Source organism: Paenarthrobacter sp. 10L412 (assembly GCF_056395565.1).
On the sequence record NZ_JBFTJT010000018.1, the window covers coordinates 1 to 56,564 of the forward strand.

Genomic DNA, 56,564 nt, shown 5'->3' on the forward strand with positions numbered 1-56,564 from the left:
CCAGCTTCACCGTTGCACCGGGCCAGCCCGGTGGCCCGGTCGTCACGCCCCCGGTCGTGACCAAGTGGGGCGAAATGACGCTGCAGAAGGTCAACGAGAACGGTGCAGCCCTCGCTGGCGCTTCCTTCTCGGTTTACACCAACGAAGCCGACGCGAAGGCCGGAACGAACCCGGTGGACCTCAACGGCCAGACGGTCTTCACCGTCGCCGCTGACGGCACGCTGACGATCTCGGGCCTGCGGTACTCGGACTGGGCCAACGGCGCCGCCGTGGCACCCGGAACCCCGGACTACCGCACGTACTACCTGGTAGAGACCACCGCCCCGGCAGGCTATGAACTGCTCGCCGAGCCGGTGTCCTTCCTGATCAACGGCACCACCACAACGGTCGGTATCGACCTTGAAGTGAAGAACATCCCCTCCAACAGCGGCTTCCAGCTGCCGCTGACCGGTGGCGTCGGAACCGGCATTCTCTACGCAGCCGGTGCCCTCCTCGTCGTCGGTGCAGCCCTGATGTTCGTCCGCAACCGCCGCACCAGCAACAACTAACACCAACACCAACACCGCAGGGGCCGCTACCCGCGGCCCCCGCAGTGACCCCAAGTGGGGAAGAACGCCAACCACACGCTCTTCCCCACTTGCATTCCCCACCGGAACCGCCGAGTCGCAAGACGGTGATGACAAATTGCATCGCCGTGAGTGCAAGATTTCTACGGAAATGGAATCCGGCGAGCCACACGTCGATGAAGACGGCTCCTGTGCGTTCACGAATGATTCCCCATTCATCTATTAGTCACGGCCCGTGAATAGGGACATGGCCGGGGAAATTGCATCAGAATTGAACCCAACGCTTGATAGGGCCGAAAGGTTATCGCTAGGTCCATCGCGCGAACAGCTCTTATTGGAATACGTTCACATGGAAATGAATCCGCTTGGATTCTTACCAGCTGAAGAACGCGGTTCTTGGTACGATGGCGGCAGAGCTTTAAGGCTGATTGCCGCCGCATAGCCTAAGAAGTGGCACATGGCTCAACGAGTAGCGACGGCCTGTAAAAGGGGGAAACCAAATGAGCACGTCGCCTGTTGTACGTCATTCGTCGTCCACACAAACCCGTTGGATCGCTTTCGCACTTGCCCTGATGGAAGTTTTTGTTGTCATTGTCGTGGGAGCTTTTTCATCGCCCGGCGGACTTCAGCTGATATCCGCTCTGGCCTTCATCCCTGTGGCTATTTTGCTTGGACTGGTCGTGCAAGGACACTTCCCTTCGTCAAAGCGGCCGTTGGCCTACAGCCTGACTCCGGTCGCTGGTGCGTTGGTCGTGGTGACCGTTCTTTTGGGCACGGTCCTTTTCGCCGGGGCAATGGCGTGGTGGATAGCAGGCGCAGTTCTGTGTGCGCTTCCGTTTCTTGCCTTCTTCCGGTTTGTCGCCGTCGAGCAGGAGTAAGTACCTTTTCCGAGTGTGTGCATTCGGCACCGAGTACTAGCCTGACGGCGCGCGCAATGGGCCAAGCGGCGTCTCCAGGAAACTGTGGTTGAGCTTCTGAGTCATTCTTTGCCGCCAAACGTGGACAGGCTTACTACGATGGTTAGTCGCAGTCAGCCGTAGAGTCGGCGTGAAAAGTTCATAATTGCGCGCCCGCTGATCAATCCATCGTTTGGACTGATGAGACTCAGTCCGGACGGGTTTTTCCTTCTCAGGACACCGGTGGAGCATTCCGCGTCACAAAATTGCCCGCCCGTGCACAGCATCAACATGAGTGGATCAACAGAAGCCGAAGACTCAAAGGCACTCCTGAAGGACTTGGCCACAACGTCGCCCATCCTTGCGGCAAAGCTCGCGCGCCTGCCCGCTGCACAGGCGTCCATGATTTTTGGCGAAAGGCCCACCGAAGGCGGTATAAGCACAGGCACGCCTGACAGCTGAGGGGAATTCTGTCGGTGCTCTGTGTCAGAGTCTTTATATGACTGCTCCACTTCTTGCCCACGCTACCGACTACGGACGTATGTACGCCCGCTCCACAACAGAGCAATTCTCTGTCCCCTCAATCACAACGGTGATAGGGCAGCAGGCGCACTCCCTGGACGGTTGGTTCAGTTATATGGGAGCAAGCAGCTTGGCCGCAGATCCCGAACTTCCCGCCCTGCTTGGCAGCCCGGCAAGGATCCGGCAGGCGGTCAACAAGGCTTCCAAAGCTGCTGAGACCTACAGGGACCAAGCTGCGGCAAGAGGCGATCGCGTCCACAATTACTGTGAGCAGGTAGCCCTGCGCGCCCTGGGTCGTCCGCATCGGATGCAGGAATGCCGCGATGAGCTGGCCTCCCACGGTGAGCAGGCCTTTGCAGCCCGCTTCGACGAATGGTGGGAACTGTACAGGGTGGAGCCGCTGGCTCCGGAAATCACTGTCTGGAACAAGACAGTTGGCTATGCCGGCACCCTGGACCTCGTTGCGCGGATTAACGGGCGCATCTGCCTGATCGATTACAAGACCAAGGGCACCACCCGCGATGGCACTGTTAAGGCCCTGGACGACAAAGTCGTGATGCAGCTGGTGGCGGGGATGAAGGCGGAAGAGAGCCTCGTGGACCCGGTAGCGGGGGAGTGGGAGCCATGGAAGTTTGGTGAGAATCCCATGTTGTTGGCGGTTGCCATCGGAGAAACGGAAGTAAGGCCTCAACGAGCCAACCCGGACGTCCTTAAGCACCATTGGTGGAAGTTCTGTGCCCTGAGGCGCGTCTGGGAGATGTCAGCCGATGTAACTGCGGCTGGGCAGGCACTCATGCCCGTCCCGCCGCCGTCGTTCGTGTCGCCGTCGTTGGAGTCCGCGTCGCTGGTGCCTGCCGGCGCTGGGACTGCCGCTGCTGGGGCTGGGGACAACGGCAGCAGCCTGCACTCAACTAAACTGGCTTAGGCTCCGCAACAGCCGGACCAGAGTGTGACGATCGTGAGGACTGACAGCAGATGGCAATTTTGAGTATCCGAATCATTGGGGATCCGGTGTTGCGCACCGTAGCCGATCCCGTCACTGAATTCGGTCCGGAGCTCGCCAAGCTGGTAGCAGACATGATGGAAACCATGGAGGACGTGGAAGGCGCAGGGCTCGCCGCACCCCAGGTGGGCGTCAGTAAGCGGGTCTTCACCTATCGCATTGGCGGTGTAGAGGGACACATCATCAACCCGGTCCTGGAAAACAGCGAAGACTTCCAACCGGACGAAGTTGAGGGCTGCCTCTCCATCCCCGGCCTTGGTTTCCCCGTGCGCCGTCACCGGGCAACGCGCGCCACGGGTGTGGATCTCAACGGCAATCCCGTAGAGGTTGAGGCCGAAGGTATGTTGGCACGTTGCTTCCAGCACGAGACCGATCACCTTGACGGCGTCCTTTATACGGACAGGCTTGAGGGCGAAGACCGAAAAGCCGCGCTGCGTGCCATCCGAAACGCCAACTACCACGCTGTGACCGAGCAGACCACGTCCAAGCGGGCAAGTTCTATTGGCTCCAGCTTCGGTGGCGGCAGTTTCGGGGCTCCCGAGTGAGGGTCCTCTTTGCGGGAACCCCGGCTGTTGCCGTCCCATCCTTGGACGCCTTGGTGAAGGCCGGGTTCGACGTCGTTGCAGTCCTGACCCGCCCGGACGCACCGTTGGGACGCAAACGAGTCCTGACACCCTCACCGGTTGCCGCCCGAGCAGAGGAACTTGGCATCGAGGTCATTCGCGCTGCCAAAGTGGATGCTGACACCACGGCTCGAATTGCTGAAATTGCTCCAGATGTAGCCGCCATCGTGGCTTATGGGGGAATCGTTCCCCGCGCTGCCCTGGGCGTTCCCCGGCATGGATGGGTCAATCTCCACTTCTCGCTTCTGCCCGCGTGGCGTGGCGCCGCTCCAGTGCAGCGCTCCATCATCGCAGGTGATGACGTCACCGGGGCGGCCACCTTCCAACTGGAAGAAGGGCTGGATACCGGCCCGGTGTTTGGGACGCTAACCGAAACCGTGCGGCCGGATGACACTTCTGGCGATCTTCTTCAGCGTCTTTCCCTGAGTGGCGCCGTCCTCCTCAGCCAGACGCTGTCCGCCATCGACGCCGGTCAGGCGGCACCGCAGCCGCAGACCGGCGAGGTTTCCCTGGCCCCCAAACTGTCGCTCGAGGACGGACGGTTGGACTGGCAGCAGCCCGCCCTTGCCGTGAATCGCAGGGCGCGTGGCGTTACGCCCGAGCCCGGCGCCTGGACAACGCTGGACGGTCAAAGGATCAAGCTTGAACCCGTCGAACTCCGCCCCGACGTCAAGGACATTGCTCCCGGCACCGTCCGCGTCGATGGAAAGTCAGTGCTGGTAGGCACTGGTTCCCATGCGGTGGAATTGGGGCGGATTCAACCCGCCGGCAAAAAGATGATGTCGCCGGCCGACTGGGCCCGCGGCTTGGCTGCACCTGAGAAAGTGGTATTCGAATGAGCGAGTCCGGCCGGCGAGGCCCCAACAACAGCGGGAGCCGGGACGGTGGCGGACACGCCAATCGTGGAGGCCGCAGCGACAGCAAGCGCAATGCCCAGGGCAGGGAACGAAACAGGGGGCCCCAGAGGGGCTACTCCAATAACGCCCCATCCCAGCGCACGCGCCGCGCTGATCCTGCGCGCTTGGTAGCTTATGAAGTCCTCCGCGCTGTCGCGTCGGAAGACGCGTACGCCAATCTTGTCCTTCCCGCCAGAATCCGGGAACACCGGCTGGACCGCCGCGACGCTGGTTTTGCCACCGAGCTGAGCTACGGTGCCCTGCGAGGGCAGGGAACGTATGATGCCATCCTGGCCCGCTGCGTGGACCGGCCCCTCGAGCAACTCGATCCGGCGATCCTGGATGCCCTACGCATCGGCGCACATCAGCTGCTTTCCATGCGCGTTCCGGCCCATGCTGCGCTGGACCAAACCGTTGGCCTGGCCCGCGCGGTCATCGGCGCCGGGCCGTCTGCGCTCATCAACGCCGTACTGCGCAAAGTCACCGCGCACACCATGGCTGAGTGGCTGGACATCCTGCTGGAGCAGGAGACCGACGAGACCAAGATTGCTGCCCTGCGTCACGCTCACCCGGAATGGATCGTGCGCGCGCTTCGCCAGTCGCTGGTGAACCATGGGAGATCTAAAACCGAGATTGACGCCCTGCTGGAGGCCGACAACGCGGCGCCCGTAGTGAATCTGGTTGCCCTGCCAGGGTTGGGGAACCTTGATGAAGCTTTCGAGAACGGGGCTACAGCCGGAGAGCTGGTAGAGGACTCCGCGCTGTCAGCCGGAGGCGACCTTGGCCGGCTCGAGTCCGTCCGAAAGGGCACTACCCGCGTTCAGGATGTTGGCTCACAACTCGTAGCCCGCGCCGTTGCAAGTGTGGATCTTGGCACCCCTGCCCGGGAAGGAGAGCGCTGGCTGGACTTGTGCGCAGGTCCGGGAGGCAAAGCTGCCTTACTTGCCGCCTTGGCTCACCGCGATGGTGCCACCTTGCTGGCCAACGAGCCAGCCCCGCACCGCGCCAAGCTGGTCCAGCAGGCGCTGTCTGCGGTGCCTGCGGAATCCTGGGCGGTGCGGACCGGTGATGGACGGGAGGTTGGCGGCGAACAGCCCGACTCCTTTGACCGGGTGTTGGTGGACGTTCCCTGCAGTGGTCTTGGTGCCTTGCGGAGGCGTCCCGAATCGCGGTGGCGTCGTGCACCCAAGGACATCGCGGACCTTGGTCCACTGCAGCGCGAACTGCTGACCTCGGCGATCGACGCCGTCAAGCCCGGTGGCGTGGTGGCTTACGTGACGTGTTCACCCCACCCGGCGGAAACCACGGCCGTTGTGGGTGACGTCATGGGAAAGCGTGATGACCTTGAGATGCTCGACGCCGGACAGGCGCTTGACGCTGTCAGCCTCACGGGAGGCCTTGGGGCCGGGCACGAGCTTACGGCCCAGCTTTGGCCGCACGTTCACCACACGGATGCCATGTTCATGGCGCTCATCCGTAAGAAGTCCTAGCTCCGCAAAAAAGTCCTGGCTCCGTAAAAAGTCCTAGCCCGCCGCCACCCTCGCTTGAACTCAATCGATAAAACAACTGACCCAAAGGGGCTGCCTTGTCTCAGTGCTGTATCAACCCGAGCATCCTGTCCGCAGACTTCGTCAACCTTGAGGCGGAGCTGCAGCGGATCGGCAATGCCGATGCCGTGCACGTGGATGTCATGGACAACCACTTCGTTCCCAACCTGACGCTTGGCCTGCCCGTGGTACAGCGGATCCAAGCTGTCAGCCCGGTTCCCTTGGACGCGCACCTGATGATTTCAGACGCTGACCGGTGGGCACCTGCCTACGCGGACGCCGGCGTCGCCTCGGTGACATTTCATGCCGAGGCTGCCATGGCGCCGGTCAAGCTTGCCCGTGAACTGCGGGCCCGAGGCTCAAAAGCCGGTATGGCATTGCGGCCCGCCACTCCGGTTGAGCCGTATTTGGACATGCTCAGCGAACTGGACATGCTCCTGATCATGACGGTTGAACCGGGCTTTGGTGGCCAGTCCTTCCTGGACATCACCTTGCCCAAGATCCGCCGCGCCCGCGCAGCCATTGACGGATCCGGCATCGGTGTGGCCATCCAAGTGGATGGCGGGATCACTGAGGAAACCATCCTCCGCGCAGCTGAAGCAGGCGCGAACGTCTTCGTGGCAGGCTCGGCTGTGTACGGGGATGAAGACCCTGCGGCGGCAATTGATCGGCTCCGCGCGGCCGGGTCCAAGGCTGCGATGGCGGGCGGCTCGGCGAAACCGTGACGACCGTCATCAGATGTTACGAAGATTGCGGGGAATAGCTCAGGCATCTCCGCAGTTGTGGCAGAATAGCAACACACATACGTGCTCCGGGGTCGGTGTAAGTCCGAACCGGCGGTTATAGTCCGCGACCCGCGCGCCTTGGGATCCAAGCAATTGGAAACCGCTGGCAAACGGTTGAACCGGTGGAATTCCGGTACCGACAGTTAAAGTCTGGATGGGAGAAGCACGTACAGTCATGCTGTGTGCGTCCTTAGAGACGCCGCGCAGTGTGCTGTCGTACACCCCCGGAGCCATCGCGGCTTACTGGGAAGGAACGGCATGGACTTTCTGCGATGGCTCTTCGAAGCACAGATTCCCGTTGGAGGATCTGCGCTTGTCTTACGCGAAGTGCTTGGCAACATCTTTGGGCTCGCCAGCGCCCTCGGCGGAATGCGCCGCAAAGTCTGGGCGTGGCCTACAGGCATCGTGGGGAATATCCTCCTGCTGACGGTCTTCCTCGGCAACGTTTTCGGCGCAGCCGCTCCCGCAACCCTATGGGGACAGGCTGCGCGGCAGATCATGTTCATAACCGTCGCCGTCTACGGTTGGTACCGCTGGCAGCAAGGCCGGCAGGCCAGCACCCAGGGGCGCGCAATCGTTCCGGGCTGGGCCAGTACCAAAGTCCGCATCGCCCTGATTGGGGCAATGGTGGCTGGAACGGCCGCGTTGACTCCGCTCTTCGACGCGCTGGGCTCCTACCCGCCAGTGTGGGCTGATGCCTGGACATTCACAGGTTCCCTGCTGGCCACGTACGGTATGGCCCGGGGATGGACGGAGTTCTGGCTCATCTGGGTAGCCGTTGACATAGTTGGCGTCCCACTCCTCTTTAGCGCCGGATACTACGCCAGTGCCGTCATGTACCTCTTCTATGGATTCTTTACGTTGACCGGTTTCTTCGTGTGGTGGCGGGCAGAGAAGCGCGAACGCGCCTCGGCTGGCCCCGTCCCGGCCGTTGTGGGAGTCGCTCCGTGACTCTGAACCCCAAATTTTTCAATACCGCCGAGACTGCGGCTATGGATGTGGCCCTTGCGGCGGCTTTGGGCGGGCCGCGTGGAGCCAACCCGTTGGTGGGCGCCGTTGTGCTCAGTCCCGGGGGCGAACAGCTCGCCGTCGGCTACCATCGGGGAGCCGGCACGGCCCATGCCGAGGCAGATGCCATTCTTGAGGCACGCCGTCAAGGCGTGGACCTTGCAGGAACCACCATGGTGGTCACCCTGGAGCCCTGCAACCACGTTGGCCGTACCGGCCCCTGCGCACAGGCCATCATTGAGGCCGGGATCTCGAGGGTGATTTACGCCGTCGATGATCCCCACGATCCCGCCGCGGGCGGCGCCCGCACCCTGCAAGCAGCGGGAGTCGACGTCGAATCCGGGCTCGCCGCCGACAAGGCGTTTGACCTGAATCGCGAATGGTTCGACGCCGTCGCAACCAAACGTCCGTTCGTCACCTTGCACATTGCCCAGACGCTGGACAGCCGCATCGCCGCAGTGGACGGTACCAGCCAATGGATTTCCAGTCCTGAGTCCCTCGCGGACAACCACGGATTGCGGGGCCTCATCGATGCCATCCTGGTGGGCACTGGCACGGTACTCATCGACAACCCCCGTCTGACGGCCCGGGCATCCGACGGCAGGCTGGCGCAGCGCCAGCCGCTCCGCGCCGTCATGGGTTTGAGGGACGTTCCCGAAGATGCGGCGGTACGCGGAACCGATGGTCTTTTTGTGCACCTGCAAACCAGGGACCCGGCGGAAGCGCTCAGCCAACTGTTCCACCAAGGCGTCAGGCACGTCATGGTGGAAGGCGGCTCCAGCATCCTCAGTACGTTCCTTGCTGCTGGATTGGTGGACGAACTGATCGTCTATCTGGCTCCAACCCTTTTGGGATCCGGCACGCCTGCGCTGAACGACCTCGGCATTACCACGTTGGCCGATGCCCAACACTGGGCCTGGGACGATGCCGGAGGCGGGGCTGTACAGTCCCTCGGCAACGACCTTCGGCTGCATTTGCGGTCAATGAGATCAGCGGTCGCTACAGCAGTGGCCAGCACAACCAAGAATTCCATTCCGCGCAGTGAAGCTGCGGAATACGTCACAGGAGGACACTGATGTTTACCGGAATCGTTGCCGAACAAGGCACCGTCCTGGGTATTGACCGCGACGGCGATGCTAGCGCGACGCTGCGGCTGAAAGCCCCGACCAGCACCGAGGGCCTAGCTTTGGGAGGCTCCATCGCAGTCAATGGAGTCTGCCTCACCGCAACTCAGATTGACGGGCAGGATTTCAGCGTCGACGTCATGGGGGAGACCCTGGTCCGCACCACCATCGGCGAGTTGGCTGCGGGCGATACCGTGAACCTTGAGCGCTGCGTCCCTGCCGGCGGGCGCCTCGACGGCCACGTGGTCCAAGGACATGTTGATGGCGTGGGTGAGCTGCTGGAACGTGAGCCGCTGGGCAACTGGGACCGTTTGCGCTTTGGCGTCCCTGGGCCGCTGGCACGGTACATTGCCGAGAAGGGTTCGATCGCCGTCGACGGTGTTTCGCTGACCGTGACGGCCGTGAGCGCCGCAGCTGAAGCGTCTCCATGGTTCGAAGTAGGCCTCATCCCTACGACGCTGGAGGAGACAGGACTGGGGGCCAAGCCGGTTGGTGCACGGGTGAACCTGGAAGTGGATGTGCTTGCCAAGTACACCGAGAGGCTCCTGTCCTTCGCTCCGCAGGGCTCCCCGGCGCACCGCGCCAGCGCAGAAACGTCCAGCGAGTCAGCCGGGAACCAGGAGGCTGCGCGATGAGCACCCCGACCAAGACGGTCTCGGCGGCGACGGGCCGTACAGGCCTGGATCCCGTGGAAGCTGCGATTGCGGCGATGGCTGCCGGCCAAGCAGTCATCGTGGTGGACAACGAAGACCGCGAGAACGAAGGCGACATCATTTTCGCTGCCGAACACGCCACGCCCGCCCTCATGGGGTGGACCATCAGGTATTCATCCGGCGTCATTTGCGTTCCGCTTGAAGCGGAACGTGCGGATGCCCTGGCGCTTCCGCCCATGGTGGAAGTCAATGAGGACGCCAAAGGTACTGCCTACACCGTTTCCTGCGACGCGGCCATCGGAGTGAGCACTGGTATCTCGGCCACGGACCGCGCGTTGACGGCCCGGATCCTCGCCGACCTGCAGAGCACTCCGGCGGCGATTACGCGCCCCGGGCATATTTTCCCGCTTCGGGCGGTTAATGGGGGAGTGCGTGAACGTCCGGGACACACGGAAGCAGCCGTGGACCTGTGTCGGCTTGCCGGACTTGCTCCGGTGGGCGTGATCGCTGAGTTGGTACATGACGATGGTGAAATGATGCGCCTGGACAGCTTGCGTGATTTTGCTGCCGAACACGGATGCCCCCTCATCTCCATTGAGGATCTGGTGGCATACGTTGACGCGGTAGAGTCCCAGACGGCACACGTTTCAGTGGCAGACGAGGAGAAGCGATGACCGCACCGACAACGCGCAGCAGCGGCGACACCGAGCCCACACCCCACCCGGTGAGCGGCGGCCCGATTGTCCAGCTGCCCACAGCCTTCGGGGACTTTGTAGCACAGGCCTGGACGGACCACGTTACGGGCGTGGAACACCTTGCCGTGAGTTCCCCCAACCCGCCTAGGGATGGCCAGGCACCACTGGTGCGCCTGCACTCCGAATGCCTCACTGGCGACGTCTTCGGATCTTATCGTTGCGATTGCGGCGAGCAATTGGCTTTCGCCCTGGAGCTCATCCACGCTGAGGGTGGAACGCTGTTGTACTTGCGCGGCCAGGAAGGGCGCGGCATTGGCCTCGCCAACAAGATCAAGGCCTATGCGCTGCAGGAAGCCGGTTTCGATACCGTCGAGGCCAACGAACAGCTGGGCCTGCCGGTAGACGCACGCTCCTACAGTGCCGCGGGTCAGATCCTGGCCGAGATGGGCCTGCATGAAGTCCGGTTGCTCAGCAACAATCCGGACAAGCAGAACCGTCTGGCCCAGGCTGGTGTCGCGGTGGTGGAAATGGTTCCCACCGAGGTTCCTTCGCGTGAACAGAACGTTCGCTATTTGCAGACCAAGAAAGACCGGATGGATCACCGTCTGACGCTCGAAACCGAGCCCGTCGGCAACGGAAAGACCCCGTCCCGAAGCCCCTTTGACAACGAACAAGACTGAACGGAATTCCAGCAAACAATGAGCGGACACGGCGCACCCACCATCGACCTCACCACCCTCAAGCCCGAGGAAACCTCGCAGCTCAAGCTCGCCATTGTGGCAGCAAGCTGGCATACCCAGATCATGGATGGACTGGTAGACGGTGCACTCCGCGCGGCCAAGGAAGCCGGCATCGCCGAGCCCACCCTGCTGCGCGTCCCCGGCAGCTTCGAACTCCCGGTTGCCGCGGCCCGGCTCGCACCGCACTTTGACGCCGTCGTGGCCCTCGGTGTGGTTATTCGCGGTGGAACGCCGCACTTTGAGTACGTATGCCAGGCCGCGACGTCGGGACTCACCGATGTCAGCGTCCGCACCGGCGTTCCGGTCGGGTTCGGCGTTCTGACCTGCGATACGGAACAGCAGGGCTTGGACCGCGCAGGCCTCCCGGGCTCCAACGAAGACAAGGGACACGAGGCAGTCACCGCGGCCCTTGCCACGGCAGTGACGCTGAAGCAGTACAGCTGACACTGAAGCCGTCGAGCTGACGCTGGGACAGCAAGCGTTGAAGGGGATGTGGGTGTGTCTTCACTCACATCCCCTTCGTCATGCAACGCCCCAACAAGCGGTGCCAGCCCCTAAGCAAGTAGTCTGTAGGGCGTGAAGAATTTCGAGACGCTGTTCGCAGAACTGAGTGAGAAAGCAGCGACCCGCCCGGCAGGCTCGCGTACGGTTGCCGAACTGGACTCCGGAATCCACGGCATCGGTAAGAAAGTGGTCGAAGAGGCCGCCGAAGTCTGGATGGCCGCCGAGTACGAATCCGATGAAGCCGCTGCCGAGGAAATCTCCCAGTTGCTGTACCACCTGCAGGTCCTCATGCTCGCCAAGGGCCTCAGCCTGGAAGACGTTTACAAGCATCTCTAGCCACGCCACTCCGCCTCAATGAGCGGAGCCAGCTGCGTGGCCGAAGTGCCTGAAAACCTCCATTCCAAACAGAAAGTCTCCCCCATGCTCCGTGTAGCAGTCCCCAACAAGGGATCCCTGTCAGAAGCCGCCTCTGCAATGTTGTCCGAGGCTGGGTACCGCCAGCGCCGCGACACCCGCGAACTGGTGATGGTTGATCCCGACAATGACATTGAGTTCTTCTTCCTGCGCCCCCGCGACATCGCGGTGTATGTGGGCCAGGGAACCCTGGACGTCGGAATCACCGGACGCGACCTCCTGCTTGACGCAAAGGTGGAAGCCGAAGAACTCCTTCCCTTGGGCTTTGCCCCTTCTACCTTCCGTTTCGCCGGCCCCGTAGGTGACTTCACCGGCGTCGAGCAGCTCGAAGGCAAGCGCCTCGCCACTAGTTACGACGGGCTCCTGCGCGACTATCTGGCGGATCGGGGTGTGAACGCCAAGGTGGTCCGACTGGACGGTGCCGTCGAGTCATCGGTGCGGCTCGGCGTTGCCGACGCCATTGCCGACGTCGTCGAGACCGGCAACACCCTCAAGGCAGCCGGGATGGAAATCTTCGGCGATCCCATTCTTAAGTCCGAGGCCGTGCTGATCAGGCGCACAGGTCCCGGTGGGGCCGCGAACGGCACTGCCAAGGAAATCGACGTCCTCATCCGGCGCCTGCAGGGCGTCCTTGTGGCGCGGCAGTACGTGCTGATGGACTACGACATCCGCAAGGACCTGGTGGAGGACGCTGCTGCGCTCACCCCCGGCCTTGAATCACCCACCGTTTCCCCCCTGCGGGACTCGGAATGGGTGGCCGTGCGTTCCATGGTCCCCAAGAAGGAAACCAACCGCATCATGGATGAGCTGTACGATCTGGGCGCCCGCGCCATCCTGGTCAGCAGCATCCACGCCTGCCGTATCTGACCGGATCCCCTGAGCAGCGCACAGCAGTATTAAGGAGCAGCACATGGCTGTAGCCGTACGCGTCATTCCCTGCCTGGACGTTGACGCCGGCCGCGTGGTCAAAGGCGTCAACTTCGAAGGCCTGAGGGACGCCGGAGACCCGGTGGAACTGGCCCATCGCTACGACAATGGCGGTGCAGATGAACTGACGTTCCTGGACGTCACCGCGTCATCGGGCAACCGCGAAACCACGTTCGATGTTGTGCGCCGCACCGCAGAGGAAGTCTTCATTCCGCTGACTGTGGGCGGCGGCGTCCGCGGCGTGGCAGAGGTGGACAAACTTCTGCGCTTCGGTGCGGACAAGGCATCGATCAACACCGCCGCTGTGGCCCGGCCTGAGGTCATCGATGAAATCACGCGCCACTTCGGGTCCCAGGTCCTGGTGCTCTCCGTGGATGCGCGCCGAACCCGCGAAGGCGACGCCCCGACGTCGTCCGGTTTTGAAGTCACCACCCACGGTGGCAGGACCGGGACGGGAATCGACGCCATCGCCTGGGCCAAGGAAGCCGCGGACCGGGGTGTGGGAGAGATCCTTTTGAACTCGATCGACGCTGACGGCACCAAGGACGGATTCGACCTTGAACTGATCCGCCTTGTCCGTGGTGCGGTCAACATCCCGATCATCGCCTCCGGTGGTGCCGGGAAGCCTGCGCATTTCCCGCCAGCCGTGGAAGCCGGAGCCGATGCTGTGCTGGCAGCTTCGGTGTTCCACTTCGGTCCGGATGACATGATCGCCCAAGTCAAAGCGGCTATCCGCGAGGCCGGCTTCGAAGTCAGGTAGCTCCGTCTGCCAAAAGCAACGCGGGGTCACTTTTGACCCATCTCCGCAAGGTTGATGGGCCAAAAGTGACCCCGCGTTGTCTGTCTTAAAGGCCGATGTCTGCAGTTTGCAAAAGCGCGACGGCGTCCGGCTGGCCTTCGAAGGTGACGAGGGCCTGGCTGGTGCGGCCATGGGCATGCATCAGCAACTCGCCGGGTTCGCCCACAATCGCTACCGACACTGGAGCGCGTTTGGCCACGTGCCGGGGGCCGGAGGGCCGCACCAGAACGATGCCGAGGTCCACGCCGCGGTAAAGGAAAGCCGCCCGCTTGATCAGTTCATCCCACAATGCATCCGAGTACGCTTCGTCGAGGGCCCGGGGTGCCCAGCGGTCACCCGCGCGGCGAATGTCCTCGGTGTGGACGAAATATTCGATGAGATTCGACGTTTCGTCCAGCGCCTTGATCTTCAAAGGGGAAAGGGCTGGGGGACCTGCGCGGAACGTTTTGACGAGCTCCGCGTAGTCGTCAGTTGTCTTGAGCTTGGCGGCAAGTTTGGCCGTGGCTTTGTCCGAAGCCTTGCCGAGGCTGGGGATCAGAAGGCCAATGCCCACGGCCGCTTTGCGTTCGCGCAGGTAAAGGTGCGCCGCAAGATCCCGGGTGAGCCACCCTTGGCAGAGCGTGGGGGAGTCAGGTCCGGCCGCCAGCAGGGTTTCGGCCAGTACTTCTCGGGAAGGATCGACGAAATGCATCACTTGTGAAACTAGCACGATCAGGGCAAGGTTGCGCAGTGGAACCGCCGCAGAATACGGCTCCCATCAAAGGCACTAGACTTGATCTGATGTCAGAGCAGTCCGCCCCCAGTCCAACTCCTGCCGTGGAGCTCTCCAGCGACCCCGCGGACACCCTGCCGCAGGAGATCGCCAGCGCCCTTAAACGCGACTCCGCAGGCCTTGTAGCCGCCATCATCCAGCAGCACGATACCCATGAGGTCCTCATGCTGGGCTGGATGGATGACGAGGCACTTCGCCGCACCATGACCACGGGACGCGTGACCTTTTACTCGCGCTCCCGTCAGGAATACTGGCGCAAGGGCGACACTTCCGGGCACGTACAGTTCGTGAAGTCAGTCGCCCTTGACTGCGACGGCGATGCCCTCCTGGTCCGCGTGGACCAGATCGGCGCAGCCTGCCACACCGGTACCCGGACCTGCTTCGACGGGCGCGACTTTTCGGTCGTAACGGGCCACCGCGATTAAGGCATCACCCAGTTTCCCTGACGCACCACCTAAGACCAAAGGCGGAGAACAATAGCCATGCAGGACCTTGGAATCATCAGCCCGGGCCTGGAAGAGTTCCGCGAACTCGCCGTCCACAGCCGTGTCATCCCCGTCCGACTCAGAGTCCTGGCCGACGCCGAGACTCCCATCGGCCTGTACCGTAAGCTCGCCAAGGGCCAGCCCGGAACATTCCTCCTTGAGTCGGCAGCGGTTGGCGGTGCCTGGTCGCGCTATTCCTTCATTGGCGCCAAGTCCCGCGCCACGCTGACCACCAAGGATGGCCAGGCACACTGGATCGGTGAGCCGCCAGTAGGCGTTCCCGTGGCCGGCAACCCGGTGGAAGCAGTCCGCGACACCATCGCCGCGCTGCAAACCGATCGTTTTGAAGGCCTGCCGCCCTTTACTTCCGGCCTGGTTGGTTTCCTGGGTTGGGAAGCCGTGCGCCATTGGGAGAAACTGACGGCACCGCCGGAAGACGACCTCCAGCTGCCTGAAATGGCCCTGAACCTGGTCACCGACATGGCAGTTCACGACAATGTGGACGGCACTGTCCTCCTGATCGCCAACGCGATCAACTTCGACAACAGTTCCGAGCGTGTGGATGACGCCTGGCACGACGCCGTGGCCCGGGTTAAGGCGCTGCTGGACCAGGTCAGTACGCCTGTTGCCCAGCCGATCTCGGTGCTGGAGCCGGCCGCATTGGATTTCGCGTCGAGCGTGCAGGAGCGCTGGGACGAGGCCAAGTACCTGGAAGCCATCGATCGCGGCAAGGAAGCGATCGTCGATGGCGAGGTCTTCCAGGTAGTCATTTCGCGCCGCTTCGAAATGGAGTGCAAGGCCGACCCCCTGGACGTTTACCGCGTACTGCGCAACACCAACCCGAGCCCGTACATGTATATCTTCAGCCTCGAAGATGCTGACGGCCGCGAGTACTCGATCGTGGGTTCCTCGCCGGAGGCGTTGGTGACGGTAACCGGCGGCGAAGTCATCACGCACCCAATCGCCGGCTCGCGTCCCCGTGGCAAGACTGTTGAAGCTGACAAAGCCTTGGCCACGGAACTTTTGGCCGACCAGAAGGAACGGGCCGAGCACCTCATGTTGGTGGACCTGTCCCGTAACGACCTCTCCAAGGTCTGCGTTGCCGGCACGGTTGACGTCACCCAGTTCATGGAGGTGGAGCGGTTCAGCCACATCATGCACTTGGTGTCCACCGTGGTAGGCGAGTTGGCTCCGCATGCCAAGGCCTACGACGTCCTCAAGGCAACGTTCCCGGCAGGTACCCTTTCCGGTGCCCCGAAACCACGGGCGTTGCGCCTCCTGGACGAACTCGAACCCCACCGCCGCGGTATCTATGGTGGCGTTGTGGGTTACCTGGACTTTGCCGGTGACATGGACATGGCGATTGCCATCCGTTCTGCGTTGCTGCGTGAAGGCCGGGCCTACGTGCAGGCCGGCGGCGGGATTGTTGCTGACTCACACAAGCCGTCGGAAGCACTTGAAACTGTGAACAAGGCTGCTGCGCCGCTTCGGGCCGTGCACACGGCCGGTTCGCTGCAGAATATTTCCGCCGAGACAGTGCGGGACGCAGGAACCGTCGACGGTGGGACGCCCACCTCATGACCGCTGAAGCACCGGGACCGACGGCGAGCACATCGCCGCGTTGGGCACGGAAGTCAACGCTTGTTCTTGCAACGGCACTTCTGGCACTCGCTGTCTTTGGAACCACCACACAGACCTGGATCGAGGTCCGTCTTGATCCGACAGCTGCCTCCAACAGTGACCTCCACGTACAAGGCAGCAAGGCAGCCACGGCCGTTACCGCACTGGCACTTGTAGCACTTGCCGGTGGGTTGGCGGCCTCCATCGCGGGGCGGATCGCCCGCTGGATCATCGCGGCCCTTCTTGCCCTGTCCGCTGCCGGGATTATCCTCGCAGCCGCTACGGTCCTGTCCGATCCTCTCGGCGCAGCCCAGGGTTCCATCGCTGCGGCAACCGGCATCTCGGGAGGTCAGGCGAGCGTGGCCACAACGGTCTTCCCCGTGCTGGCAATCGTGGCCGGTGCCCTGCTTGCAGTCTGTGCAGTGGTCTTGCCGCTGGCGGGACGGTATTGGAAAACCCGCACCAAGTACGACGCCGCTGCCGTCAAGGAACGCGGTAGCGGACCTGTAGACGAGATCGACAGTTGGGACAGTCTTTCCCGCGGCGAAGACCCAACCTAGGCCGCCCAGCAATCTTTCGGGCCGGTATGGCGCAACATAAGCGTCAGCGCCGGTCCTGACGTCGGACGATGTCCCGGCCGCCGTCAATAAATGGCAGAATGTAAGCAGTATTCATCCCGAGGAGATTCCACATGAGCAAAACCACAGTGTCCGCAAACCAAGCTACCTCCACCATGGCCAGCCACGCTGATGCCATCGGCCACGGTAACAGCCCGGCTGCCTGGACCTGCGTGATTGTGATGCTGGTCGGCGCCCTGATTTCCTCCATTGCTTTCGTCATCGCCAGCACCCCCATCTTCATCGGTGGTGTTGTGGTCATGGTGGCCGGCCTCATCGTAGGTTGGGCCATGCGCAAGGCCGGCTACGGAGTGGGTGGCAGCAAGCTGCAGAACAACGGCCACTAATCGTGACCGTTCTTGACGACATCATCGTCGGCGTCAAGGAGGACATGGAGGCCCGCCGCCGGCTTATGTCCCTCGTTGAGCTGAAGGACCGTGCTGCAGGCGCAGCACCCGCGCGTGACGCGTGGGCTGCCCTGGGTGGTCCTTCCTCGAACCGCGACGATCTCAAGGTCATCGCTGAAATCAAGCGTCGTAGCCCCTCCAAAGGCGATCTCGCACCCATTGATGACCCCGCCTCGCTCGCGGTGCAGTACGAACATGGCGGAGCTTCGGTCATCAGCGTCCTTACCGAGAAGCGACGTTTCGGCGGGTCGCTGGCAGATCTCGATGCCGTACGTGCCGCCGTCGATATTCCCTTGCTGCGCAAGGACTTCACGGTGGACGAGTACCAGATCTGGGAAGCCCGCGCCCATGGCGCGGACCTCATTCTGCTGATCGTTGCGGCCTTGTCCGACTCGGAGCTGGCTGACTTCAGCGCCCTCAGCCATGAGCTTGGCATGAACGTGCTGGTGGAAACGCACACCGAAGAGGAAATTGAGCGTGCCGTCGCTGCGCAGGCCAAAATCATCGGCATTAACGTCCGCAACCTGAAGACGCTCGACGTCGACCGCTCAGTTTTCGGTTCACTGGCCGGTTTGATTCCGGCTGAGGCATTGATTGTCGCGGAGTCCGGCGTGCGGACGGCCGAGGATGTTACGCACTATGCCGCGAGTGGCGCCAACGCCATTTTGGTGGGGGAGGCGCTGGTTAGCGACTCAACCCCGCGCGAACGCATCACCGAATTCAAGGCAGCTGGAGCTGCCGCCATCGCCGTCAGGAACTGAGGCAGTACCTGAAGCAAGGCGACAGCCATGAGGCAGCCCGGGCATGTGCCTGCGGCTGCCTTGTGGCACGTGGAACTACCCGATGAACTAACTGGAACAGGACGGTGAGACTGATGGTGGACGCGCCAACAGCCAGCTCGGAAGAGAATGCGGCCGACGCATTCCTGCAAGGTGGCCATTCGCTGCGCAACGCGAGCGGGCCGTACTTCGGTAACTACGGTGGCCGTTGGATGCCCGAGTCACTTATCGCCGCACTCGACGAAGTCCAGGACACGTTCGAGAAAGCCAAGGCCGATCCCGAGTTCCTCGCGGAGTTGAAGGACCTCAACAAGAACTACTCCGGGCGTCCGTCGCTGCTGACAGAGGCCAAACGCTTCTCCAAGCACGCTGGTGGCGCGAGGATTTTCCTGAAGCGTGAAGACCTCAACCACACCGGTTCCCACAAGATCAACAACGTCCTGGGGCAAGCCCTCCTGGCCAAGCGCATGGGCAAGACCCGGGTTATTGCTGAAACCGGTGCAGGCCAGCATGGCGTTGCCAGTGCCACGGCGGCAGCCCTCCTGGGCCTTGAGTGCGTTGTCTACATGGGCGCGGAGGACTGCCGCCGCCAGGCCTTGAACGTTGCCCGCATGCAACTGCTCGGCGCCACCGTTGTTCCCGTGACCAACGGTTCGCAGACCCTCAAGGACGCCATCAACGACGCCCTGCGGGATTGGGTTTCGAACGTGGAGACCACCCATTACCTGCTGGGTACCGCTGCCGGAGCCCACCCGTTCCCTGCCATGGTCCGCTTCTTCCACGAAGTGATCGGCGAGGAAGCCCGCGCCCAGATCCTGGATCAGACCGGCAAGCTGCCCGACGCCATCTGTGCCTGCATTGGTGGTGGCTCCAATGCCATCGGCCTGTTCCACAGCTTCCTGGACGACGCTTCCGTGAAGATCTACGGCTTTGAGGCAGGTGGCGAAGGCGTTGAGACCGGGCGTCACGCCGCAGCAATCTCCCTGGGACGTCCCGGTGTGCTGCATGGTGCCCGTTCTTACCTGATGCAGGACGAAGACGGCCAGACCATCGAATCACACTCGATCTCTGCCGGACTGGACTACCCCAGCGTTGGACCGGAGCACTCGTACCTGGCGGACATCGGACGCGTGACATACGAGCCCATCACGGACACCGAAGCCATGGACGCCTTCAGCCTCCTGTGCCGGACCGAGGGCATCATCCCCGCTATCGAGTCTGCGCACGCGCTTGCCGGTGCCATCAAAGTGGGCCAGCGCCTCACCGAGGGCAAAGAGGACCCCTCCGAAATCTCCGTGATCGTGAACCTGTCCGGTCGCGGGGACAAAGACGTGGAAACCGCAGCCGCATGGTTCAACATGTTGGACGAAGAAGGTCACGTCAAGGGGACCACCCTGTCTACCCGCAAGCCCAAAGGTCCTGCAGAACGCACCTCCGAAGCAGCCGTGGACGTAAACGAGGACCAGAACTGATGACTGAACAATTCGCCAGCAAATCCGCTGCAGCTATCGACCGCGCCAAGGCCGAGGGTCGGGCAGCCCTTGTCGGATACCTTCCGGCGGGCTACCCCACAGTCCAGGACAGCATCGAAGCCGGCATTGCCCTGGCACGGAACGGTGCCGACCTCATCGAGATCGGTATTCCCTACTCCGATCCCGTGATGGACGGACCTGTCATCCAGGCTGCCACCACGGAAGCGATCAACAACGGTTTCCGGGTCGCCAATGTCTTCGACGTCGTTGCAGGGATCACTGCCGCTACTGACGCCGCCGTGTTGGTCATGACCTACTGGAACCCCGTCATGCGCATGGGCGTGGATGAGTTCTCCCGCCGCCTTGCTGAATCCGGGGGAGCAGGCCTTATTACTCCGGACCTTATTCCGGATGAGGCCAGTGAGTGGTTCGAGGCTTCGGACAAGTACGGACTGGACAGGGTCTTCCTGGTGGCTCCGTCATCTACGCCCGAACGCCTGGATATGACTGTCAAGGCCAGCCGCGGCTTTGTGTATGCCGTCTCCATCATGGGTGTGACCGGTACACGCCAGTCGGTCAGCAGCACAGCCGAAGACGTCGTGGCACGTGCCCACGCTGCAGGTGCTGAACGGGTTTGCGTTGGCCTCGGTGTTTCCAACCCGGATCATGTCCGCGAGATAGCTGCCTACGCTGACGGCGTGATCGTCGGCACCGCGCTCGTGGCGGCCCTCCGCGACGGCGGCGTTGACGCCGTCGGCCAACTCACCAAGAACCTCAGCGCCGGCTTGGGCCGCGCAGCTGCAGACGCCTAGGAAAAGGAAACAGCGAAGCCCAATGCAGACCGTCCTCCACGCAGCGGCAATGGTTCCACTGAGCATCCCGAGCCCATCGTGGTCCGGTTTCGACATTCCGCTGCCGTGGGGGACGCTGCGTATCCACGCATACGCCCTCTGCATCCTGGCGGGCATCATCATCGGCCTATGGTTGACGTCAGCCCGATGGAAGCGCCGTGGAGCCCCCGACGGGAGCCTGTGGGATATCGCCATTTGGGCGATTCCTTTCGGCATCATCGGTGGCCGGCTTTACCACGTGTTTTCGTCCCCGGATGCGTACTTTGGCCCTGGGTTCGACGGCACAGGTGACCTCTCCCTGATTCCGCAGATACAGCGAGGCGGCCTGGGTATTTGGGGCGCAGTGCTGCTTGGCGCCGTGGGTGCCTGGATCGGTTGCCGTCGGGCAGGTGTCAAGCTCACGGCCTTCTTGGATGCCGCGGCTCCTGGATTGCTGCTTGCCCAGGCGATCGGACGTTGGGGCAACTGGTTCAACCAGGAACTCTTCGGTGCCCCCACCACCTTGCCGTGGGGACTCCAGATCGACCCCGCCAACGCCAACTTCCCAGTGGGTATGCCTGCGGACACGCTCTTCCATCCGACGTTCCTCTATGAATTCCTGTGGAACATCCTGGGCGTCGCAATTCTGCTCCTGCTGGACCGGAAGTTCCACTTCCGCCGAGGACGCCTGTTCTGGCTCTACGCGATGTATTACACGCTTGGCCGCGTGTGGATCGAAGCGCTCAGGATTGACGACGCCGAGCAGATCAACCTCTTCGGGATCACCACCAGACTGAACGTGTGGACGAGCATCTTCGTCTTCATTGCGGCGCTGGTTATCTTCCTTGTTCTCGGCAGGGGAGGGCGACCGCAGCCCGATACACCTTATTTACCGGGCCGAGAGCCTGAAGCCACGCCAGCCAAAGATGAGGCATCCGTGACGAGCGTCACCAGTCATGATGTGGACCCATCTGTCTCGGATAGTGGTTCCCGTGGTAATCTCCCAGATAACCAAAGCGATCCGGGCCACGTTGACGAGCCGCAGGATGCAGCAGGAGATTCCGCGAAGGACACAACGTCCAAGGCGGAATCGGAATCTGCTGCGACTGCCGCAAGGAAGGCCCCCGGATCCTCGCTGGAAGCTGACGACACCAAGTAGTCGCTTCCGGCAAAGGGGCAACAGAGTCACCGCTCGTAGGGCCCAGTCCACAGCGTCGTGGCACCCCGGAAACCGGATCGCAGCATACCGATGTTCACTGGTCAAGCCGGGGCCAGTGGTCTGCGTAACTGTTAGTTGCGCTTGATTGGCTGGCCTACAATTCCAATAACTAGCGCTTTGTTGTGCCCATCACAAGGGCATGCAAGGTGGGGCCAACGTTGTCCCTTCCATACGCACGATCACGAGGAAGGACGTCTCCCATGACCCATCTTCATAACCCCGGTTGGTCCGAAAATATCGAACCGCAGGGTGCCATGTCTCCATTCAAGCGCTTTGCTGCGCTTCCGGAGGCCCGGGGTCTTTACAACCCGGACAAGGAGAAGGACGCCTGCGGCCTGGCAATTATTGCCACGCTCCGCGGGGAACCGGGATACGACATCGTGGAAGCGGCTCTGACTGCGCTCCGCAATCTCGAACACCGCGGCGCCGTGGGCGCCGATGAAGGTACTGGCGACGGTGCGGGCCTGCTGATGCAGGTTCCGGACGAGTTCTTCAGGGCCGTCACCGAATTCGAACTGCCCGCTCCGGGCCAGTACGTGGTGGGTACCGCCTTCCTTCCTGCTGAATCGCGCGAAGCAGCTACGGCCAAGGCCGGTATTGAAGCGCTGGCAGCGGATGAAGGCCTTACGGTCCTTGGCTGGCGTGAAGTTCCCGTGGTCGCAGACCTCGTGGGTGCCATGGCACGGGCATGTATGCCGTACTTCTCGCAGCCCTTCTTTGCATCCGCTACCGGTGAGCAGCTTGAGCGCAACGAACTTGACTCCCGTGCCTGGCGAATCCGTAAGCGCGCCCAGAACAAGTACGGCGTGTACTTCCCCTCGCTGTCCTCGCGCACCATTGTGTACAAGGGCATGCTGACGACGGCCCAGTTGGAGCCGTTCTACCCCGACCTTTCGGATCAGCGTTTCAAGACGAAGCTGGCCATTGTCCACTCACGCTTCTCCACGAACACTTTCCCGTCGTGGCCTCTGGCGCAGCCGTTCCGCACCATCGCCCACAACGGTGAAATCAACACGGTCAAGGGCAACCGCAACTGGATGCGCGCACGCCAGTCGCAGTTGGCCAGCCCGCTGCTGGGTGACACCCCTGAAGAGCTGTACCCGATCTGCACCCCAGGTGCCTCGGACTCTGCCTCCTTCGACGAAGTAGCCGAACTCCTTTGGCTGTCCGGCCGGCCGATCACGCACTCGATCATGATGATGATCCCGGAGGCGTGGGAGAACCACGCCACCATGGATCCGGCACGCCGCGCGTTCTACGAATACCACTCACTGCTCATGGAGCCGTGGGATGGTCCTGCTGCTGTCTCCTTCACTGACGGCAACCTCGTCGGCGCAACGCTGGACCGTAATGGCCTGCGCCCCGGACGCTACTGGATCACTGAAGACGGCCTGATCGTTTTTGCCTCGGAAGTGGGCGTTATCGAGGTTGAGCCTTCCAACGTGGTGAAGAAGGGTCGCGTTGCCCCGGGCAAGATGTTCCTGGTGGACACCGAAGCCGGCCGCATCATCGACGACGCCGAGGTCAAGGCCGAGGTCGCCGCAGCCAACCCGTGGGCCGAATGGCTCAAGGACAACCTGATCGACATCAACGAGCTCCCCGAGCGCGAGCACGTACGCCACACCGCTGCATCGGTGAACATCCGCCAGCGGACCTTCGGTTACACCACTGAAGAATTGAAGATCCTGCTCGGCCCCATGTCCCGCACGGGGGCTGAGCCCCTGGGTGCCATGGGTTCTGATACACCGGTTGCCGTGCTGTCCAAGCGCCCGCGCTTGCTGTTTGACTACTTCGTGCAGTCCTTCGCCCAGGTCACCAACCCGCCGCTGGACGCCATCCGCGAAGAGTTGGTCACGTCACTGAAGTGCGCCATCGGACCCAACGGCAACCTTTTGGATGGCAAGCAGGTCCGCCAACCGCAGATCTCCCTGCCGTTCCCCGTGATCAACAACGATCAACTCGCCAAGATCTCGAACATCGAAAACGCCGACGGCGATCGCATCGCCATGAAGGTACGTGGCCTTTACCGCCCGGAGGGTGGGGAAGCGGCACTGCGTGCCCGTCTGACAGAGATCTGCGAGCAGGTTTCCGGCGCGATCAACCGTGGCGTGCAGTACGTTGTGCTGTCCGACCGCGACTCGAACGCGCAGTGGGCACCCATTCCGTCGCTCCTGCTTGTCAGCGCTGTCCACCACCACCTGCTCCGCAGTGCCAATCGCACCAAGACGGCACTCGTGGTTGAGGCCGGCGATGTCCGCGAGACGCACCACGTTGCCGTGCTCATTGGCTATGGCGCATCGGCAGTCAACCCCTACCTCGCCATGGAATCGGTTGAACAGCTGATCTCCAACGGCGACGTTGAGGGCGTGACTCCGGAAGACGGCGTTTACAACCTCATCAAGGGCCTCGGCAAGGGTGTGCTGAAGATCATGTCCAAGATGGGCATCTCCACAGTTGCTTCCTACACCGGCGCCCAGACGTTCGAGGCACTGGGCCTGTCGCAGGAACTCGTTGACGAATTCTTCTCGGGTACGCACTCCCAGCTGGGTGGCGTGGGCCTGGACGTCATTGCCGCGGAAGTTTCGGCACGCCACCAGATGGCGTACCCGGAGGGCGGCATCGAGCACCCGCACCAGCCGTTGCTCGGCGGCGGCGAATACCAGTGGCGCCGCGACGGCGAACCGCACCTCTTCAACCCGGAGACGGTGTTCCGCCTGCAGCACGCCACCCGTGAGCGTCGCTACGACATCTTCAAGGCCTACACCAAGGGCGTTGACGATCAGTCCGAGAACCTGATGACCCTGCGTGGGTTGCTCAAGTTCAAGAGTGACGTCCGTCCGGCCGTGCCGCTTGAGGAAGTGGAGTCCGTCTCCAGTATCGTCAAGCGTTTCTCCACCGGCGCCATGAGCTACGGCTCCATCTCCAAGGAAGCCCACGAGACTCTTGCCATCGCCATGAACCGTTTGGGCGCCAAGTCCAATACGGGTGAAGGTGGCGAAGACGTTGACCGTCTGCTGGATCCGGAGCGCCGCTCTGCCATCAAGCAGATTGCTTCCGGCCGCTTCGGTGTCACCAGCCTGTACCTGACCAACGCTGACGACATCCAAATCAAGATGGCACAGGGCGCCAAGCCCGGCGAGGGTGGCCAGTTGATGGCCCAGAAGGTCTACCCCTGGGTAGCCCGCACGCGCCACTCGACGCCCGGTGTCGGACTCATTTCCCCGCCCCCGCACCACGACATCTACTCGATCGAAGACCTCGCGCAGCTCATCTACGATGCCAAGCGCGCCAACCCTTCGGCCCGTGTGCACGTGAAGCTGGTTTCGGAAGTCGGGATCGGCACGGTGGCCTCCGGCGTGACGAAGGCGAAGGCCGACGTCGTGCTTGTTTCAGGTCACGACGGCGGTACGGGCGCCTCGCCGCTGAACTCGCTGAAGCATGCAGGTGTGCCGTGGGAACTTGGCCTTGCCGAGACCCAGCAGACCCTCATGCTCAATGGCCTCCGTGACCGCGTGGTGGTGCAGGTTGACGGTCAGCTCAAGACCGGCCGCGACGTGGTCATTGCCGCCCTGCTGGGTGGAGAAGAGTTCGGTTTCGCAACGGCTCCGCTGGTTGTCTCCGGCTGCATCATGATGCGCGTTTGCCACTTGGACACCTGTCCCGTTGGTGTTGCTACCCAGAACCCGGAATTGCGTTCGCGGTTCAATGGCAAGCCCGAGTTCGTGGTCAACTTCTTCGAGTTCCTCGCAGAAGAAGTCCGCGAAATCCTGGCAGAGCTCGGGTTCCGCAGCCTCGAAGAGGCGATCGGCCACGCCGAGGTCCTGGACACCCGCGAAGCGATCGACCACTGGAAGGCCGAGGGCCTGGACCTGGATCCGATCCTGCACGGCCTTGAGTTTGACGACGACGTGCCGCTGCGCAACATGACTACCCAGAACCACGAGCTGGACAAGCACTTCGACCAGCGGCTCATCACCATGGCCGCCGAAGCGCTCAGCGACCGCATGCCCGTCAAGATCACCCTTGACGTCATCAACACGGACCGTTCTGTGGGCACGATGCTCGGCCATGTGGTGACCAAGACGTTCGGTACCGATGTGCTGGCGACGGACACGATCGACATCACGCTCAACGGCACCGCTGGCCAGTCACTTGGCGCCTTCCTGCCTGCGGGCATCACGCTGCGCATGTACGGTGACTCCAACGACTACGTGGGCAAGGGCCTCTCCGGCGGACGCATTATCGTCCGCCCGGACCGCACCAACGTGTTCCAGGCGGAGCGCAACGTCATTGCCGGCAACGTCATCGGTTACGGCGCAACGAGCGGCGAGATGTTCCTGCGCGGCCAGGTTGGTGAACGCTTCCTGGTGCGTAACTCCGGTGCGACCGCCGTCGTCGAAGGTATTGGCGATCACGGATGCGAGTACATGACCGGTGGCCAAACACTGATCATTGGCCGTACCGGACGCAACTTCGGTGCCGGCATGTCCGGTGGTACCGCTTACGTGCTGGACCTGCAGCATGAGCGTGTCAACAAGGATGCGCTGGACTCCGGCGAACTTCAGCTCCTTGAGCTGGACGCCGAGGACCGCGACATCGTCCACGGCCTGCTCACCAAGCACGCCGAGGAAACCGAATCCGTCCTGGCCGGCCGTCTGCTCGAGAACTTCGACGACACCGCCGCCCGCATCACCAAAGTACTGCCGCGCGACTACGCCGCAGTCCTGCAAACCCGTCTCGACGCCATCGAAGAGGGCCTTGACCCCGACGGCGAAGAAGTATGGTCTCGAATCCTGGAGGTAACCGGTGGCTGATCCACGCGGATTTCTGAAAGTCCGGCAGCGCGAGACGCAGCCACGCCGTCCCGTTCCGGTCCGCATCATGGACTGGAAAGAAGTGTACGAAGCGCAGGAAAAGGGCGTCCTGAAGAGCCAGGCAGGCCGCTGCATGGACTGTGGCGTACCGTTCTGCCACCAGGGCTGCCCGCTGGGCAACCTCATTCCAGAGTGGAACGACCTCGTGTGGCGGGACAAGGGTGAGGAAGCGATTGAACGCCTCCACGCCACGAACAACTTCCCCGAGTTCACAGGCCGTTTGTGCCCGGCACCCTGCGAAGCGTCCTGCGTGCTGGGTATCAACCAGCCTGCCGTGACCATCAAGCAGGTTGAGGTTTCCATCATCGATGAAGCCTTCGACAACGACTGGGTCCACCCCCTTCCGCCGACGCGCCTCACTGGCAAGACGGTTGCCGTGGTGGGGTCCGGTCCTGCAGGCCTCGCAGTTGCACAGCAGCTGACCCGCGTTGGTCACACGGTTGCCGTGTACGAGCGTGACGACAAGATCGGCGGCCTGCTCCGCTACGGCATCCCCGACTTCAAAATGGAGAAGGAACAGGTTGACCGCCGCCTGGAGCAGATGAAGGCCGAAGGCACCCGCTTCCGCACCGGCGTCGCAGTCGGTACGGACGTGACCTGGGAACAGCTGCGCCGTCGTTACGACGCCGTCGTGATTGCTACCGGTGCAACCGTCCCGCGCGATCTGCCGATTCCGGGCCGTGACCTTGAAGGCGTGCACTTCGCCATGGACTACCTGGTTCCTTCCAACCGCGTAGTGGCGGGGGAGAGTCCGGAAAATCACATCGACGCCCGTGGCAAGCACGTGGTCATCCTTGGTGGTGGCGACACCGGCGCGGACTGCATCGGTACAGCGCACCGTCACCAGGCGGCTTCCGTTACGACGCTCGCGATCGGCAAGCAGCCGCCTCTTGAGCGTGCAGGTCACCAGCCGTGGCCGACGTTCCCCACACTCTTCGAGGTCGCCAGCGCCCACGAAGAAGGCGGCGAACGTACCTACCTGGCGTCCACCGTGGAGTTTGTTGGCGAGAATGGCAAGCTCACCGGGGTCAAGGTTGCCGAGACGGAGTTCGTGGATGGCAAGCGCCTCCCGAAGGCCGGGACCGAGCGGATCATTCCCGCTGACCTCGTCTTCCTGAGCCTCGGCTTCACCGGTGCTGAACCGTCCGGTATCACCGAGCAGGTCAGTGCAGAATTCGACGGTCGGGGCAACGTAGCCCGCGACGGCTACTACATGACGAACACCGAGGGTGTGTTTGTTGCCGGTGACGCCGGACGTGGCCAGTCCCTGATTGTGTGGGCCATTGCCGAAGGCCGTGCGTGTGCGGCAGCAGTGGACAAGTTCCTCATGGGAAGCACAATCCTTCCGGCACCGGTCGCCCCCACCGACCGGGCAATCGCGGTCTTATAGCGCCGGCAGGAATGATCTTTAACTCAATCAGCAGCACACTACTTAGGGTAGGTATATGAGACGCGCGAAAATTGTGGCAACTTTCGGCCCGGCAATCTCCAGCTATGACAACACTCTTGCAGTGCTGGAAGCCGGCGTTGACGTTGCCCGCATGAACATGAGCCACGGCGACTACTCCGTGCATGACATCACCTACGAGAATGTCCGCAAGGCTGCGGCGCAACTGCACAAGCCCGTTGCCATCATGGCTGACCTCCAGGGTCCCAAGATCCGTCTTGGCCGCTTTGTTGACGGCCCGCACGAGCTGGCTGTTGGCGACATCTTCACCATCACCACCGAAGACGTCCCCGGCACCAAGGACATCTGCTCCACTACGCTTAAGAGCCTCACCGAAGACGTCAACGTGGGCGACGCCCTGTTGATCGACGACGGCAAGGTTGCCCTTCGCGCCATCGAAGTTGACGACGTCAAGGTTGTTGCCACCGTTACAGTCGGTGGCAAGGTGTCCAACAACAAGGGCATCAACCTGCCCGGTGTTGCCGTCAACGTCCCCGCACTGAGCGAAAAGGACGAGGACGACCTCCGTTGGGCCCTCAAGCGTGGCGTGGACCTGGTTGCCTTGTCTTTCGTCCGGGATGCCTCCGACATCAAGCGCGTCCACGAAATCATGGACGAAGAAGGCCGCCGCGTTCCGGTGATCGCCAAGATCGAAAAGCCCCAGGCCGTGGACCAGCTCCACGAAATCATCGATGCGTTCGACGCCATCATGGTTGCCCGTGGTGACCTCGGTGTTGAGCTCCCGCTCGAAGAGGTGCCGATCGTCCAGAAGCGCGCCATTGAACTGGCACGCCGCTGGGCCAAGCCGGTCATCGTGGCAACTCAGGTCCTGGAATCCATGATCGACAACCCGCGTCCGACGCGTGCCGAGGCTTCTGACTGCGCAAACGCAGTTCTCGACGGCGCCGATGCAGTCATGCTGTCCGGTGAAACATCGGTGGGTCAGTACCCCATCGAAACCGTCAAGGTCATGGCCAGGATCATCGAGTCCACCGAAGAACACGGCCTCGAGCGCGTCCCCCCGCTGGGCACCAAGCCCAAGACCCGCGGTGGCGCCATCACCCGTGCCGCCGTCGAAATCGCCGACCAGCTGGACGCAAAGTACATCTGTACTTTCACCCAGTCCGGTGACTCGGCACGCCGTTTGTCGCGTCTGCGCCCGGTCAAGCCGGTCTTCGCGTTCACGCCTGTTGAGCACGTCTGGAACCAACTCGCCCTCACCTGGGGCATCCAGCCGGTACTGGTCCCCACCGTGGGCCACACCGACGAAATGACCGCACAGGTTGACCGCAGCCTCCTCGACATGAAGATCGTCGAAGAAGGTGACCTGGTGGTCATCGCTGCCGGTTCCCCTCCCGGACAGGCCGGTTCCACGAACTCGCTGAAGGTCCACAAGGTGGGCGACCTCGCCGACACGTCCTCCGTGGACGCGTCGCGCAAGGAGCCCGTTGGCCCGTGGCCTGAAAAGAAAAGCAAGACCAGGGCCTAGGTTCCTGGCTCAGGCTTGAGTGAAGCGGGTCCTGCCAACATTGCGTTGGCGGGGCCCGCTTTGTTTTGCGTTGTTTTGGCCCTTAGGCGGGATTCTTCCCTTGGGCGGGCACGACGGCGGCCGGTCACCTATCGCGTAGGTGACCGGCCGCCGTCGTTGACTGCTTGGTGCTAGTTGACCTGGTTGATGATCGTTTCAGCAACCTCACGCATGCTCAGGCGACGGTCCATGGACGTCTTCTGGATCCAGCGGAAGGCCTCCGGCTCCGTGAGGCCCATCTTGGTGGTCAGGAGGCTCTTGGCGCGCTCCACGAGCTTGCGGGTGGCGAACTGCTCCTGGAGATCGGAAACCTCGTTCTCAAGCGCCTTGATCTCCTCGTGGCGCGAGAGAGCGATCTCGATGGCCGGGATGAGGTCAGCCGGCGTAAACGGCTTCACAACGTAAGCCATGGCGCCGGCGTCGCGGGCACGCTCCACGAGTTCCTTCTGGCTGAAAGCAGTCAGCAGAACTACGGGGGCGATGCGGGCCTTGACGATCTTCTCTGCCGCTGAGATGCCATCCATGACGGGCATCTTCACATCCATGAGGACGAGGTCCGGCTTCAGCTCTTCGGCCAACTGCACGGCCTTCTCGCCGTTGTCTGCCTCGCCGACGACGTCGTACCCTTCGCCCTTCAGGATCTCAATAATGTCCAAGCGGATGAGGGTCTCATCCTCGGCTACGACGACGCGTCGGGCCAGTTGGGCTGCGGGTGTGGACTCCGTCTGTTCGGTCACGGGATCTCCTTGAAAAGGTTCGGCGGGTTCATGTCCATCTTAGTGTGGACCGCTGCGGCACATGATTTTGTTGCACTCGCGCGCCCAGTTCTGAAAAACAGCCTATCTGCATGTAGAGTAGTTTCGCGTGCTGGGAAAGGATCGCGTTGCTCACAGCAATGAGAGCAGTCAGCGAGAATTAACTTCCCGGTAATCCGCGCCCGAGTGGCGGAATTGGCAGACGCGCCGCACTCAAAATGCGGTATCGAAAGGTGTGTGGGTTCGAGTCCCACCTCGGGCACAGCATACCCCCTCGTCAGAGGGGTTTTTGCTTTTAAGTGTGTACAAAGCTGGACAAATGCCTCTGCCTCACGGCCCCGGGATGGTGCCTGGCCGCCGGGTGCGGCCTGTTTAGTTTGGTGGGGGAACGGGTTCAGCGTCCTGGCTGGTGGGCGCTCCGCTGGTTCTCAGTCGGTGTCACGCGGATTCCTCCTTCGGTTCTGTCTGGTAGGTCTGGGGTGGCCTACACCTCTTCGTGGGGTGGGGGATTTGGTACGGCATGACTTCGAGAGACTTCTGTTTCGACGGTCCGTGCCATGGGATTTCCGTCCCATCGCGGCGCCGACGGGGGGTTTGTCCGGCCAAAGGGGGTGTGTACATTGTGCACACCCAAGTCTGTTTGTTTCTGACCACGGTCTGCTCACTTTCTTGCCTTCACTTGTTCATCCCGCGTGCCGTCATCGGCGACATGACTTGCCGTCCGAAGCCCTGCTGCGTTGGCGCTCCGTCTCATCTCCTCTGAGCAACTGCATTCCAAGGAAGAGGGGGCGTTAGCAAGTCTTTGTTGGCTTAAGTTGCTGAAATTGTCAGGTTGCGGCCTATGACTGCGGGTTTCTGCGATGAGACATCGGCGATTTAAGCCCTAGCATGACGAAAATCCTCGCCGGATCTGACGTCAGGTTGGGGTGTGGTTGGCCAGACACGTTCGCGTCTTTCCAATGACCTGTTGAACCCGGCTAGCACGAGATGCACGCACGCAGTCAAGGCGGCCACCAGAAGCCACTCCGGTATGTATCCGAACCAGGTCACTTGCCGTGCAACTGATTCGTGTCTCAGGCGGATGTTGTTGTGAAGCCTAACTGTCGGTGTCCCGTTCACGGGGCGAAAGGACTGAACAAGACAGCGCAGATTCCGAGTAATGAAAGGATAATGACGCAGGCCGCCAAGGCAGTGACAGTGGCGGCGTGGGGTTGCACGATGCCTTCATGGATGCCTTCGATGGCCCGTTGTAATCGTCGTTTCCGTCCCAGTCCGATTGCCACCGTGGCGATTGTGGCGGTTGCTGTCAGGCATCCGGCGAACCAGCCGTGTTGGGGAAGCCAGCGTAGAAAGACGGCGGCCGACGCCATCATTGAGAGCATTGTCCGGTTCCACGCGAGGTCAGTTCGTTCAGGTTGCAGGCCGGGATCGTCGTGGCTCGGGGGGATGGAGTCGGTGGTCAATGATCCCTTCTAGCGAATCGCCGCGAACGTGATCATGCCTGCGGCTACGCCGGCGCCACCCAGCGCTAAAAGGGGGGTGATAAGAGGTAGCGGCAAAGGTGCCTTCCGACGCATTGCGCGCTCGACGTTCAGCCATCTGAACAGGGACCCGGCACTGATCAGCAGTGCCATCGTGAGCAGAACGATGGAGAGGGTCTTCCGCAACTCCGGGGCAAACAGCCCGGACATGAATGCTTCGACCGCGGCACCGCCAGCGAGCAGGGCCAGTGATGTTCGGATCCATGCCAGGAAGGTTCGTTCGTTGGCTAACGTGAAACGGGGGTCAGGTTCCGCGCCACCCTTAAGGAGCCAAGAAGAGAAGCGTGCTCTTTTTTGGAAGGGCTGGTCGGTGGGTTCGTTGTTCACAGTTGAGGCTTCCATTTGTTCGCCAGCTCAGGCCGGTGGTTCCAAAGGCAAGGCTACGGTCCGGAATCCGCAGTTACCGCTGGAGGAATCAGGAGTGTTTGAGCTCCGGGATGACACTCGGTATCTGTTGCAATACGAGTCGTGGCACAGATAGGAACCACCGCGCATCACGCGTCCTGCGCCGATGGTTGGTCCTTGAGGATTTGTCGCAGCCGAGCTCTGGTAGTAGCCCGGCAAGAACCAATCGGCGCACCATTCCCAGACGTTCCCGGCGACGTCGTAGAGCCCATACCCGTTGGCGGGGAAGGATTTGACGGGTGATGTCCCGGTAAATCCGTCCTCGGTGGTGTTTTCGATGGGGAAGGTGCCCTGCCAGATATTGCAGAGGTGTTCACCTGAGGGGCCGTGGAGGTCGTTCCCCCAGGCGTAGCGTTGGCCCACCAGGCCTCCTCTTGCTGCGTATTCCCATTCAGCCTCGGTCGGAAGACGTCGTCCTGCCCAGCGGCAATAGGCCAGGGAGTCGTTGTGTGAGGTGTGTACAACGGGGTGATCCGCTACGTGCTTCCAGTGTGATGCGGGCCCGGCCGGGTGGGCCCAGTCAGCCCCCTGGATGTTTAGCCACCAGGGAGCGCCGGAGGCAAAGCCAAGAATGCTGGAACGCGGCGCACGTTTGAGGAGGTGGAAAACGGCCGAGGATCCGAAAATTTCGGCATCCGTGCGGTATCCCGTATCGGCCACAAATTCGGCAAACATGGTGTTGGTGACGGCGGTGGAATCGATGCTGAAGGCATCTATGTGAACTGCGTGTACTGGCCTTTCTCCGTCGCTCGAATAGCCCTCATCAAAGGCATCGCCCATCAGGAAGGTTCCAGCGGGGATGCGCACTTGTGGCGGACGCTCTGCAAATCGGCCGGCCGCTCCGGCAAGGGGCGGTTGTCCAGCGGTCAGTGTTGCGTTCTTGCGGGACGGGGCGCAGCAGCTTTTTCCTACGGACTGCGATCCGGATCCGGTCACCATCATGGTTCCTCCATGCACTGATATGAAATGTCTCCGCCGGTAGTAGCGATGAGATGCTCCGGCGCTTCTAACTGGAAAAATTCGCAGACGTCGTTGGCTGGTCAAGGGAGTGGATGATTGACGGTTTGAAGATGTGTGGCGCGGACCTACGCTGCTGGTTGCCCGCTGGTTCCGGCATGCCCGGTGCAGGGCCCTTTGAAGCCGTTCGCTTTTCGATGAGGCAGCGCAAAAGTTCATCATCGATGATCGTTTCTTCGGTGTTGTAATTTCGAACGGCGGCGTCGATCCGGCCTGCAGCTGTCTCCAGCAATCGGTAGCGGGTGTGAATACCCTCAGCGCTGGCCGCGACAAGCCCGTGGCTGCGCATTCTTGTCAGATCGTTGGATACGTGACCCTGTGTACAGTGAAGCAGCCGAGCCAGTTCGGTCGGGGTGAGAAGTCCATGTTCCTCCAGGAGTAAAGCAATTTTTAGGCGGTTCTTACCGCTAAGGACTGGCATGACAGTTGGTTTCATGCGCTTTGGCCCCAGAGACTGCAGTTATTCACAGAAGCCATGAGGGCGGGCCTTTCACTAAGAACGAGGTATCCACGTCTGATTTTCCTTTCCAAGGTGCGGTCATCAGGCTAGGTAGGTTCCAGATCCCTGCTTGCGACGCACGAGATGGTTGTCTTCCAAGCGTTGGAAGGCATGACGGACTGTTCCGAGTGAGACTCCCAGTTCCCGTGCGAGTGACCGCTCGGTCTTGAGCTTGTCACGATGGTTCAGGTGGTTCAGCTGTATCTCTGCGGAGGTAGCCTCGGCGATTTGAAAGTACAACGGCACCGGTGAATACTTGTGGACTCTGATCTTCAGGTCCTGGGCTTCTTTGGCCGGCGTCAGGCATCCTGTTCGTGGTGCTGGCGCGCTCATCATGACTGTGGACTGGATCTGGATGGGGCGATTTTGCGCTTGGGAGCAATGTACCGAAGAGATTCCAGCTCCCTGCCCAGCACCTGTGCCACTTCGGGTTGGTCCGAGTGTTTGTTATCGCGTTGCGAGATATCTTCGGTCAGGTTGTAAAGGGCGGCTTCGCTGTCATCCTCCGGGTAGCCGCGTTCTGTACGGAACCATTCAGGTTCCGGATTTTCTGAACAGGGCGGCGAGTCGATGAAGACCCATTTGTCCTTCCGGATGGAGAACTTACCGTTACGGGAGTGACCGACAAGTGAGCCCCGCAACGGCTGGTCAGCTTTGCCTTCCAACAGGGGCAGCATGGAGATGCTGTCCCGGCCGGCTGAGGAAGGCAGAGGGGCGTGGAGTATGTCGGCGCACGTGGCCATAAGGTCCATGAGGCTGACCAGCTCACTGCATACCGTGTTGCCCGGAATTGTGCCTGGCCATGAGGCAATGAAGGGGACACGGTGGCCTCCTTCCCAGACGTCATGCTTGATCCCCCTGAGATCTCCCATGCTGTAATGCGCGGTGCGCCGGGCGCGTTCGAAAGCCCCTTCATCGTCCTTGGTGCCCAGCTCAGGCCCGTTGTCGCTGGTGAAGATGAGCAGTGTGTCATCGGCCAGTCCTGAACGTTCCACCGCGTCCAGGACCTGACCAACGAGCCAGTCGATTTCGGAAACGAGGTCGCCGTAGGGGCCGATGCCGCTGCGGGCTCTGAATTCTGGCCCTGGGCTTACTGGGGAGTGGGGAGCGGTCAGGGAAAGGAAGAGGAAGAACGGGTTCGTTCCTATCGTGCTGGCGTCGCTGCTGTGTGACTCGACGTACTCCACGGTCCGCCGTGTGAACTCCGGAAGCATCGCTTCGTGGGACCAGTTTTCAACGGAGGGACCGATGTCACCGTAGATGGCGGCGGATTTGGGCCTCGTGGGCTGAGCAGTCAGCCGGTCGTCCTGGAACCACGAATAGGGCGGGTAATTTGGTACGTCTACACCGAAGTAGGTGTCGAAACCATGCTCAATGGGGCCCCCGGCGATCGGTGCGGAGAAGTCAATTTCTTTCCAGAATTCGTCCCGGCGCAGCTCAACTTCAGGGGTGTCGATTGCATAAGGCAAAACCTGGTTGGGGCTTCGACCTGTGGTTGTTGGCCAGTTCCAGCCAAGATGCCATTTGCCGATGCACGCCGTGTCGTAGCCCTGAGACTTCAGGAAACTGGGGACGGTGACTTCGCCATCCTCAAAAACGGGGCCGTCCCACCGGCAGATCACCCCGGACTTGAGGCGGGATCGCCAGTTATATTGGCCACTGAGCAGACTGTAGCGGCTGGGAGAGCAGACCGATGATGTTGCGTGGGCGTCGGTAAAGCGCATGCCCTGTGCTGCGAGTCGGTCAAGGTTGGGAGTGGGAATCTGTGATCGGTTGTTGAAGCACGACAGGTCTCCGTACCCCATATCGTCGGCGAGGATATACACAATGTTTGGTCCTGGCATTGGGCTTAACCTATCTGGCTGGAGCTGCGTTGCTCCTGATGGCTTGTTCGTCCAGTCCGAGCCGTTCATGGCACGCACTAGGGGGAGGCGGTACGTCCACTGGCTGGCCGTCCGCCGGTGGTTCCGGCCCTACGGGAGTGCTGCCCTCTTTTCAAGTGTGGGCAACGGTGACACCGGCACCAGCTAGTGCGAGGGTCTGCGGATAAGCCTGAACTTCATGACATCCGAACGGTTGTAGATCACACTATGCATAAAGGGCCGTTCCTCGTCTGTGAAGTTGAGCTGGGTTAGCTTCAGGAGCGGGGTGTCTGGCTTGATATCAAATACTGTTGCGAGTTCTTCGGAAGCGGGTACGACGTCCAGGTCACCGTCCTGAAGGAGCACAGGGCACCGGGCCTGTTCCTGGAGGAGGTGAATCATGTCCACGTCAATGTCTTTGAGTGGTTCAAGATCGAGAGCGACGCCGTTGACGCTAACGGGCAGCGTGTCAGTGATTTTTACTGCACGAATGCCGTCGACCGAGAAGACCCTTTCGACTTTCCACGCTTCTTCGCCGTCTTCCAGGGCAATCAGCGACGAGATGTCACGCGAAGGCACTGATCGGGTCAACACGAATTCGGCGATGGCTGGCTCGTGCCCGGATGCAAGGATCACGTCCCTGTGGGCTACGAGGTCGGAAAGACTCACCAGTACGGGCCCTCCTGTCTCGCGGATGAAGGTTCCGATGCCATGGCGTCGGACAACGATTCCCTCCTTCCATAGCAGTTGGAGTGCATCTCGAAGGGTTGTCCGGCTGACACCTAACTCGACGGCCAAGTCCTTTTCCCCTGGAAGCCTGTCTCCGGGGTGCAGGTCCTCGCCGATTCGCTGACGAAAGGAATCAGCGACCTGGGCGGCCAGGCTACGGCGCTCAAACATCGGTGAACTCCTTGGGGTACGTGTCGTTCAGGGGGCGGTCAACCGCATATGTGGAGAGCAGTGTTGCTCGTGCGCGTTCGTCCGTCATTCAGCACCGACCGGCAGTCCAAAGGTGGTGCCCGGCGCCGTCTCCTGTTGGTAAGGGGCTGCCCAAGCATAGTGACTGTTTCTCATAGCGATACTCCTTCGTTGCTCTGTCATCAGCAATTTATGTGAACTCTATCACAGGTTGGACCTCTAGAGGTCTAATGTGTTAGCTTGTGAATAGCAGCTGTGACGGCTGCCACAAAAACAGATGCGGCGATGCAACATGGACGATCACAGACGATCCCATGTAGGTGCCACCGGCCTCCGAAATTTGAACCCCGATAAAGCGCAGTTAATGTCGCGACCCGCCCACGAGCCAGCAGGCCGAAGCAGTAAAGGGATTGGAATCATAGTGAAACTTCTGGAGAGAGCCCCAATCGGGCTCCATTTCGACGACGCAGCGCCGTTGCTGGCTGTCGAGAGTCTCAGCGTGGACTTTCGCCTACGCAACAATGTTGCGCATGCACTGAGGAACGTAAGCTTCAGCCTCGAAGCGGGCGAGACGCTTGCCCTGCTGGGAGAATCCGGGTGCGGCAAGAGTGTCACGGCCAAAACCATCATGGGCATCCTGGACGTCCCGCCTGGCGAAGTAAAGTCAGGAAGCATCCGCTTCCGTGGTGTGGACCTGCTGAAACTGCCCGAAAGGAAGCGACGCTCCTTGCGCAGCACGAAGGTAGCGATGGTCTTCCAGGACGCGTTGTCCGCGCTGAACCCTGTCTTTACGGTGGGTTTTCAGCTCAGCGAGATGTTCACCGTTCACCGTGGAATGTCCCGCCATGACGCCCGCCTCAAGGCAGTCGAGATGCTCGAAGCTGTGCGGATTCCGGATGCCAAAAGTCGCTTGGATGACTACCCGCACCAGTTCTCGGGCGGTATGCGTCAACGTGTAGTTATTGCCATGGCTTTGGCGTTGGACCCCGAGGTCCTCATCGCGGATGAACCGACAACGGCTCTTGACGTTACAGTCCAAGCGCAGATCATGTCCTTACTCGATGACCTCCGGCGCGATCGAAATATGGGGCTGATCCTCATAACCCATGACATGGGCGTGGTGGCGGAGATAGCAGACCGGATTGCCGTGATGTACGCCGGTCAGATCGTCGAAAGCGCCGACGCTATCGATGTCTACCGCCAGCCCGCCCACCCGTATACGAAGGCCCTCCTGGAATCCATCCCGCGACTGGACGACAGAGGTACGGAACTGGCTGCGATCGGCGGGCTGCCACCTGATCTAAGTGGGCTACCCGCAGGTTGCTCGTTCGCGCCACGGTGCCGTTTCGCCCGCGAAGAATGCCGGTCAGACTCACCACCTCTTTACGACATTAGCTCTGAACGCAGCAGCCGCTGCCACTACTGGGAAGCGGTCGTGTCCTCATGAAAACGACCCATCCACACACCCTCGCCGACCACCAGGCCTTCCAGGATTCACCCGCAACGGTCCTGCGCACCTCGGGGCTCCAGATGCACTACCCGATACACACGGGAACGATCGTGAGGCGGCTGAGCCATTCAGTGAAAGCCGTCGACGGAATAGACCTGGAACTGCGGGAAGGCGAGACGCTCGGACTCGTCGGCGAGTCCGGCTGCGGAAAATCCACTCTTGCCCGGATGCTGATGGGCCTGGAGCATCCCACCGCAGGCAGCATCTCCGTCCTCGGCCACGAAATCGCCGGCCTCGGAGCGAAAGCGATGCGCCGGCACCGCCGGGACATCCAAATGGTCTTTCAGGACCCGTACACGTCCCTGAACCCCAAAATGACTGTCGGACAGATCGTTATTGAACCCTTTGAGATCCATTCCGATCTGGTGCCAGCAAAGGAACGACGGGCAAGGGTCCGGGAACTGCTGGAACTCGTGGGCATTAACCCGGACTACGCAAACCGGTACCCGCATCAATTCTCCGGCGGACAACGACAGCGGATTGGTATCGCACGGGCCTTGGCCCTGAATCCGAAAGTCCTCATCTGCGACGAGCCGGTCTCAGCCCTGGACGTCTCTGTCCAGGCACAGGTGATGAATCTGCTTGCCGAACTGAAAGACCGGCTTCAGATGTCGTACGTCTTCATCGCCCACGATTTGTCCGTTGTTCGGCACATCTCGGATCGGGTAGCGGTGATGTATCTGGGCAACATTGTTGAGATCGGCGACGCGGATCAGATTTACGAGCATCCCACCCACCCTTACACTCAGGCTCTACTTTCGGCCGTGCCCATTCCTGACCCAAGCGCACGCGGCAACAGGACCAGAATCATCCTCGAAGGTGACCCGCCCAGCCCTTCCAACCCGCCCTCGGGTTGCAAGTTCCGCACCCGTTGCTGGAAGGCGCAGGATATCTGCGCCGAGAAGGTCCCGGCGTTGATCCAACGTGACGACTCGCCGCATCCTTCGGCCTGTCATTTCGCAGCACCCCTGGCGACGCCGGTCATCTAATCCACCGTCGGCAGACGCCACCTCATCTCACCGACTAAATCTCACCGACTCAACGAGGAGTTTCAACCATGAAAGATTCGAACATCTTCCGCTCCGAGGCAGCTCTTTCCCGCCGCGGCTTCATCGGTTTCACGGCGACAGCCGGAACCCTTCTTGCCCTCACTGGATGCGGCCCCTCGGGGGGAGCCTCCACCGCCGGCAACAGCAATGCGCTCAAAAAGATCGTGATCGCAACCTCGGCGGACCCCCAGCCTCAGTTGGTCATGCAGGCCAACCAAACAAACTGCCCGTGGCAGCGACTGGTCTTCAACCACCTGACAGACCTTGATACCAGCGGAAAGCCCCAGCCAGTCCTGGCCCAAAGCTGGGAAACCAGCGCGGACGGACTGACAACGACGCTGAAGATCCGTCAGGGAGTCAAATTCCATGACGGCAGGGAAATGACCGGAGAGGACGTCGTCTTCTCGCTGAACCGGGCAAAGGAAGAAGCCGCCGGCTGCCAGTTGCGCTCGGTGGCCAATCTGATCCAGGAAGGTTCTGCTTCGGGGAACACCGTCACTCTCAAGCTAAGCAAGCCCACGAGCCAGCTGTTTGACCTGTTCCAACTCGTTCCAGTTGTGGACCAGAAAACACTGGACGGTCTTCAAGGCGGCAAGCAGGTCATCGGTACCGGGCCTTACAAGTGGAAGAGCTTCAGCCCGGGTGCCACCGTCCAGCTTGAGAAGAACCCCGATTACTGGGTCAGCGGCGCCCCGCACTTCGAAGCAGTCGAAATCGCCATCATCACCCAATCCCAGGCCCTGATCGCCGCCGCCCGGTCCAACCGGTCCCAAATTACCCAGGGCTTGAGTCCGTTGGATCTGTCCACCATCTCCGGCGGCGACGTCCAAACCCCGAACAGCGGAGGTATCGAAGCCTTCGTCGTCGGTTTGGATGCCAGCACGGCGCCGTTCAACAATCTCAAGGTTCGCAAGGCGATAGCCAAGGCCATCGACAGGAACCGCATCAACGATCAGGTATTCAAAGGCTCTGCTGAAGTCAGCAACCTATGGTGGGGAAAGGGAACCCCCGGTTGGGATGAGAAGACGGCAAATACCTACACGTACAAACCGGACGAAGCCAAGAAGGAGCTCGAGGCATTGGGTCTGGCGGGCACAGAGGTTCCATTCACGGTCAATTCCGGAGACCTCGTGGCCCGTGCCATCCTGGACATTGTCAGGAACAACTTCGAAGCAGCCGGCTTGAAGGCTACGCCAAATGTCATCGAAACCACAGACTTCGTCGCCCGCAACTCCAAGGGCGCCCTGGGCCCGATGTTCCTGCACCGGACAGGATTCGGAAGCCTTTCACCGGCAACGACTGCAACTGCAACAGCACATCTGCGTCCCAACGGCGGCACCCATTTCACAAGCCCGGAGTATGAACGGCTCATCTCCGCTGCCCAATCGGCCAACCAGGATAACGTCGCCGCCGCCAACGCTGCACTTGGGGCCTACATGGTGGACCAGGCCTTCAACCTCGCCCTTGTCCAGCGGGCACCGGCCCTGGCAGTCAATAAGTCCATCAAAGACTTCAAGACAACGAACGCGTTCCAGTACATCATCCTGGACCAGACAACGGCTGGGTAACGATGGGCAACTATCTGATACGCCGCTTGCCGGCGATGCTCGTGACGCTGTTCGCCGCGTCCATCCTCATCTTCCTCATCCTCCGTCTCGCCCCCGGCAGCCCCGCAGCCACCATTGCAGGACCTGATGCCAGCGCAGAGCAGATCCACGCCGTCGAAGAAAAGCTGGGGCTCAACGCCCCACTGCCCCAGCAATACGGAACATGGCTTATTGGACTGGTCACCGGCAATCTCGGCGTTTCGATCATCAACGACCAACCGATCACGACACTTATCGGCAGCAGGGTCGAGAGCACCCTGCTGCTAGCTCTCGCGGCCACGGTCCTTATGAGCCTTCTGGGAATAACACTTGGCGTGCTGGGCGGTTCCTCCCGCTCAGCACGGCTCCGGTCCTACCTCGATGCCTTCTACTCCGTCCTGCTGAGCCTTCCCACCTATGTCACCAGTGTCCTCCTGCTGGTCCTCTTCGGTGTCCTGATCCCCGTGCTGCCGATCAGTGGAGAAGCGTCCTTCGAAGACGGCATCGGGGAAGTGCTCACATACCTCGTCCTCCCGGCCACCGCATTAGCCATCCCGCATGCAGCCGTCATCGGACGACTCCTGCAAAACAGCATGCAGGAGGCCATGCACGAGGACTACGTCCGCTTTGGCATCGCCAAAGGCCTTTCACGGGCACGCATCCTCTGGCTACACGTCCTCCGCAATTCCATGGGCACCGCGATTGTGGCCATCGGCATCCGTTTCAGCGGACTGCTCGGCGGTGCCGTCGTCGTTGAGGCGCTCTTCAGCCGCAACGGTCTCGGTCAGCTCATGATCGGCAGCGTCCTTTCACGCGACTACGTCGTGGTTCAGGACCTCATTATGCTCGCTGTCGCCATTGCCGTGATCGTCCAGGCTCTCTCCGAAGTTGCGCTGGCCAGCATGGACCCGCGCATCCGACTGAGCTGAACGAAAGGCAAACCCCACGCATGACTGCACCAACAGCCCACACAGCCGAAGACCTCGAACGTGGCCAAAGTATCGGCGGCAGGATTCGAGCCAGTGCCCTGCTGGGCACGTCCCGAGGCCTGGTCTCCACCATCCTCGCTGTCCTGATGATCACCATCGCCATACTTGCCCCGGTCATCGCCCCCTACAGCTCTGACCAGCAAGGCGCCCAGTCCTTCCTTAGCCCCGGAGCCGGGAACCTGCTTGGAACCGACGAGTTCGGCCGCGACATCCTCTCCCGAGTCATCTTTGCCGTGCGCCTTGACCTGGTCCTTGCCGTGCTCGCGATTCCCGTCGGTGCCATCATCGGCACGCTCCTTGGACTGTCGGGGATCTGGGCGAAGTCTCTGGGACAGGTCTCGGCCCGCGTCTTCGATCTGATCCTTGGCTTTCCCACCTTGATCCTGGGAATCGCGGTAGCGCTTCTTCTCACCCCGGGCCTTCCGGCGGTCGCTGTGGCGATCGCAATCATCAACATCCCGGTGTTTGGCCGGCTCGCCCGCGGTGGGATGCTGGCCCAGCTCAACCGCGATTACGTCATGGCGGCAAAGTCACTCGGCGCATCCAATACGCGTATTCTCCTCAAGCAGGTTCTGCCGAATATCCGCGGAGCCCTCCTCGTGCAGTCGGCGATCTCCATCGCCGACGCAGTCTTCATCGAAGGCGGCCTCAGCATCCTCGGACTGGGAGTCCAACCCCCGACGCCATCCCTCGGCGGATTGGTCCAAAGCGGACTGCCATACATCACCACCTCCCCGATGTACGTCCTTGGACCCACGATCGCCCTCGCCCTCATCATCCTCGGATTCGGGCTCCTCGCCGACACTCTGAACAACCGGTCCGAGACGTAGACCGGGCCCACGGTAACCGCCCAATTCCTCCGGTCAAGTAAGGAGAACAAGTCTTGAAGGTCATTATGGTCATGTTCGATAGCCTCAATAGGAGGTTCCTGCCACCGTACGGAGGTGACTGGACCGAAGCCCCGAATTTCTCCCGCCTTGCCCGCCGCGCCGCCACCTTCGATAACTGTTACGCCGGCAGCATGCCCTGCATGCCCGCCCGAAGGGAACTTCACACCGGACGTTACAACTTTCTCCACCGCTCCTGGGGACCGCTCGAGCCATTCGATGACTCGATTCCCGAAATGCTCAAGGAGAACGGGGTGTATTCCCACCTTGTCACCGATCACCAGCATTATTGGGAGGACGGCGGAGCGACCTATCACAGCCGATACTCCAGCTTCGAGTTCTTCCGCGGACAAGAAGGAGACCCGTGGAAAGGCCACGTGCAGGATCCGCCGGGAATCCCGGGCGACCTCAAACGGCAACGCGATAGCACCTACCGCCAAGACCTGGTCAACCGGCAGTACATGAAGAACGAGGCCGATCACCCCCAGACCCGCACCTTCGATGCAGGACTTGGATTCATTACAACCAACAAGGACAGCGACAACTGGTTTCTTCAGATCGAGACCTTTGACCCCCACGAGCCGTTCTTCAGCTACGACCAATACCGCAAGTACTACGAACACGAATACACCGGCCCGCACTTCGACTGGCCCGACTACAAACGCGTAATCGAAACCCCTGAACAGGTCCAGCATGCCCGTTCCGAGTACGCCGCACTGCTTACCATGTGCGACCGTTCCCTGGGACGGGTCCTTGACGCCATGGATGAACACGCCATGTGGGAAGACACCCTCTTGCTCGTGTGCACGGATCATGGATTCCTACTCGGCGAGCACGGATGGTGGGGGAAGAACGTTCAGCCCTGGTACGACGAAACCATCCGCACCCCCCTGTTCGTCTGGGATCCGCGGTCCGGAATAAAGGACCAACGACGGGAAAGCCTTGTTCAAACAATCGACCTGGGCCCCACCGTGCTGGATGCCTTTGGCATTCCTCCCACCAGCGACATGCAAGGCCTCTCACTCTCGGAAACCGTGCGCCGTGACTCCCCGGTGAGGGAATCAGCGCTCTTTGGAATATTCGGTGGCCACGCGTGCATCACCGACGGCCGGTACGTCTACATGAGAGCAAGCGTTGATGAGTCGAATGAGCCCCTGTTCGAGCACACCCTGATGCCGAACAACATGCGTCAGCGGTTCCCCGTCGAAGTGCTGCGCCAAGCCGAACTCGTCGAACCGTTCCCCTTCACCAAAGAAGCCCCACTCCTGAGGATGCCCGGAGAGTCCGTGACCAGTCCTTGGGCGTACGGAACACTTCTGTTTGACCTCCAGGAGGACCCCCACCAGCAGCACCCGATCATCGACGACACCCTGGAACAAATGATGGCCGAAAAGCTCCGCGACCTTCTGGTCGAATCCCAGGCGCCGCCCAGCCAATTCCACCGGCTCGGCCTTCCTCCGAACGGACCCCTAACCCAAGACGACCTTCTCATCAGAAGACACTGGGCACAGACGGCCTCCACGAGTACGGGGCTGGCCGGACGGGCACAGTTTCCACAGAGAGCGGCTGTGTCAGAAGCCCCGCCACAAATATTCGCCAAAAAACTATGAGTCCAGTTGGACGAACACAACTAGTTCCTAACCGATGAAAACCCATCCCACTGGAAGGTCATGAATTGACTCAGGCAACGACGCCTCACGGCGTGCATCTCGAGTACGACACATTCGGAGACTCCGAGAACACACCTATGCTCCTCATCCAAGGATTAGGGGCTCACATGCTGGGCTGGCACGTCGACTTCTGCCGCGAGCTAGCAGGGCATGGATTCTTCGTTATTCGGTTCGATAATCGCGATGTAGGTCTCTCGGATAAATTTCCGGGCCAGCCCTATGGTCTGGCTGAGATGGCGAAGGACACGGCCGGCCTTTTGGAGGCACTGGGTATTGAGGCCGCGCACGTTGTAGGTCAATCGATGGGAGGCATGATCGCCCAACAGCTCGCCACCCACTTTCCATCTCGCGTCCTATCCCTCGCCCTTATCTACACCACTCCAAATATTGAGCACCTAATTGGTGCCCAGAGGCTAAAAGAGCGGTCAGAAAACCCACCCGCAACCAATCGCGAGGAAGCCGTCGAGATGCATGTCCGATATCAGGAGCCTTGCGCCGGGCCAGCGTACCCAGCCGATATTGACTGGCTCCGCACCCTCGGAGGACTCATGTATGAACGAAACTACTATCCAGATGGCGCCGAGCGGCATCGACAGGTCATAACAGGTGTGAAAGATATGCGTGACGATCTAGCCCGCATCAGAGTTCCAACGACCCTCATTCATGGTGATTCCGACGCAGTCATAGATATGGGAGGGTCCCTGGCCATTGCCGAAGTAGTTCCCCAAGCCACGCTTGTGATCTACCCGGGCATGGGCCACCAGCTTCCACGTCCGTTGTGGCCAGACATTGTCGCCCGCATCGCCGAAAACACAACATCGGAAGAGCCCGGACGCGGAAGCTGACAACACACCTGGAGCATAGGCAAGTGGTGCCGCTCTTATCACGTCTAATGAGAGCTTCGAGACGCCGGTATTTGACATTTCATCAAGCCATATGCCGTGTTTACCGCCATCAAAACCTTACGCCCGAGAGAACTTCGCGCTCCTCCAACACGTGCACGAAAGAATGTCTGGCAGCCAATTCGGCGACCTGAACTGCACTCCCTAAGGGGTAAATTCATGGAAACTTATACCGCCAAACCCTATTCTCGGTTCGTCTCAATAGCTCGGCGTCAAGACTTGGAAGCTGCACTGGATAAGGCCGTCTATCGGGCAATTGCTGAAGCCATAGTTTCCCCATCCGGGGCATACTCGTTACCCGGCACGACGACAAGTCGTTCACGGTGGCACTGAGCGACTCTGTTCCGTTCGGCGCTACCCGCGAGCTGGACCTCAGGGAAAAACTAGGTTCGGCACCCAAGGCCGAGCCTCCTCGTTCTCCGACGAGCCGGCCACGCTACTAAACAGCAAGGATTAAGAATCGAATGTGTGGACGATCGGGATTGTCCGTCGCGCGGTGTGTGGGTCCGGCGCTTTCATTATTGGGTGGCTCCTTCGAACCGACCGGCGAAGGTAATCGCGAACGCGTTCAGCGCAGGCTTCCACCTCATCACCAAACGTGCCCGATCGCCGCCGCGCGGTTCAAGAGACCTGGTGACCAGATACAGGCATTTCAGAGCAGCGGCCTCGTTTGGAAAGTGCCCGCGGCCCCCACGGTCCGCCGGTAGCGGGCATTGATGGACTCGATCGCATTCGTTGTGCAGATCACCCGCCGGATCTCCACGTCGTACTCCAAGAACGCCACGAACATTGCGCAGAAGGACTCCCCAGAGGCGCACGATTGCCGGATCTCGCTGGCCCCAATCGGCCGTGAACTCGGCGAACCGGTCCCGCAAACCATCCACGACCAAGGACGTCACCATGCCAATCGATCCGATCCTCGCCCAGTTCCTGCCGAGGCCTGCGCTCGAAGCCGGGACAGACTTCACGAATCTGCGCGAACAGCATAATGCCGACGGGGACGCGATGACGCTCCAAGTCGCGGAACCGGGGCCAGAGGTAGCCGACCGTCGGGTGGTCACGATTCCCGTCGCGGACGGCACGATCGAACTGATCGTCTTCCGTCCAACACTGGAGGAAGCACTCCCCGCCCACATATACATCCACGGTGGCGGATGGGTGGCCGGTACGGCGCACAGTCTGATCGTCGACATCGTGTGCCGGGAGCGAGCGGTCGGAGCGCATTGCGTCGCCATCGCGGTCAACTACCGCAAGGCGCCTGAATTCCCGTACCCCATCGCTCTCATGGACTGTGAAGCTGCCCTGACCTGGGTGCACGAGCACGCAGAAGAAATCGGTGTAGACCTCTCAATCATCACTGTCGGCGGAGGCTCCGCCGGCGCGAACCTCGCCGCTGCCCTGACCCTCAAGGCTCGGGATAACCGTGGCCCGAAGATCGCGTTCCAGCTGCTCGAGGTTCCCGCCCTCGACTTGACCCTTTCGCTGCCCTCCCACTTGGACCCGGATCTAGGCACGAACTACGCACTCCATCGTTCAGACGGCGATGTGCTGATCGATGCCTACCTCGGCGAAGATGGCGACCGGCAGGATCCCTATGCCTCTCCCCTTTATGCGGGGAACTTCAGCGGGCTCCCGCCGGCACGGATTCTATCCGCTGAATTCGACATGCTCAGGGACGATGGCGGCGAGTACGCCCAACGGCTCCGCGAAGCAGGGGTCCCAGTCGAGTTCACCCTCGAGCCGGGACATGTGCACAATTCAGCTAGTTTCACGAAGATCATGCCAGCAGCACGTGCGTGGCGTGAGTCCGCCGTCGCTGCCCTTCGAGCTTTCTTCTGGTCAACGGAACCCCGACCATCCGGTGGCGAGGAGTTCCAGGAGCTTGAAGACGAGCTCAACTTCACCACTTCCGCCGCACTCCAGCAAGAACTCTGAGCAGATCGCCGAGGCGCCTTTTCGGTGGCCGAGAGCGACCAGCGGGTGACGCAGGAATCCGCCTGCGGCACCCACAACCCAATAGACCGCCCATCCGTTCTGCGAGGTCTAAGAAGAAGGGAACAGGGATGTTCGCGAGCCATATCCTTCACCAGATGGCATCAAGCCCTGCCAGGTCCCGCGTCCTGCGGCTACTCTTCGAAGGACCACAGTCGCCGGGCACCATCGCAGCCGCACTCAACATAGCCCCAGGGACCGCATCCAATCACTTGGCAGCACTGCACGGACTCGGTCTGGTCACTGCCGAAGCGTGTGGACGCAGGCGGTTCTACTCGGCTGTTCCCAATGGCGCCCAAGCTCTGCTCGAAGAAATCCGTGGGCCTGCCAATGACCCTGCTGCCGACCTCGATAGGAGGTGAAGGATCCCGCAAGGAGCCGAATATATCGGACCTGGTCGCCCTGCCCGTTAAGCCGATTCATCGCCGGACGCGCCGCGTTCGCCTGAACAACACATCCGCAATGCTGCGGAACCCCGTTCCACCCCACGCTTACTACCCCATCCCAAAGGCAACCCCATGACCTCAGGCAACAATGTTCCCGTCATTCTCGGCGGCGCGCGTACCCCCTTCGGACGCTTCCGCGGCGGACTCGCCTCCCTCTCCGCCAGCGACTTGGGCGCCCATGCCATCCGCACTGCGCTGGAACGCTCCGGCGTCGCCGCGCACCAGATCGAAGCCGTAATCATGGGGCAGGTCATCCAGGCCGGGGCAGGCCAAGGCCCCGCCAGGCAGGCAAGCCTCGTCGCCGGCATTGGCTGGGACGTGCCCACCGTGACGGTCAACAAGCTTTGCCTCTCCGGTCTCACAGCCGTGATCGACGCGGCTCGGATGATCCGGGCCGGTGAGGCCGACTTCGTCGTGGCCGGAGGCCAGGAATCCATGACCAACGCCCCGCACCTGGTCAAAGGCATTCGCGGAGGCGTCACCATCGGCGACACGCCCATGGTGGACTCCCTGAACCATGACGGCTTGCAGGATCCCTTCAGCGGTGAACTGATGGGCACCGCCACGGACGCCGGAAACACCACCCGCGGCATTAGCCGTAAAGAACAGGACGAGGTCGCCGCCCGCTCCCACCAACGCGCCGACGCCGCCCGCACGGCCGGAATCTTCGCCGAGGAAATCGCCCCCCTCGAAATTGCACAGCGCAAGGGGCCGGCCTTGGTGCTCGACTCCGATGCGGGCATCCGTCCGGGAACGACGGCGGAGCTGCTGTCCCAGCTCAAACCCGCCTTCGCGAAGGGCGGGGAGGCGACCATCACCGCCGGTTCCTCATCTCCGCTCTCCGATGGAGCCGCAGCGGTGATCATCGCCAGCAAGGCGGCAGCCCAAGCGGCCGGCCTGGAATGGATCGCCGAAATCGGCGCCCACGGACAGGCGGCCGGCCCCGATGCCTCCCTGCACTCCCAGCCCTCCCGGGCCATCGAACACGCCCTCAAGCGTGAAGGGCTCGCCGCCGAAGACCTGGACCTTATTGAGATCAATGAAGCTTTTGCCGCCGTCGTCATCCAGTCCGCCAGGGACCTCGGAATCAGCACGGACCGCATCAACACCGAGGGCGGCGCCATCGCGCTCGGACATCCGGTAGGCGCCTCCGGTGCCCGGCTGGTCCTCCACCAGGCGCTGGCACTCAAGCGCCGCGGCGGCGGCACCGGCGTCGTTGGCCTTTGCGGCGGCGGCGGACAGGGCGACGCCCTGGTCCTGAAGGCATAAACCAACTGCACTATCCCTAACCAAGGACAATCCACCATGACAAACCCGCCAGCCAATGACGGCTACGGCACCATCTCCGCCGCGGCCATCCTCGCCGAGGCTGCGGCTCGCATTCCGCACGTTACCGCCCTCGTCGTCGGGGATGAAGAGACCACCTACGGGGAACTCTGGGACCAGACCCGCGCTTACGCCGCGGCACTACGTGCCCGCGGCATCGGACCGGGAGACCCCGTCGCCATCCTCATCCCCAACGTGGCGGACTTCGCCCGCGTCTACTACGCCGTCCTCGCGCTCGGAGGGGTCGTGCTCCCCATCCACGCGCTGCTGAAGGGCAGCGAAATCGAGTACGTGCTGCGCGACAGCGGAGCCAGGCTGCTGATCTGCGCCGCCCAACTGCTCGGCGAGGGCGCCCCAGGCGCCGCAGCGGCCGGCGTCGAGGTGCTGACAGTACTGGCACCGGAGAGCGCCGAACGTCCCGCCCGGCTGGAAGCCGAAGCAGCGGCCGCAACCCCCATCCAATGCTATGTCCCGCGCAGCGCACAGGACACCGCGACCATCCTGTATACGTCCGGGACCACCGGGAAACCGAAAGGCGCCCTCGGGACGCATTTCGCCCTGGTAGAACAGGTCAATGTGCTGCTGACCAGCACTTTCGACCTCCGGCCCGGCGATAAAGTGTTCGGCGGCCTGCCGCTCTTCCACACCTTCGGCCAGACCTGCGTGCTCAACGCCGGCCTGCGCGCCGGCGCCACCATCGTTTTGTGCCCCCGGTTCACCGGGGAGGCCGCGCTGCGGCTGCTGCACAAACACGAAATCAACGTGTTCTTCGGCGTGCCCACCATGTATGTGGCGCTGCTCGAAGCCGCCAAGGCCAATCCAACCCGGCCCCAAGGACTTCGCTACGGAATCTCCGGCGGCTCCTCGCTGCCAGTAGCCGTACTGGAAAAATTCCGTGAGCACTTCGGGGCGGAGATCCACGAAGGCTACGGCCTGACCGAGACCTCCCCGGTAGCCAGCTTCAACCACGTGGGCACAACACCGAGACCCGGTACCATCGGCACCCCCATCTGGGGTGTCGATGTCGAGATCGCCCGTCCGGAAATCACCGACAGCATTGAACTGCTGCCCCGTGGCGAACTCGGAGAACTGGTCGTGCGGGGCCACAACCTGTTCAAGGGCTACCTGAACCGCCCCGACGCCACCGCCGAAGCCGTCGTGGAGGGATGGTTCCGCACCGGAGACCTCGGAGTCAAGGACAGCGACGGCTACCTGAGCATCCTGGACCGCAAGAAGGACATGATCATCCGGAACGGCTACAACGTCTACCCACGCGAAGTCGAAGAAATTCTCAACCAACACCCCCAGGTAGTCAGTGTCGCCGTCTTTGGCGTTCCCCATGAGGTCCACGGACAGGAAATAGCCGCCGCAATCGTTCCAGCCCCGGGCAGCACCATCACAGCGGACGAACTCGGCGCTTACGCAAAAGAGCGGCTGGCAGCCTACAAATACCCCCGCATCATCGAACTCATGACCGAACTGCCACTGGGCCCCAGCGGGAAGATCCTCAAACGCGAACTCGCCACCCACTATGCAGAAAACCCAGCCTCCCCTGCTGTCCTTCCGGAAAGCGCAACAAATTGAGCTACACCGATTACCGGGAACTGGCCGGACACGCCCCCACGAGACCATCATCCAGTCCCGACTGCGCGAGATCCCGCTCCCAGGAGCAGGGACCTGAGGAAAAACCAGGGGCGGGACTTCGCTTTCCTGCCGTGTTGCCGCAGGTACTCTCCTCGGTCGTCGCTGGCGGCCACATCACGTGGCTCGGAGGCTACCCGGCCCCCTTGATCTTCGGCACGCTCTGCGCTGCCGTCGCCGGAATCATGGCGATGCGCGCATCCTGTCCGTTCTCTGACATACAAACCACCGCTCTTGAAAGAACCGTCTGCATGACGATCACGATGAGGAAGGTATGTACAAAGATGTTCAATTTTCTGCCCACCGGCGCGAGGGCCACGTCAGGCTCACACACGGTTCCCCGAAAGCCTGTCGGGGAGCGCCTTAGCGACCTGCTCTTCCGCGGTCGACGACGACCACCCAGGTCCATGGATGGAGGAAGGCGTCTAACCACGGCCCCAAGGCTACGGACGGTGACCAAAGTTGTCGCCATGGTCACCGCAGGCCTCCTAGTAGCAGGGACTGCCGTACCCGCCGCCCATGCCGATGTCGGCTTCTCGGTGCAGACTCTGCATTCAGGGTCACAGGCCTGCAGAACGGATCCAGCTGTGACATCATTGGTGACCTCTACCTCCCTTACGCGAGCCGCACGAAGCGGGTTCCCGCGCTGCTGATGACCAACGGTTGGGGTAACTCGAGGGACACGCAGGATCCGGCCAATCTCGCCATGGTTTTCGCCAGGCGCGACTACGCAGTGCTTGCATACTCGGGGCTCGGGTTTGGCGGTTTGAGCTGCTCAGTGACCCTCGACGATCCGGGCATCGACGGCCAAGCTGCCAGTCAGCTCGTCAGCTACCTCGGGGGCGCCCCGGCGATCGCCTACACTAACGCGGCTCACACGATTTCCGCACCTCCGCTCAACGTCGTCGTCCTGGGGTTGCCCGCAAGTCGTGGACAGTTGATCAGGCGGCTTTTGCCGGCTGAGGTTTTTCGGTAGTGAGGAGTCGTTCATGCTCTACGGGTGTGGTGTAGCCCAAGGCCGAGTGCAGCCGGGCCCGGTTATAGAACTCCTCGATCCAGCGGCCCGTTGCCCGTATCGCGTCGTGCCTTGTCGTCCAGCGGCGCCGGTCGTAGAACTCGGTCTTCAGTGTTGACCAGAATGATTCCTGCATTGCGTTATCCCAGCACACGCCTGTCCGGCCGACAGACTGGCGGATGCCCAGTCCGGTGCAGACCTCGTGGAGCTGAGTAGAGGTGTACTGGGTGCCGCGGTCGGCGTGGAACACGACCCCGGCAGGGGCAGCCCCGCGCGGGATGTAAGCCATACGCAGTGCTCGCTCCACCAGTGCAGTGGTCTGAACAGCGTCCATCGCCCACCCAATCACCCGCCGCGAGCAGGCGTCGCGGACAGCACACAAATACACCCAGCCTTCATCGGTGCGCAGGTACGTGATGTCCGAGATCCACACAGCGTCCAAGGCACCGGTGTCCCACTTCCTGGTCACCAGATCCGGGATTGAATGCACCCGCACCTCCCCGATCGGAGCGACCGGGCGGAACCCCCGTGGCGAGATCCCTTCCAGGCCCTGCCGCCGCATCGAGGAGGCAACCGTCTTCCGGTCAACGCCGGTCCCGTTTCTGGCCAGGGCAGCCTGGACTCGAGGGGACCCGTAGATCCCGAACGAATCCGCATGAGCACGCCGGACCTTCGCATCGAACTCCGCCCGCGCTACGGCCCGCTCCGAAGCCTCGGTGCTTCTCCGGCGCCAGGCATAGAACCCGGACCGGGACACCCCCAAAAGCCGGGCCATCCGCTGGACCGGGTAGTTAGCCTTCTCGGCCTCCATCAGCTCGAAGCATTCCGACTCTGCTGCTTGGAAGCGAAGAAGGCTGCGGCTTTTCCCAGGAACTCGTTATCCATCCGCAACTGCGCGTTCTCCCGGCGTAAACGCTCCAGCTCAGAGTTTCCCGCCTCAGCTGCCGCGGACTCCTCGGGAGCCGCCAGCCGCGCACGCTCTTGGGCAACCCACCGGCCCAGAGTCTGCTCTCCCAAGCCGAGCTCCCTGGCCACCGGCGCTACGGCCCTGTCGGTATCAATCACAAGGCGGGCAGCCTCCCGCCGATACTCCGGAGTGAATTTTCTTCGTGTCGTGCTCACAAGAACACCTTCCCGCAGAACCCAAGGATCCCGCTACTTCAGGTGTCCACCAACAGAGGCTAACCCCAGTCCACGACCAAAAGGACCTTGATGGCATCGCCCGGGCCTACGACCCGCGGGTCGGTATGTTAGGTGCCTCCTATGGCGGTGCGATCCAGTTTGCAGCGGCAAGCGTCGACCATCGCATCGATGCGATCATTCCCATCGACACGTGGAACGGTCTGCCCTCCGCACTCGCTCCGAACAGCACCGCCCAGACTGCGGGTGTCACAGCCTCCACTCCGGGAGCGGCGAAGTCTGTCTGGCTTGCCAGGCTGTTCGCAGTAGCAGAAAAGAGTTACCTCACTAGTCCAGTGGATCCGTCGACCATTGATTCCTGCCCTGGCTGACCGACGTCTTCTGCTCGGCGGTCAACTCCGGTCTTGCGACGGGCTACTTCCCACCGGACGTTACGGGCGCTCTCGAACGCATCTCGGTGGCCTCCTTCTACTCAAGCATCAAAGGCACCGGCGATGCTGGTCCAGGGAGAACACGACTCCTTGTTCCCGCTCAACCAGGCCGTTGCCACGTACCAGGCCCTGAAGAGGCTAGGCACACCGGTGAAGATGATGTGGATCTCACATGGCCATGACAGCACCAGCATGGACGCTCCCGGAGAGCTCACAAAGAGCAACCCCAGTTTCACTACCGACTACGTCATGGTCCGCTTCGCTTACTGGTTCGACCACTACCTCAAGGGAGGCCCGAAAAATACAGGGCCCGAGTTCGAGTACATGCGCGACTGGGTCGCCTTCGCCGGCTCGGCCGCCCCGCCTACGGCAGCGCATCCTCCTACCCAGTGGCGAACGCCCTCAACCTATATCTGGCGGGCAGCGGAACACTCGCCTCCAACCCGGACGCTGTAGTGAATGGCACACAAGAATGCCTCGCACCTGCAGCCGGCGTCCCCACCTCCATCGAACCGCTCAACGCAAGCAATGCCGCCTCCACACTGGCAGGCGGGCACCGATACCCGCACCGAAAGCAGATGTCCCAGGCACAACGGCCACATGGACGACCCCGACAGGAGCCCCTGCCGTCGTGCGCGATCTCGCCGGCAGGGCCCTCCCTGGCTGCTGCCCGCAGTCGGGCCGCCGCAACACCGCGCGGACGCTCGCCTCCGGCAAGGCGGTTGATCCGGCCCGCCATAACTTCTAGACCACGGTAAAAATTGAAATTTCGGCTCAGGGCTCCGAGTGGATGAATCGACTCGAGGAGGACACCCGAGGGACCGTGGCTGTACCAGCAACGCGCGCAGTTCAAAAAATTTGGCATGTTCGTCGCGCATCGTGAAGATGGCGTTGATGCTTGCGGAACCGCCCGGAGACAAGGGGCAGCGGGAACCGCCCTGTCGGGAGCGCCACATGGCTGGCTGATCCGACAAACTGCAGCCGGGGTGACTATCGATGCGACAGTCACCCCGACTGCTTTTTCCCACCGCCGTTGCTTCTTATCCGCGGCGCTGGTGTGATTTGAAGAAGTCCCACATCGTCTGGGATGCGTTGATCTCCGGGGTCGAGTAACCGGCGCCGTAGGCTTCGAAGGGAACAGCGCTGCCCGGCCAGGTGTGGCCACCATTGGCAACTTCGTAGAGCACTACGTCGGCCTGCTTCGAGCACTTGCTCCAGGTGTACTGCTTGACGTCGGGGCTGTACTGGGTGACAACAGGACCTACACGACAATCGTTCAAGTGAGCCCATTCCTGCGCGGCGGCCTGCGTGCTGTAACCCCAGCGCGGATCGGTATTGCCCTGATACGGATTGACCGGATCCGCGGTGCCATGGAAGGTCACCACCGCAACCGGATGAGTCGGCTCGCAGGTGCCCGGCGCGGGCACCAAATAGTCCGGCGCGGCGCTGCGTCCTGCACGAAGCCCGGCCACCGGTGCGATGGCCGCGAAAACATCGGATGCCTCGCATGCCAGTGCTGATGCCATGCGCCCACCACCGGAATAACCGGTCGCGTACACCCGGCGTCCATCCACGCACGCGGCACCGTCTATCTGTTTGACTACGGCTCGTAGGAACGCCACATCATCACGTGCGTCAGGGGATGGCAAATTGCCCAGCGTGAGTGGGACCCCCGGCACGTTCCATCCCCAGGTGGCTCCGGATGGTCCATCTGCTGCGAAGGGAATGTTCCCCTCCGGGGTGGCGACGATGAAGCCTTCCGCATCTGCGATCTCCGCGAGTCCGGATACGTAGGACTGTGAGGCGGCATTGCTATCGGACCCATGGAGGTCAAGCACAAGGGGGAGCTGCTTATGCGAAGGAGCGGAGGGCACGTGCACCTGCACGTTGAACGGCTCACCGCCGAAATCCACCACAAAGTTGGAGCTGCCGATGGGTAAGGCACGGGTGCACGCCGACGGGCCGTTGCCCGCAGGTTGCCCGGCGCTCGAGGCAGGGGCAGCGGTGGCAGCGGGCACGGTGAGCAGACTCCCGATGGAGACGGCGACGGCTACCGTCGCACTGACGAGCGCTTTGCGTGCCGCTGACCCCCGTGTGAGGGATATTTTCCGAACCGACATATGATCTCCTTTGGTCACGCGATGTATGTGAATGTCAATCAAGGCGGGCGCAGAGGTGCATGAGCTGGCTCATGACATTGAGGTCCAGCGGAAAAGACCCGACAATTTGCATGCTTGATTTTATAAATCAATCAAAACTTGCGCGCGCTAGTCCTGAAGGTACGCTCTCCTGAGCCAGCTGACAACCGTGCGTTCTTCCCAAACAGCTTGACGATGAAGTCTTCGATGGACACACAGCCAGGCGATCTTCCCGCCGCATCGCAACCTCTCAGGCGACGTTTGTTGTCGGAATGATCGTGTGTAGAGCCTGGTCTTCGTCCGTGTCCAACGATTTCGTCCGATTCCCCTGCCAGCCTCCTACGCGTCCTAGTTAAAGCCGAAAAAGGGAAATTCCGCCAACCTGGGGGTTTCTCGACCTGCCCGCCTCCCCACGCGGATAGTCGCGCCCCACCTGTTGTCAAACACCCAGCGTTCGACCTTGTCTGCGCCTGCCGTTCCTACCCACGAAGAAGGCTTGGGCCGGGAGGACTGTGACAGCAGACAGGTCGTTGGCTGCGAAGACAAAAGGCGGTCAGCTCAAGGGAGGACATTTAACGGGACAGCCATGTCTCGCGCCCGGAGTTTCGCCTTGCTTTGCTCCAATGTACCGGCACCCCAAAACTCATACGCGTGAGATCGGTGCCAGTGTCGGGTCACCCGCAGTGGGCGGCCTGTTCGTAAGCCGTCTCACCGAAGCCTCGGCACGAGAAGTCATGACGCCGGCAGCTCTGCCCCAGTTGCACACTCTTCTCCCAATCGAAAAGGCCGGGTGGTCGCTAATAGGCGCTGAACCAACGACGGTCACGACAACGGAGCCAGGACCACCAGCATCTGAGGGACCGCCCCTGGCAGGCGGTCCCTCAGATCGTTCATACGGCCTGATGCTTGTCTTGTGAGGAACGGGGATTCCAGTCCTGTGCGCTGATATTCGCCGCGGTTACGTCGTCGTCATACACCCCGATTCCCGTCATCCCCGCGTGCGCCTCCGCCCCCGCGATGCGCTGTCGTGTTTAATTCCTGCCGGGCCGGGCCCCATAGGAGCCGAGCCCTGAGCCTTTGCAAGCGTCACCGG

Annotated in this window: 54 protein-coding genes, 1 tRNA gene, 1 pseudogene and 1 riboswitch; of the genes and pseudogenes, 43 read left to right on the plus strand and 13 right to left on the minus strand. The window is 61.7% G+C overall.

Annotated features, from left to right (window positions below; translation table 11 throughout):
* From AC1DD7_RS21035 to hisF, 17 genes are all read left to right on the plus strand, one after another.
* Positions 1-548: SpaH/EbpB family LPXTG-anchored major pilin (locus AC1DD7_RS21035; protein ID WP_477516452.1), on the plus strand; the 548-nt coding region annotated here is incomplete at its 5' end.
* Between the two features lie 518 nt (positions 549-1,066).
* Positions 1,067-1,444 (plus strand): hypothetical protein, encoded by a 378-nt coding sequence (locus AC1DD7_RS21040; protein WP_477516453.1) that lies wholly within the window; start codon positions 1,067-1,069, stop codon positions 1,442-1,444.
* 309 nt (positions 1,445-1,753) lie between these two features.
* Positions 1,754-1,924: a hypothetical protein gene (locus AC1DD7_RS21045; RefSeq protein ID WP_477516454.1), complete on the plus strand. Its 171-nt coding sequence runs from the start codon at positions 1,754-1,756 to the stop codon at positions 1,922-1,924.
* Between the two features lie 37 nt (positions 1,925-1,961).
* Entirely contained in the window at positions 1,962-2,909 is a 948-nt protein-coding gene (locus tag AC1DD7_RS21050) for a cytochrome (RefSeq protein ID WP_477516455.1), read from the plus strand.
* A 50-nt stretch (positions 2,910-2,959) separates the two neighbouring features.
* The gene (gene def / locus AC1DD7_RS21055) at positions 2,960-3,532 is read left to right on the plus strand and encodes a peptide deformylase (protein WP_477516456.1); all 573 of its coding nucleotides are present in this window, start codon (positions 2,960-2,962) and stop codon (positions 3,530-3,532) included.
* Positions 3,529-4,449: a methionyl-tRNA formyltransferase gene (gene fmt / locus AC1DD7_RS21060; RefSeq protein ID WP_477516457.1), complete on the plus strand. Its 921-nt coding sequence runs from the start codon at positions 3,529-3,531 to the stop codon at positions 4,447-4,449. The genes def and fmt overlap by 4 nt, the downstream gene beginning before the upstream one ends.
* Positions 4,446-5,996 (plus strand): RsmB/NOP family class I SAM-dependent RNA methyltransferase, encoded by a 1,551-nt coding sequence (locus AC1DD7_RS21065; RefSeq protein WP_477516458.1) that lies wholly within the window; start codon positions 4,446-4,448, stop codon positions 5,994-5,996. Before fmt ends, AC1DD7_RS21065 begins: the two co-directional genes overlap by 4 nt.
* Before the next feature lie 95 nt (positions 5,997-6,091).
* Positions 6,092-6,778 carry a ribulose-phosphate 3-epimerase gene (gene rpe / locus AC1DD7_RS21070; RefSeq protein WP_477516459.1) on the plus strand — a complete coding sequence of 229 codons (687 nt, stop codon included), beginning with the start codon at positions 6,092-6,094 and terminating at the stop codon, positions 6,776-6,778.
* Positions 6,779-6,855: 77 nt separating this feature from the next.
* A riboswitch (FMN riboswitch) is annotated at positions 6,856-7,009 on the plus strand.
* A gap of 87 nt (positions 7,010-7,096) precedes the next feature.
* Positions 7,097-7,789, plus strand: coding sequence for a nicotinamide riboside transporter PnuC (pnuC, locus tag AC1DD7_RS21075; protein ID WP_477516460.1), 693 nt, complete (start codon positions 7,097-7,099; stop codon positions 7,787-7,789).
* Positions 7,790-7,830: 41 nt separating this feature from the next.
* The gene (ribD, locus tag AC1DD7_RS21080; protein WP_477516473.1) at positions 7,831-8,922 is read left to right on the plus strand and encodes a bifunctional diaminohydroxyphosphoribosylaminopyrimidine deaminase/5-amino-6-(5-phosphoribosylamino)uracil reductase RibD; all 1,092 of its coding nucleotides are present in this window, start codon (positions 7,831-7,833) and stop codon (positions 8,920-8,922) included.
* Positions 8,922-9,605 carry a riboflavin synthase gene (locus AC1DD7_RS21085; protein ID WP_477516461.1) on the plus strand — a complete coding sequence of 228 codons (684 nt, stop codon included), beginning with the start codon at positions 8,922-8,924 and terminating at the stop codon, positions 9,603-9,605. Before ribD ends, AC1DD7_RS21085 begins: the two co-directional genes overlap by 1 nt.
* The gene (gene ribB / locus AC1DD7_RS21090) at positions 9,602-10,297 is read left to right on the plus strand and encodes a 3,4-dihydroxy-2-butanone-4-phosphate synthase (RefSeq protein ID WP_477516462.1); all 696 of its coding nucleotides are present in this window, start codon (positions 9,602-9,604) and stop codon (positions 10,295-10,297) included. The genes AC1DD7_RS21085 and ribB overlap by 4 nt, the downstream gene beginning before the upstream one ends.
* On the plus strand, positions 10,294-10,998 hold the full coding sequence (gene ribA, locus AC1DD7_RS21095) for a GTP cyclohydrolase II (protein WP_477516463.1): 705 nt from the start codon (positions 10,294-10,296) through the stop codon (positions 10,996-10,998). Before ribB ends, ribA begins: the two co-directional genes overlap by 4 nt.
* 18 nt (positions 10,999-11,016) lie before the next feature.
* Positions 11,017-11,502, plus strand: a complete 486-nt coding sequence (gene ribH, locus AC1DD7_RS21100; protein WP_223948696.1) for a 6,7-dimethyl-8-ribityllumazine synthase — start codon at positions 11,017-11,019, stop codon at positions 11,500-11,502.
* A 132-nt stretch (positions 11,503-11,634) separates the two neighbouring features.
* Positions 11,635-11,898, plus strand: a complete 264-nt coding sequence (locus tag AC1DD7_RS21105) for a phosphoribosyl-ATP diphosphatase (RefSeq protein WP_018778638.1) — start codon at positions 11,635-11,637, stop codon at positions 11,896-11,898.
* Positions 11,899-11,982: 84 nt separating this feature from the next.
* The gene (gene hisG, locus AC1DD7_RS21110; protein WP_224089667.1) at positions 11,983-12,843 is read left to right on the plus strand and encodes an ATP phosphoribosyltransferase; all 861 of its coding nucleotides are present in this window, start codon (positions 11,983-11,985) and stop codon (positions 12,841-12,843) included.
* A gap of 43 nt (positions 12,844-12,886) precedes the next feature.
* On the plus strand, positions 12,887-13,663 hold the full coding sequence (gene hisF, locus AC1DD7_RS21115; protein ID WP_216923206.1) for an imidazole glycerol phosphate synthase subunit HisF: 777 nt from the start codon (positions 12,887-12,889) through the stop codon (positions 13,661-13,663).
* An 85-nt stretch (positions 13,664-13,748) separates the two neighbouring features.
* Here hisF and AC1DD7_RS21120 read toward each other — a convergent pair whose 3' ends face one another.
* Positions 13,749-14,393 (minus strand): TIGR03085 family metal-binding protein, encoded by a 645-nt coding sequence (locus AC1DD7_RS21120; protein WP_216923805.1) that lies wholly within the window; start codon positions 14,391-14,393, stop codon positions 13,749-13,751.
* Between the two features lie 89 nt (positions 14,394-14,482).
* Between AC1DD7_RS21120 and hisI the strand changes: the two genes are divergently transcribed.
* The 11 genes from hisI (at position 14,483) to pyk (ending at position 29,713) form a co-directional block, all read left to right on the plus strand.
* Positions 14,483-14,899: a phosphoribosyl-AMP cyclohydrolase gene (gene hisI, locus AC1DD7_RS21125; RefSeq protein ID WP_224089670.1), complete on the plus strand. Its 417-nt coding sequence runs from the start codon at positions 14,483-14,485 to the stop codon at positions 14,897-14,899.
* Between the two features lie 57 nt (positions 14,900-14,956).
* Entirely contained in the window at positions 14,957-16,540 is a 1,584-nt protein-coding gene (locus AC1DD7_RS21130) for an anthranilate synthase component I (RefSeq protein WP_477516464.1), read from the plus strand.
* Positions 16,537-17,139: a Trp biosynthesis-associated membrane protein gene (locus AC1DD7_RS21135; RefSeq protein WP_477516465.1), complete on the plus strand. Its 603-nt coding sequence runs from the start codon at positions 16,537-16,539 to the stop codon at positions 17,137-17,139. The genes AC1DD7_RS21130 and AC1DD7_RS21135 overlap by 4 nt, the downstream gene beginning before the upstream one ends.
* A 131-nt stretch (positions 17,140-17,270) precedes the next feature.
* Positions 17,271-17,543: an HGxxPAAW family protein gene (locus tag AC1DD7_RS21140; RefSeq protein WP_216923214.1), complete on the plus strand. Its 273-nt coding sequence runs from the start codon at positions 17,271-17,273 to the stop codon at positions 17,541-17,543.
* A gap of 2 nt (positions 17,544-17,545) precedes the next feature.
* Positions 17,546-18,364 (plus strand): indole-3-glycerol phosphate synthase TrpC, encoded by an 819-nt coding sequence (gene trpC, locus AC1DD7_RS21145; protein ID WP_477516466.1) that lies wholly within the window; start codon positions 17,546-17,548, stop codon positions 18,362-18,364.
* A 113-nt stretch (positions 18,365-18,477) separates the two neighbouring features.
* Complete coding sequence (gene trpB, locus AC1DD7_RS21150; protein ID WP_431120192.1) at positions 18,478-19,854, plus strand: tryptophan synthase subunit beta; 1,377 nt, start codon at positions 18,478-18,480, stop codon at positions 19,852-19,854.
* Positions 19,854-20,666, plus strand: a complete 813-nt coding sequence (gene trpA, locus AC1DD7_RS21155) for a tryptophan synthase subunit alpha (RefSeq protein ID WP_477516467.1) — start codon at positions 19,854-19,856, stop codon at positions 20,664-20,666. Before trpB ends, trpA begins: the two co-directional genes overlap by 1 nt.
* 22 nt (positions 20,667-20,688) lie before the next feature.
* A complete protein-coding gene (lgt, locus tag AC1DD7_RS21160) occupies positions 20,689-21,843 on the plus strand; it encodes a prolipoprotein diacylglyceryl transferase (RefSeq protein ID WP_477516468.1) in 1,155 nt (384 codons plus the stop codon).
* Between the two features lie 260 nt (positions 21,844-22,103).
* Entirely contained in the window at positions 22,104-26,717 is a 4,614-nt protein-coding gene (gene gltB, locus AC1DD7_RS21165; protein ID WP_477516469.1) for a glutamate synthase large subunit, read from the plus strand.
* Positions 26,710-28,167, plus strand: coding sequence for a glutamate synthase subunit beta (locus tag AC1DD7_RS21170; RefSeq protein ID WP_224089680.1), 1,458 nt, complete (start codon positions 26,710-26,712; stop codon positions 28,165-28,167). The genes gltB and AC1DD7_RS21170 overlap by 8 nt, the downstream gene beginning before the upstream one ends.
* Positions 28,168-28,222: 55 nt before the next feature.
* Positions 28,223-29,713 (plus strand): pyruvate kinase, encoded by a 1,491-nt coding sequence (gene pyk / locus AC1DD7_RS21175; protein ID WP_431119891.1) that lies wholly within the window; start codon positions 28,223-28,225, stop codon positions 29,711-29,713.
* 170 nt (positions 29,714-29,883) lie between these two features.
* On the opposite strand, the gene AC1DD7_RS21180 is transcribed toward pyk, so the two are convergent.
* On the minus strand, positions 29,884-30,489 hold the full coding sequence (locus AC1DD7_RS21180; protein WP_431119893.1) for an ANTAR domain-containing response regulator: 606 nt from the start codon (positions 30,487-30,489) through the stop codon (positions 29,884-29,886).
* A gap of 198 nt (positions 30,490-30,687) precedes the next feature.
* Between AC1DD7_RS21180 and AC1DD7_RS21185 the strand changes: the two genes are divergently transcribed.
* Positions 30,688-30,769: transfer RNA gene (locus AC1DD7_RS21185), tRNA-Leu, on the plus strand.
* A gap of 853 nt (positions 30,770-31,622) precedes the next feature.
* Here the strand turns inward: AC1DD7_RS21185 and AC1DD7_RS21190 are convergent.
* The 7 genes from AC1DD7_RS21190 to AC1DD7_RS21220 form a co-directional block, all read right to left on the minus strand.
* Complete coding sequence (locus AC1DD7_RS21190; RefSeq protein WP_131134355.1) at positions 31,623-31,970, minus strand: DUF202 domain-containing protein; 348 nt, start codon at positions 31,968-31,970, stop codon at positions 31,623-31,625.
* Positions 31,971-31,979: 9 nt separating this feature from the next.
* Complete coding sequence (locus AC1DD7_RS21195; protein ID WP_131134356.1) at positions 31,980-32,390, minus strand: YidH family protein; 411 nt, start codon at positions 32,388-32,390, stop codon at positions 31,980-31,982.
* 12 nt (positions 32,391-32,402) lie between these two features.
* A complete protein-coding gene (locus tag AC1DD7_RS21200) occupies positions 32,403-33,392 on the minus strand; it encodes a formylglycine-generating enzyme family protein (RefSeq protein ID WP_131134424.1) in 990 nt (329 codons plus the stop codon).
* A 67-nt stretch (positions 33,393-33,459) separates the two neighbouring features.
* A complete protein-coding gene (locus AC1DD7_RS21205) occupies positions 33,460-33,906 on the minus strand; it encodes an ArsR/SmtB family transcription factor (protein ID WP_131134357.1) in 447 nt (148 codons plus the stop codon).
* Positions 33,907-34,011: 105 nt separating this feature from the next.
* Positions 34,012-34,305: a GntR family transcriptional regulator gene (locus tag AC1DD7_RS21210; RefSeq protein ID WP_131134358.1), complete on the minus strand. Its 294-nt coding sequence runs from the start codon at positions 34,303-34,305 to the stop codon at positions 34,012-34,014.
* A complete protein-coding gene (locus AC1DD7_RS21215; protein ID WP_477516470.1) occupies positions 34,302-35,813 on the minus strand; it encodes a sulfatase family protein in 1,512 nt (503 codons plus the stop codon). Before AC1DD7_RS21215 ends, AC1DD7_RS21210 begins: the two co-directional genes overlap by 4 nt.
* Positions 35,814-35,996: 183 nt before the next feature.
* Entirely contained in the window at positions 35,997-36,731 is a 735-nt protein-coding gene (locus tag AC1DD7_RS21220; protein ID WP_131134360.1) for a GntR family transcriptional regulator, read from the minus strand.
* 517 nt (positions 36,732-37,248) lie between these two features.
* On the opposite strand from AC1DD7_RS21220, the gene AC1DD7_RS21225 reads away from it, so the two are divergent.
* The 7 genes from AC1DD7_RS21225 (at position 37,249) to AC1DD7_RS21255 (ending at position 45,285) form a co-directional block, all read left to right on the plus strand.
* Positions 37,249-38,196, plus strand: a complete 948-nt coding sequence (locus tag AC1DD7_RS21225) for an ABC transporter ATP-binding protein (protein WP_347559569.1) — start codon at positions 37,249-37,251, stop codon at positions 38,194-38,196.
* Complete coding sequence (locus AC1DD7_RS21230) at positions 38,193-39,248, plus strand: ABC transporter ATP-binding protein (protein ID WP_131134362.1); 1,056 nt, start codon at positions 38,193-38,195, stop codon at positions 39,246-39,248. The genes AC1DD7_RS21225 and AC1DD7_RS21230 overlap by 4 nt, the downstream gene beginning before the upstream one ends.
* Before the next feature lie 68 nt (positions 39,249-39,316).
* A complete protein-coding gene (locus tag AC1DD7_RS21235; protein WP_131134363.1) occupies positions 39,317-40,876 on the plus strand; it encodes an ABC transporter substrate-binding protein in 1,560 nt (519 codons plus the stop codon).
* A 2-nt stretch (positions 40,877-40,878) separates the two neighbouring features.
* On the plus strand, positions 40,879-41,823 hold the full coding sequence (locus AC1DD7_RS21240; protein WP_131134364.1) for an ABC transporter permease: 945 nt from the start codon (positions 40,879-40,881) through the stop codon (positions 41,821-41,823).
* Between the two features lie 20 nt (positions 41,824-41,843).
* On the plus strand, positions 41,844-42,713 hold the full coding sequence (locus AC1DD7_RS21245) for an ABC transporter permease (protein WP_131134365.1): 870 nt from the start codon (positions 41,844-41,846) through the stop codon (positions 42,711-42,713).
* 53 nt (positions 42,714-42,766) lie between these two features.
* Positions 42,767-44,380, plus strand: coding sequence for a sulfatase (locus AC1DD7_RS21250; protein ID WP_131134366.1), 1,614 nt, complete (start codon positions 42,767-42,769; stop codon positions 44,378-44,380).
* A gap of 137 nt (positions 44,381-44,517) precedes the next feature.
* Positions 44,518-45,285, plus strand: a complete 768-nt coding sequence (locus AC1DD7_RS21255; RefSeq protein ID WP_278184752.1) for an alpha/beta fold hydrolase — start codon at positions 44,518-44,520, stop codon at positions 45,283-45,285.
* A gap of 575 nt (positions 45,286-45,860) precedes the next feature.
* Here AC1DD7_RS21255 and AC1DD7_RS21260 read toward each other — a convergent pair.
* Positions 45,861-46,208, minus strand: a pseudogene (locus AC1DD7_RS21260) (transposase); the annotation flags it as partial.
* A gap of 34 nt (positions 46,209-46,242) precedes the next feature.
* Here AC1DD7_RS21260 and AC1DD7_RS21265 point away from each other — a divergent pair.
* The 4 genes from AC1DD7_RS21265 to AC1DD7_RS21280 all read left to right on the plus strand — a co-directional run bounded on the left by AC1DD7_RS21265 (position 46,243) and on the right by AC1DD7_RS21280 (position 50,690).
* Positions 46,243-47,277 carry an alpha/beta hydrolase gene (locus AC1DD7_RS21265; RefSeq protein WP_131134368.1) on the plus strand — a complete coding sequence of 345 codons (1,035 nt, stop codon included), beginning with the start codon at positions 46,243-46,245 and terminating at the stop codon, positions 47,275-47,277.
* A 155-nt stretch (positions 47,278-47,432) separates the two neighbouring features.
* Entirely contained in the window at positions 47,433-47,696 is a 264-nt protein-coding gene (locus AC1DD7_RS21270; protein ID WP_165478337.1) for an ArsR/SmtB family transcription factor, read from the plus strand.
* Positions 47,697-47,852: 156 nt separating this feature from the next.
* Entirely contained in the window at positions 47,853-49,049 is a 1,197-nt protein-coding gene (locus AC1DD7_RS21275; protein WP_131134370.1) for an acetyl-CoA C-acyltransferase, read from the plus strand.
* Between the two features lie 36 nt (positions 49,050-49,085).
* Positions 49,086-50,690 (plus strand): long-chain-fatty-acid--CoA ligase, encoded by a 1,605-nt coding sequence (locus AC1DD7_RS21280; RefSeq protein WP_131134371.1) that lies wholly within the window; start codon positions 49,086-49,088, stop codon positions 50,688-50,690.
* Between the two features lie 190 nt (positions 50,691-50,880).
* On the opposite strand, the gene AC1DD7_RS21285 is transcribed toward AC1DD7_RS21280, so the two are convergent.
* Positions 50,881-51,039, minus strand: coding sequence for a hypothetical protein (locus AC1DD7_RS21285; protein ID WP_165478338.1), 159 nt, complete (start codon positions 51,037-51,039; stop codon positions 50,881-50,883).
* Between the two features lie 360 nt (positions 51,040-51,399).
* On the opposite strand from AC1DD7_RS21285, the gene AC1DD7_RS21290 reads away from it, so the two are divergent.
* Positions 51,400-51,723: a hypothetical protein gene (locus AC1DD7_RS21290; protein ID WP_477516471.1), complete on the plus strand. Its 324-nt coding sequence runs from the start codon at positions 51,400-51,402 to the stop codon at positions 51,721-51,723.
* On the opposite strand, the gene AC1DD7_RS21295 is transcribed toward AC1DD7_RS21290, so the two are convergent.
* Positions 51,689-52,884, minus strand: a protein-coding gene (locus AC1DD7_RS21295; protein WP_131134372.1) for an IS3 family transposase whose coding sequence is annotated in 2 segments (ribosomal slippage) — positions 51,689-52,617 and positions 52,617-52,884 — 1,197 coding nt in all. Because the reading frame shifts where the segments join, the coding sequence is not laid out codon by codon here. The genes AC1DD7_RS21290 and AC1DD7_RS21295 overlap by 35 nt on opposite strands.
* Here AC1DD7_RS21295 and AC1DD7_RS21300 point away from each other — a divergent pair.
* Both AC1DD7_RS21300 and AC1DD7_RS21305 read left to right on the plus strand, forming a co-directional pair.
* Positions 52,872-53,273: a hypothetical protein gene (locus tag AC1DD7_RS21300; RefSeq protein ID WP_477516472.1), complete on the plus strand. Its 402-nt coding sequence runs from the start codon at positions 52,872-52,874 to the stop codon at positions 53,271-53,273. The genes AC1DD7_RS21295 and AC1DD7_RS21300 overlap by 13 nt on opposite strands.
* Positions 53,274-53,306: 33 nt before the next feature.
* Positions 53,307-53,789, plus strand: coding sequence for an alpha/beta hydrolase family protein (locus AC1DD7_RS21305; protein WP_278184750.1), 483 nt, complete (start codon positions 53,307-53,309; stop codon positions 53,787-53,789).
* Between the two features lie 584 nt (positions 53,790-54,373).
* Here the strand turns inward: AC1DD7_RS21305 and AC1DD7_RS21310 are convergent.
* Complete coding sequence (locus tag AC1DD7_RS21310; RefSeq protein WP_442016882.1) at positions 54,374-55,453, minus strand: extracellular catalytic domain type 1 short-chain-length polyhydroxyalkanoate depolymerase; 1,080 nt, start codon at positions 55,451-55,453, stop codon at positions 54,374-54,376.
* Positions 55,454-56,564: the final 1,111 nt, after the last annotated feature.

What these genes read in the sequence shown, in the direction of transcription:
- AC1DD7_RS21065 (WP_477516458.1), top strand. Translation starts at nt 4,446, where the DNA reads ATGAGCGAGTCCGGCCGGCGAGGCCCCAACAACAGCGGGAGCCGGGAC.
- ribH (WP_223948696.1), top strand. Translation starts at nt 11,017, where the DNA reads ATGAGCGGACACGGCGCACCCACCATCGACCTCACCACCCTCAAGCCC.
- ribD (WP_477516473.1), top strand. Translation starts at nt 7,831, where the DNA reads ATGGATGTGGCCCTTGCGGCGGCTTTGGGCGGGCCGCGTGGAGCCAAC.
- AC1DD7_RS21245 (WP_131134365.1), top strand. Translation starts at nt 41,844, where the DNA reads ATGACTGCACCAACAGCCCACACAGCCGAAGACCTCGAACGTGGCCAA.
- ribB (WP_477516462.1), top strand. Translation starts at nt 9,602, where the DNA reads ATGAGCACCCCGACCAAGACGGTCTCGGCGGCGACGGGCCGTACAGGC.
- trpB (WP_431120192.1), top strand. Translation starts at nt 18,478, where the DNA reads ATGGTGGACGCGCCAACAGCCAGCTCGGAAGAGAATGCGGCCGACGCA.
- AC1DD7_RS21050 (WP_477516455.1), top strand. Translation starts at nt 1,962, where the DNA reads ATGACTGCTCCACTTCTTGCCCACGCTACCGACTACGGACGTATGTAC.
- AC1DD7_RS21210 (WP_131134358.1), bottom strand. Translation starts at nt 34,305, where the DNA reads ATGATGAGCGCGCCAGCACCACGAACAGGATGCCTGACGCCGGCCAAA.
- AC1DD7_RS21265 (WP_131134368.1), top strand. Translation starts at nt 46,243, where the DNA reads ATGCCAATCGATCCGATCCTCGCCCAGTTCCTGCCGAGGCCTGCGCTC.
- AC1DD7_RS21270 (WP_165478337.1), top strand. Translation starts at nt 47,433, where the DNA reads ATGGCATCAAGCCCTGCCAGGTCCCGCGTCCTGCGGCTACTCTTCGAA.
- AC1DD7_RS21290 (WP_477516471.1), top strand. Translation starts at nt 51,400, where the DNA reads ATGACCAACGGTTGGGGTAACTCGAGGGACACGCAGGATCCGGCCAAT.
- pnuC (WP_477516460.1), top strand. Translation starts at nt 7,097, where the DNA reads ATGGACTTTCTGCGATGGCTCTTCGAAGCACAGATTCCCGTTGGAGGA.
- ribA (WP_477516463.1), top strand. Translation starts at nt 10,294, where the DNA reads ATGACCGCACCGACAACGCGCAGCAGCGGCGACACCGAGCCCACACCC.
- AC1DD7_RS21120 (WP_216923805.1), bottom strand. Translation starts at nt 14,393, where the DNA reads ATGCATTTCGTCGATCCTTCCCGAGAAGTACTGGCCGAAACCCTGCTG.
- AC1DD7_RS21235 (WP_131134363.1), top strand. Translation starts at nt 39,317, where the DNA reads ATGAAAGATTCGAACATCTTCCGCTCCGAGGCAGCTCTTTCCCGCCGC.
- AC1DD7_RS21140 (WP_216923214.1), top strand. Translation starts at nt 17,271, where the DNA reads ATGAGCAAAACCACAGTGTCCGCAAACCAAGCTACCTCCACCATGGCC.
- lgt (WP_477516468.1), top strand. Translation starts at nt 20,689, where the DNA reads ATGCAGACCGTCCTCCACGCAGCGGCAATGGTTCCACTGAGCATCCCG.
- AC1DD7_RS21195 (WP_131134356.1), bottom strand. Translation starts at nt 32,390, where the DNA reads ATGGAAGCCTCAACTGTGAACAACGAACCCACCGACCAGCCCTTCCAA.
- AC1DD7_RS21215 (WP_477516470.1), bottom strand. Translation starts at nt 35,813, where the DNA reads ATGCCAGGACCAAACATTGTGTATATCCTCGCCGACGATATGGGGTAC.
- AC1DD7_RS21130 (WP_477516464.1), top strand. Translation starts at nt 14,957, where the DNA reads ATGCAGGACCTTGGAATCATCAGCCCGGGCCTGGAAGAGTTCCGCGAA.
- AC1DD7_RS21045 (WP_477516454.1), top strand. Translation starts at nt 1,754, where the DNA reads ATGAGTGGATCAACAGAAGCCGAAGACTCAAAGGCACTCCTGAAGGAC.
- AC1DD7_RS21310 (WP_442016882.1), bottom strand. Translation starts at nt 55,453, where the DNA reads ATGTCGGTTCGGAAAATATCCCTCACACGGGGGTCAGCGGCACGCAAA.
- AC1DD7_RS21240 (WP_131134364.1), top strand. Translation starts at nt 40,879, where the DNA reads ATGGGCAACTATCTGATACGCCGCTTGCCGGCGATGCTCGTGACGCTG.
- AC1DD7_RS21135 (WP_477516465.1), top strand. Translation starts at nt 16,537, where the DNA reads ATGACCGCTGAAGCACCGGGACCGACGGCGAGCACATCGCCGCGTTGG.
- AC1DD7_RS21280 (WP_131134371.1), top strand. Translation starts at nt 49,086, where the DNA reads ATGACAAACCCGCCAGCCAATGACGGCTACGGCACCATCTCCGCCGCG.
- pyk (WP_431119891.1), top strand. Translation starts at nt 28,223, where the DNA reads ATGAGACGCGCGAAAATTGTGGCAACTTTCGGCCCGGCAATCTCCAGC.
- AC1DD7_RS21230 (WP_131134362.1), top strand. Translation starts at nt 38,193, where the DNA reads ATGAAAACGACCCATCCACACACCCTCGCCGACCACCAGGCCTTCCAG.
- AC1DD7_RS21255 (WP_278184752.1), top strand. Translation starts at nt 44,518, where the DNA reads ATGCTCCTCATCCAAGGATTAGGGGCTCACATGCTGGGCTGGCACGTC.
- hisI (WP_224089670.1), top strand. Translation starts at nt 14,483, where the DNA reads ATGTCAGAGCAGTCCGCCCCCAGTCCAACTCCTGCCGTGGAGCTCTCC.
- def (WP_477516456.1), top strand. Translation starts at nt 2,960, where the DNA reads ATGGCAATTTTGAGTATCCGAATCATTGGGGATCCGGTGTTGCGCACC.
- AC1DD7_RS21220 (WP_131134360.1), bottom strand. Translation starts at nt 36,731, where the DNA reads ATGTTTGAGCGCCGTAGCCTGGCCGCCCAGGTCGCTGATTCCTTTCGT.
- AC1DD7_RS21205 (WP_131134357.1), bottom strand. Translation starts at nt 33,906, where the DNA reads ATGAAACCAACTGTCATGCCAGTCCTTAGCGGTAAGAACCGCCTAAAA.
- AC1DD7_RS21200 (WP_131134424.1), bottom strand. Translation starts at nt 33,392, where the DNA reads ATGGTGACCGGATCCGGATCGCAGTCCGTAGGAAAAAGCTGCTGCGCC.
- AC1DD7_RS21275 (WP_131134370.1), top strand. Translation starts at nt 47,853, where the DNA reads ATGACCTCAGGCAACAATGTTCCCGTCATTCTCGGCGGCGCGCGTACC.
- AC1DD7_RS21040 (WP_477516453.1), top strand. Translation starts at nt 1,067, where the DNA reads ATGAGCACGTCGCCTGTTGTACGTCATTCGTCGTCCACACAAACCCGT.
- hisF (WP_216923206.1), top strand. Translation starts at nt 12,887, where the DNA reads ATGGCTGTAGCCGTACGCGTCATTCCCTGCCTGGACGTTGACGCCGGC.
- hisG (WP_224089667.1), top strand. Translation starts at nt 11,983, where the DNA reads ATGCTCCGTGTAGCAGTCCCCAACAAGGGATCCCTGTCAGAAGCCGCC.
- gltB (WP_477516469.1), top strand. Translation starts at nt 22,104, where the DNA reads ATGACCCATCTTCATAACCCCGGTTGGTCCGAAAATATCGAACCGCAG.
- trpA (WP_477516467.1), top strand. Translation starts at nt 19,854, where the DNA reads ATGACTGAACAATTCGCCAGCAAATCCGCTGCAGCTATCGACCGCGCC.
- AC1DD7_RS21085 (WP_477516461.1), top strand. Translation starts at nt 8,922, where the DNA reads ATGTTTACCGGAATCGTTGCCGAACAAGGCACCGTCCTGGGTATTGAC.